General features: G+C 58.1%; 53 protein-coding genes, 2 tRNA genes and 1 pseudogene (1 of these 56 cut by a window edge). 22 read left to right on the top strand and 34 right to left on the bottom strand.

Annotated features, from left to right (window positions below; genetic code table 11):
• Nucleotides 1-3 precede the first annotated feature (3 nt).
• Both N2601_RS05605 and N2601_RS05610 read right to left on the bottom strand, forming a co-directional pair.
• Nucleotides 4-231, bottom strand: a complete 228-nt coding sequence (locus tag N2601_RS05605; protein WP_104822808.1) for a hypothetical protein — start codon at nt 229-231, stop codon at nt 4-6.
• A gap of 173 nt (nt 232-404) precedes the next feature.
• Nucleotides 405-1421, bottom strand: coding sequence for a ketopantoate reductase family protein (locus N2601_RS05610; protein WP_104822809.1), 1017 nt, complete (start codon nt 1419-1421; stop codon nt 405-407).
• 313 nt (nt 1422-1734) lie between these two features.
• On the opposite strand from N2601_RS05610, the gene N2601_RS05615 reads away from it, so the two are divergent.
• From N2601_RS05615 to N2601_RS05630, 4 genes are read left to right on the top strand one after another with little or no spacing between them, the layout of a single operon-like run.
• Nucleotides 1735-3183, top strand: coding sequence for a hypothetical protein (locus N2601_RS05615; RefSeq protein ID WP_104822810.1), 1449 nt, complete (start codon nt 1735-1737; stop codon nt 3181-3183).
• Nucleotides 3161-3979 carry a hypothetical protein gene (locus N2601_RS05620; protein WP_104822811.1) on the top strand — a complete coding sequence of 273 codons (819 nt, stop codon included), beginning with the start codon at nt 3161-3163 and terminating at the stop codon, nt 3977-3979. Before N2601_RS05615 ends, N2601_RS05620 begins: the two co-directional genes overlap by 23 nt.
• Nucleotides 3979-5004, top strand: a complete 1026-nt coding sequence (locus N2601_RS05625; RefSeq protein ID WP_104822812.1) for a hypothetical protein — start codon at nt 3979-3981, stop codon at nt 5002-5004. The genes N2601_RS05620 and N2601_RS05625 overlap by 1 nt, the downstream gene beginning before the upstream one ends.
• Entirely contained in the window at nt 4998-6011 is a 1014-nt protein-coding gene (locus tag N2601_RS05630) for an OmpA family protein (protein WP_104822813.1), read from the top strand. The genes N2601_RS05625 and N2601_RS05630 overlap by 7 nt, the downstream gene beginning before the upstream one ends.
• A gap of 24 nt (nt 6012-6035) precedes the next feature.
• On the opposite strand, the gene N2601_RS05635 is transcribed toward N2601_RS05630, so the two are convergent.
• Complete coding sequence (locus N2601_RS05635; RefSeq protein WP_104822814.1) at nt 6036-7658, bottom strand: ABC-F family ATP-binding cassette domain-containing protein; 1623 nt, start codon at nt 7656-7658, stop codon at nt 6036-6038.
• 153 nt (nt 7659-7811) lie between these two features.
• Between N2601_RS05635 and N2601_RS05640 the strand changes: the two genes are divergently transcribed.
• Nucleotides 7812-9017: an alpha/beta fold hydrolase gene (locus N2601_RS05640; protein WP_245463948.1), complete on the top strand. Its 1206-nt coding sequence runs from the start codon at nt 7812-7814 to the stop codon at nt 9015-9017.
• A gap of 267 nt (nt 9018-9284) precedes the next feature.
• On the opposite strand, the gene N2601_RS05645 is transcribed toward N2601_RS05640, so the two are convergent.
• From N2601_RS05645 to N2601_RS05705, 13 genes and pseudogenes are all read right to left on the bottom strand, one after another.
• Nucleotides 9285-11084, bottom strand: a complete 1800-nt coding sequence (locus N2601_RS05645; protein ID WP_104822816.1) for a TniQ family protein — start codon at nt 11082-11084, stop codon at nt 9285-9287.
• Between the two features lie 8 nt (nt 11085-11092).
• A complete protein-coding gene (locus N2601_RS05650) occupies nt 11093-12160 on the bottom strand; it encodes an ATP-binding protein (protein WP_104822817.1) in 1068 nt (355 codons plus the stop codon).
• Nucleotides 12161-12175: 15 nt separating this feature from the next.
• Nucleotides 12176-12886 carry a Mu transposase C-terminal domain-containing protein gene (locus N2601_RS05655; RefSeq protein ID WP_260303846.1) on the bottom strand — a complete coding sequence of 237 codons (711 nt, stop codon included), beginning with the start codon at nt 12884-12886 and terminating at the stop codon, nt 12176-12178.
• Nucleotides 12887-13021: 135 nt separating this feature from the next.
• A pseudogene (gene istB, locus N2601_RS05660) lies at nt 13022-13832 on the bottom strand (IS21-like element helper ATPase IstB).
• Nucleotides 13822-15348 (bottom strand): IS21 family transposase, encoded by a 1527-nt coding sequence (gene istA, locus N2601_RS05665; protein ID WP_260303847.1) that lies wholly within the window; start codon nt 15346-15348, stop codon nt 13822-13824. The pseudogene istB and the gene istA overlap by 11 nt, the downstream one beginning before the upstream one ends.
• 107 nt (nt 15349-15455) lie before the next feature.
• Nucleotides 15456-15824: a hypothetical protein gene (locus tag N2601_RS05670; protein WP_260303848.1), complete on the bottom strand. Its 369-nt coding sequence runs from the start codon at nt 15822-15824 to the stop codon at nt 15456-15458.
• Between the two features lie 252 nt (nt 15825-16076).
• A complete protein-coding gene (locus N2601_RS05675; protein ID WP_104822880.1) occupies nt 16077-16685 on the bottom strand; it encodes an ImmA/IrrE family metallo-endopeptidase in 609 nt (202 codons plus the stop codon).
• Nucleotides 16652-17020 (bottom strand): helix-turn-helix domain-containing protein, encoded by a 369-nt coding sequence (locus tag N2601_RS05680; protein WP_104822881.1) that lies wholly within the window; start codon nt 17018-17020, stop codon nt 16652-16654. The genes N2601_RS05675 and N2601_RS05680 overlap by 34 nt, the downstream gene beginning before the upstream one ends.
• A 68-nt stretch (nt 17021-17088) precedes the next feature.
• A complete protein-coding gene (locus N2601_RS05685; RefSeq protein WP_199773541.1) occupies nt 17089-17247 on the bottom strand; it encodes a hypothetical protein in 159 nt (52 codons plus the stop codon).
• 584 nt (nt 17248-17831) lie between these two features.
• Nucleotides 17832-21635: a vitamin B12-dependent ribonucleotide reductase gene (locus N2601_RS05690; RefSeq protein ID WP_104822882.1), complete on the bottom strand. Its 3804-nt coding sequence runs from the start codon at nt 21633-21635 to the stop codon at nt 17832-17834.
• Nucleotides 21636-22403: 768 nt separating this feature from the next.
• Nucleotides 22404-22901 (bottom strand): xanthine phosphoribosyltransferase, encoded by a 498-nt coding sequence (gene gpt, locus N2601_RS05695; protein WP_104822883.1) that lies wholly within the window; start codon nt 22899-22901, stop codon nt 22404-22406.
• Between the two features lie 291 nt (nt 22902-23192).
• The gene (locus N2601_RS05700; RefSeq protein WP_104822884.1) at nt 23193-24035 is read right to left on the bottom strand and encodes a universal stress protein; all 843 of its coding nucleotides are present in this window, start codon (nt 24033-24035) and stop codon (nt 23193-23195) included.
• Between the two features lie 116 nt (nt 24036-24151).
• Entirely contained in the window at nt 24152-24925 is a 774-nt protein-coding gene (locus tag N2601_RS05705; protein WP_260303849.1) for a competence/damage-inducible protein A, read from the bottom strand.
• 243 nt (nt 24926-25168) lie between these two features.
• Here N2601_RS05705 and wrbA point away from each other — a divergent pair, with 243 nt between their 5' ends.
• Nucleotides 25169-25768 carry an NAD(P)H:quinone oxidoreductase type IV gene (gene wrbA, locus N2601_RS05710; protein WP_260303850.1) on the top strand — a complete coding sequence of 200 codons (600 nt, stop codon included), beginning with the start codon at nt 25169-25171 and terminating at the stop codon, nt 25766-25768.
• 81 nt (nt 25769-25849) lie between these two features.
• Here wrbA and N2601_RS05715 read toward each other — a convergent pair.
• Nucleotides 25850-25935: transfer RNA gene (locus N2601_RS05715), tRNA-Leu, on the bottom strand.
• Between the two features lie 279 nt (nt 25936-26214).
• Between N2601_RS05715 and N2601_RS05720 the strand changes: the two genes are divergently transcribed.
• The 5 genes from N2601_RS05720 to N2601_RS05740 all read left to right on the top strand — a co-directional run bounded on the left by N2601_RS05720 (nt 26215) and on the right by N2601_RS05740 (nt 32211).
• Nucleotides 26215-27483, top strand: coding sequence for an ATP-binding protein (locus tag N2601_RS05720; RefSeq protein WP_260303851.1), 1269 nt, complete (start codon nt 26215-26217; stop codon nt 27481-27483).
• Nucleotides 27483-27938 carry a hypothetical protein gene (locus tag N2601_RS05725; protein ID WP_260303852.1) on the top strand — a complete coding sequence of 152 codons (456 nt, stop codon included), beginning with the start codon at nt 27483-27485 and terminating at the stop codon, nt 27936-27938. The genes N2601_RS05720 and N2601_RS05725 overlap by 1 nt, the downstream gene beginning before the upstream one ends.
• A gap of 428 nt (nt 27939-28366) precedes the next feature.
• Nucleotides 28367-29581: a threonine ammonia-lyase gene (gene ilvA / locus N2601_RS05730; RefSeq protein WP_445945004.1), complete on the top strand. Its 1215-nt coding sequence runs from the start codon at nt 28367-28369 to the stop codon at nt 29579-29581.
• Between the two features lie 37 nt (nt 29582-29618).
• Nucleotides 29619-29957: an HlyU family transcriptional regulator gene (locus N2601_RS05735; RefSeq protein WP_104822891.1), complete on the top strand. Its 339-nt coding sequence runs from the start codon at nt 29619-29621 to the stop codon at nt 29955-29957.
• Between the two features lie 247 nt (nt 29958-30204).
• Complete coding sequence (locus tag N2601_RS05740) at nt 30205-32211, top strand: ABC transporter ATP-binding protein/permease (RefSeq protein WP_104822893.1); 2007 nt, start codon at nt 30205-30207, stop codon at nt 32209-32211.
• A gap of 186 nt (nt 32212-32397) precedes the next feature.
• Here N2601_RS05740 and N2601_RS05745 read toward each other — a convergent pair whose 3' ends face one another.
• Nucleotides 32398-33174 (bottom strand): SDR family NAD(P)-dependent oxidoreductase, encoded by a 777-nt coding sequence (locus N2601_RS05745; protein WP_104822894.1) that lies wholly within the window; start codon nt 33172-33174, stop codon nt 32398-32400.
• Nucleotides 33175-33280: 106 nt separating this feature from the next.
• Here N2601_RS05745 and N2601_RS05750 point away from each other — a divergent pair, with 106 nt between their 5' ends.
• Nucleotides 33281-33868: a TetR/AcrR family transcriptional regulator gene (locus N2601_RS05750; protein WP_104822895.1), complete on the top strand. Its 588-nt coding sequence runs from the start codon at nt 33281-33283 to the stop codon at nt 33866-33868.
• Between the two features lie 57 nt (nt 33869-33925).
• Here the strand turns inward: N2601_RS05750 and N2601_RS05755 are convergent, their stop codons facing one another.
• On the bottom strand, nt 33926-34540 hold the full coding sequence (locus tag N2601_RS05755) for an FMN-dependent NADH-azoreductase (RefSeq protein WP_104822896.1): 615 nt from the start codon (nt 34538-34540) through the stop codon (nt 33926-33928).
• Nucleotides 34541-34676: 136 nt separating this feature from the next.
• Here N2601_RS05755 and N2601_RS05760 point away from each other — a divergent pair, with 136 nt between their 5' ends.
• On the top strand, nt 34677-35645 hold the full coding sequence (locus N2601_RS05760) for a LysR family transcriptional regulator (RefSeq protein ID WP_104822897.1): 969 nt from the start codon (nt 34677-34679) through the stop codon (nt 35643-35645).
• Between the two features lie 35 nt (nt 35646-35680).
• Here the strand turns inward: N2601_RS05760 and N2601_RS05765 are convergent, their stop codons facing one another.
• A complete protein-coding gene (locus N2601_RS05765) occupies nt 35681-37669 on the bottom strand; it encodes a bifunctional 2',3'-cyclic-nucleotide 2'-phosphodiesterase/3'-nucleotidase (protein ID WP_104822898.1) in 1989 nt (662 codons plus the stop codon).
• A gap of 137 nt (nt 37670-37806) precedes the next feature.
• Nucleotides 37807-38166: a PilZ domain-containing protein gene (locus N2601_RS05770; protein WP_104822899.1), complete on the bottom strand. Its 360-nt coding sequence runs from the start codon at nt 38164-38166 to the stop codon at nt 37807-37809.
• A gap of 174 nt (nt 38167-38340) precedes the next feature.
• Here N2601_RS05770 and N2601_RS05775 point away from each other — a divergent pair, with 174 nt between their 5' ends.
• A complete protein-coding gene (locus tag N2601_RS05775; protein WP_199773542.1) occupies nt 38341-39150 on the top strand; it encodes an endonuclease/exonuclease/phosphatase family protein in 810 nt (269 codons plus the stop codon).
• A gap of 16 nt (nt 39151-39166) precedes the next feature.
• Here the strand turns inward: N2601_RS05775 and N2601_RS05780 are convergent, their stop codons facing one another.
• Nucleotides 39167-39628, bottom strand: coding sequence for an Lrp/AsnC family transcriptional regulator (locus tag N2601_RS05780; RefSeq protein ID WP_104822900.1), 462 nt, complete (start codon nt 39626-39628; stop codon nt 39167-39169).
• Nucleotides 39629-39778: 150 nt separating this feature from the next.
• Here N2601_RS05780 and ald point away from each other — a divergent pair, with 150 nt between their 5' ends.
• Nucleotides 39779-40897: an alanine dehydrogenase gene (ald, locus tag N2601_RS05785; RefSeq protein ID WP_104822901.1), complete on the top strand. Its 1119-nt coding sequence runs from the start codon at nt 39779-39781 to the stop codon at nt 40895-40897.
• 17 nt (nt 40898-40914) lie between these two features.
• Here the strand turns inward: ald and N2601_RS05790 are convergent, their stop codons facing one another.
• From N2601_RS05790 to N2601_RS05810, 5 genes are all read right to left on the bottom strand, one after another.
• Complete coding sequence (locus N2601_RS05790) at nt 40915-41424, bottom strand: DUF1203 domain-containing protein (RefSeq protein WP_104822902.1); 510 nt, start codon at nt 41422-41424, stop codon at nt 40915-40917.
• 71 nt (nt 41425-41495) lie between these two features.
• Nucleotides 41496-42008, bottom strand: coding sequence for a GNAT family N-acetyltransferase (locus N2601_RS05795; RefSeq protein WP_104825077.1), 513 nt, complete (start codon nt 42006-42008; stop codon nt 41496-41498).
• Between the two features lie 59 nt (nt 42009-42067).
• Nucleotides 42068-42925, bottom strand: a complete 858-nt coding sequence (sseA, locus tag N2601_RS05800; protein WP_104822903.1) for a 3-mercaptopyruvate sulfurtransferase — start codon at nt 42923-42925, stop codon at nt 42068-42070.
• A gap of 53 nt (nt 42926-42978) precedes the next feature.
• On the bottom strand, nt 42979-43716 hold the full coding sequence (locus N2601_RS05805) for an alanyl-tRNA editing protein (RefSeq protein ID WP_104822904.1): 738 nt from the start codon (nt 43714-43716) through the stop codon (nt 42979-42981).
• A gap of 4 nt (nt 43717-43720) precedes the next feature.
• Complete coding sequence (locus N2601_RS05810) at nt 43721-44761, bottom strand: cysteine synthase A (RefSeq protein WP_104822905.1); 1041 nt, start codon at nt 44759-44761, stop codon at nt 43721-43723.
• Between the two features lie 295 nt (nt 44762-45056).
• Here N2601_RS05810 and N2601_RS05815 point away from each other — a divergent pair, with 295 nt between their 5' ends.
• Nucleotides 45057-45887 (top strand): SDR family NAD(P)-dependent oxidoreductase, encoded by an 831-nt coding sequence (locus tag N2601_RS05815; RefSeq protein WP_104822906.1) that lies wholly within the window; start codon nt 45057-45059, stop codon nt 45885-45887.
• 4 nt (nt 45888-45891) lie between these two features.
• On the opposite strand, the gene N2601_RS05820 is transcribed toward N2601_RS05815, so the two are convergent.
• A complete protein-coding gene (locus N2601_RS05820; protein ID WP_104825078.1) occupies nt 45892-47349 on the bottom strand; it encodes a cryptochrome/photolyase family protein in 1458 nt (485 codons plus the stop codon).
• Nucleotides 47350-47597: 248 nt separating this feature from the next.
• Here N2601_RS05820 and N2601_RS05825 point away from each other — a divergent pair, with 248 nt between their 5' ends.
• Nucleotides 47598-48710 carry a sn-glycerol-3-phosphate import ATP-binding protein UgpC gene (locus N2601_RS05825; protein ID WP_104822907.1) on the top strand — a complete coding sequence of 371 codons (1113 nt, stop codon included), beginning with the start codon at nt 47598-47600 and terminating at the stop codon, nt 48708-48710.
• A gap of 244 nt (nt 48711-48954) precedes the next feature.
• Here the strand turns inward: N2601_RS05825 and N2601_RS05830 are convergent, their stop codons facing one another.
• The 3 genes from N2601_RS05830 to N2601_RS05840 form a co-directional block, all read right to left on the bottom strand.
• The gene (locus tag N2601_RS05830) at nt 48955-49869 is read right to left on the bottom strand and encodes an ABC transporter permease subunit (protein ID WP_104822908.1); all 915 of its coding nucleotides are present in this window, start codon (nt 49867-49869) and stop codon (nt 48955-48957) included.
• 7 nt (nt 49870-49876) lie between these two features.
• A complete protein-coding gene (locus tag N2601_RS05835; RefSeq protein ID WP_104822909.1) occupies nt 49877-50761 on the bottom strand; it encodes a carbohydrate ABC transporter permease in 885 nt (294 codons plus the stop codon).
• A gap of 197 nt (nt 50762-50958) precedes the next feature.
• Nucleotides 50959-52311, bottom strand: coding sequence for an extracellular solute-binding protein (locus tag N2601_RS05840; protein ID WP_104822910.1), 1353 nt, complete (start codon nt 52309-52311; stop codon nt 50959-50961).
• Nucleotides 52312-52774: 463 nt separating this feature from the next.
• On the opposite strand from N2601_RS05840, the gene N2601_RS05845 reads away from it, so the two are divergent.
• Nucleotides 52775-53332 carry a sugar O-acetyltransferase gene (locus N2601_RS05845; RefSeq protein ID WP_104822911.1) on the top strand — a complete coding sequence of 186 codons (558 nt, stop codon included), beginning with the start codon at nt 52775-52777 and terminating at the stop codon, nt 53330-53332.
• A gap of 10 nt (nt 53333-53342) precedes the next feature.
• Here the strand turns inward: N2601_RS05845 and N2601_RS05850 are convergent, their stop codons facing one another.
• Entirely contained in the window at nt 53343-53657 is a 315-nt protein-coding gene (locus tag N2601_RS05850) for a hypothetical protein (RefSeq protein WP_104822912.1), read from the bottom strand.
• Here N2601_RS05850 and N2601_RS05855 point away from each other — a divergent pair.
• The 4 genes from N2601_RS05855 to N2601_RS05870 all read left to right on the top strand — a co-directional run bounded on the left by N2601_RS05855 (nt 53580) and on the right by N2601_RS05870 (nt 54735).
• Entirely contained in the window at nt 53580-53795 is a 216-nt protein-coding gene (locus N2601_RS05855) for a hypothetical protein (protein ID WP_260303995.1), read from the top strand. The genes N2601_RS05850 and N2601_RS05855 overlap by 78 nt on opposite strands.
• A tRNA-Asn gene (locus N2601_RS05860) sits at nt 53775-53849 on the top strand. Before N2601_RS05855 ends, N2601_RS05860 begins: the two co-directional genes overlap by 21 nt.
• Nucleotides 53850-54170: 321 nt before the next feature.
• A complete protein-coding gene (locus N2601_RS05865; protein ID WP_158704447.1) occupies nt 54171-54374 on the top strand; it encodes a hypothetical protein in 204 nt (67 codons plus the stop codon).
• Nucleotides 54375-54552: 178 nt separating this feature from the next.
• Nucleotides 54553-54735 (top strand): hypothetical protein, encoded by a 183-nt coding sequence (locus tag N2601_RS05870; RefSeq protein WP_104822914.1) that lies wholly within the window; start codon nt 54553-54555, stop codon nt 54733-54735.
• A gap of 178 nt (nt 54736-54913) precedes the next feature.
• Here the strand turns inward: N2601_RS05870 and N2601_RS05875 are convergent, their stop codons facing one another.
• Complete coding sequence (locus N2601_RS05875; protein WP_104822915.1) at nt 54914-55231, bottom strand: hypothetical protein; 318 nt, start codon at nt 55229-55231, stop codon at nt 54914-54916.
• Between the two features lie 275 nt (nt 55232-55506).
• Nucleotides 55507-56582, bottom strand: partial view of a porin gene (locus N2601_RS05880; RefSeq protein WP_104822916.1) — the 3' portion only. The gene runs 28 nt beyond the window's last position; only the last 1076 of its 1104 coding nucleotides appear in the window; its start codon lies off the right edge, out of view; the stop codon is at nt 55507-55509.

Below are 56582 nucleotides of genomic sequence, written 5' to 3' on the forward strand. Positions count from 1 at the left end.
CGCTCAGAGAGCATGCAGCACGATGAAAAGCTCGAGGCCGCTTAGCAATAGCCCGAAGGCGAACATCGCATAGAAAGTGCGCCTTTCGCGAACCTGCCGGTTGCGAAGCCGCCGCTTCGGTTGGGCTTTGCCGACGGGGGCAGAAGCAGTGATGGGATGGCGTCTTTCGCGGCTGTCGCGCACAAGAGAACGGATGGCCTCGGTGAGATTGGGGGAATGTGTATCGAGCATAGCGTCTACCTCTGCATTCGATCCCGAGGGTAGCGCCGAGCAGCATAGGAAATCCATTCGAGGCAGAAGGCGAAGATATAGGCGAGATATAAAGACGCTGACGTGGTGCGAACCGCGCCACCGTTCTAAATGGCGGGAGCAATGCACCGAACCGCGCGGAGGGAGTGGCAGGCTTATCCCGCCGCCCGCAAGTTCTGCCGCTCCAACTCCGTCACCAGCGCCAGGATTGTCGCCGAGGTCGGCGTCGCGACACCGGTGAGCTTGCCAAGCGAGACGACCATGCCGACCAGCGGCGTGATTTCCAGCGCCTTGCCGGCCAGTAGATCCTGCAACATAGACGTGCGTACCGGGCCGATCTGGCGGGAGCGTTCGAGACGTTCTTCGACGGAAATCGCCAGACGCGCACCCAGGGCTTCCGCAACCGCCTGCACCTCGTTCATCACCTGGCCGACCATGACCGACAGAGCCGGATTGCCCATGATGTCGGACATCAGCGCCCGTGTCAGGGCGCTGATCGGATTGAAGGCGGCATTGCCCATCAGCTTGCTCCAGATCTCGTCGCGAATGCGCGGCGAGACCGAGGCATTGATCCCGCCTTGCTTCAAGAGAGCTGCGATCGCTTCGATGTCGCCAGTCGCCTCGCCAGAGGGCTCTCCGAGAACGAAATGGCCGTTGTTGCTGAGCTTGATCTCGCCGGGATTGATGACCTCGGCGCCTTGATAGGCGACGCAGCCGATAACGCGCTCAGGCCCGATCAACCGCCAGAGATCGCCATTCGGATCGAGCTCCTCCATCTGCCGCTCGGCATGACCGCTTAGCCGATCCCGATGAAAATACCACCAGGGTATGCCGTTCAGGACCATTACGACGCGCGTCCCGGCATGCAGGAGCCTGGCAAGTCCAGGGGCTGCCGCGCCGAGCTGGTGGCCCTTCAGCCCCGTTATCACCAGGTCCTGTGGCGGCAGTTCCGCCGGATCGTCGGTTGCGGTCACCTGTGCCACGAGCGGGCTCTCTGCCTGGGCCTCCCAGACCCGCAAGCCATCCGCACGAATGCCTTCCAAATGCCCGCCGCGCGCCACGACAGAAACAGTTGCCTGCCCCCTCAATCCCAAAGCCAGTTTCGCCGCAATTGCACCGCCGAGCGCACCTGCGCCATAGACGCAGATAGTTTTGAGGGAAGGGGATGCCATGGCCTTGATCTCCGGGGCTATACCGATCGGAGCAAGTTAGGTCACCGCCATGATTTGGCGAGCTGTTTATTGAGGTAATCGCAATTCTGCGGCCTTGAACCGCAGCTCAGCCGGCAAAGAGCCAACCTGGATCAGCCCAATACCATATCCTGATGAAACCAATATCGTCTTCAAGCCCGGCATTGTCTGTTCGGGCTATTCTTTACCACAATCGCATTTTAACGTCGGCGGGAATGCTGGACCAGAAACAACCAGTGCGGTATCGGTTTGTCGGTGGTCCTTTTAAAGTTGATCATGTCGCCGAGGAAGATCATTGCGTTTCGAAGCCTTAAACCGCATCTGGGAGACTGCTCGGGAGACCAGCCATGATTTTCGGGCCTCTACCGATGTGTTTCCCGTTGTCGATGTCGAGAAGCTGGGCACGACGCTTAGCCTGAAGGAGCAGGGCGCGGCCAACGGCAGTCTCAACCGGCCGGGGCAAAGCGCTCAGTCCCTCGATGAAACCGAGCAGCGTATCATCGCTTGGGTCGAGGCGGAGAAGAAAAGCTCTTATCAGGTCCTCGAAGATCAGTTCCAGACCTTCGACAGCCGCTTGCGCAATCTCGATTTCGAAGGCCAATTCGGACTGATCCGGCAGGCGAATGCGTCCAGCGTTTCAGATTTCAAGGCGGAGGTCGCAAGCGGCGTCGACGAGCTGCATGGCCTGCGCCGCAATTTGAAGACTGCCGAGGACGAGATGGTGGACTTCAAGTCCCGGCACAGGCTGCAGCGCGCGGCGAAGGTCTCCAGCAAGGCGGCCTGGGGCTTCAAGGTCGCGCTGATCGTCTTCCTCGTCCTCATCGAGATGGTGATGAACGGCAGCTTCCTCGCCAAGGGAAGCGAGCAGGGGATTGTCGGCGGCGTCACGGAAGCGGCCGCCTTCGCCTTTGTGAACATCGGCTCGGCACTGATGTTTTCCTTCTTCTGCGTTCGCTTCCTCGTGCATCGTTCGTTTTTCCTGAAGCTGCTCGGTCTGTTTGGCCTAGTCGCCTATGTCGCCGTAGCGCTCGCGATCAACATCGCACTGGCGCATTACCGCGAAGTGTCGGCAACCATTCTGACCGGTGCCGGAGCCGAGGTAATGCAACGGCTGAAGGCCGCGCCGCTGGGTCTGCAGGAGCTGAATTCCTGGATGCTGTTTGCCGTCGGCCTGATGTTCTCGCTCTTCGCCTTCATAGACGGCTGTTACCTGACAGATCCCTATCCAGGCTTTGCCGGCGTGCAGAAACGCCTCGATGCGGCGAGAAGTAACTACATCGACCGCAAGCTCGATCTGATCGACGATCTTCGGGATATCCGCGATGAACACAATGGCAAGATCGAAGAGATCATCCGCGATCTCAGCATGCGCCGGCAGGAGACCGCCGCCATCATCGCCCATCGCGCCCGAACGGCCGGCCTCTTCATCGAACATCAAAATCATCTCGAGCGCACCGCCAACACGCTTCTGACCGTCTATCGCGAGGCCAACCGAGGCACGCGCACGGAGCCGGAGCCGGCCTATTTCTCATCCGGCTATCAGCTTGAGCGCCTGATGCCCGTTCTGCAGACCGGAGAGGAATGGGACGACAAAGTGCTTGGCGAGCGCATTCAGAGCGCGCAGGCCGAGCTGACCCAGCAGATCAAGCGAATCGGCGACGAATTCGAAAGCGCCATCGAGAAATACCACAAGCTCGATAATCTTTTCCCGGAGAGCATCATTGGCACGACGCAAGCGGCGTAGCCGAGGTGGCAGCTCGGCCGGTCTTATCATGGCGACGGTTTGCCTCGCCGTTCTGTCCCTCGGTATTGTCGGCGCCTATGGCTGGCTGCGCTACAAGGCGAGCGGCAATGTCGCGGTCGACCAGGCTTCGCTCTGCCCGGTGGATGGACCGAAGGCGGAAACGGCGATCCTGCTCGACGTCACCGATCCGATCTCGGACACGACGGCGCTCGACCTGCGCAATCAGTTCCAGAAGATCGTGGCCGATGTGCCCGTCGGCGGCGCAATCGACATTTATGCGCTGACGGAGAAGGAGGGCGAGCTTATCCAGACCTTCCATGGCTGCAACCCTGGAAGCGGCGCCAATGTCGACGAGTGGACCAGCAATCCGCGCCTGGCGCAGGCGCGTTGGGAAAAAGGCTTCGCAAAGCCGCTTGCCGATATCGCCGGCAAGCTGAGCGTCGGCGAGGCCGGCAAGCAATCGCCGATCATGGCCGGCATCCAGAAGATCAATCTGGAGGTCTTTGCGAGCGCTGCCGGCGGCATTCCGAAACATCTCTACATCGCCTCCGACATGATCGAGCATACCGACGCCTTCTCGAACTATCGCGACGGCGCCTCCTACCAGAAATTCCAGCAGAGCCCCGCGCGGAATAAATTCCGGACGTCACTGGATGGTGTCATGATCAAGATCCTCGCCTTTCAAAGGCCGAACATGAAGTTCAGTATGGAGGATCTGGCAAATTTCTGGGCGCAGTGGATCAAGGGCAATAATGGCGATTTCGACGGCTTCATCCGATTGGAGGGGATACGCTGATGGCCGATGTTGAGGCGAGGCTAGCCATGCGCGACTACGGGCCGATGGTCCTCTTCGCGCTGGTCACCGTCGGCGGCATGATCTTCATCTGGACGTCCAAGCTTCTGGGCTGGCCGCTGCCGATCGTCACCGGCGTGCCGCTGCTGTTGATGGCGGTCTATTTCGTGGTCTCGCTGGCTTTCGCCGGATTTCGCCTGCACAACGAGCAGGCGGGCGACAATCTCTACTACATGGGATTTCTGTTCACCCTGTCGAGCCTCGGCGTATCGCTCTACCTCTTTGCCGGCGAGACCTCGATCGAGACGATCGTCCGCAATTTCGGTATCGCCGTCACCTCGACCATCGCCGGCGTGACGCTGCGTATTCTCTTCAACCAAATGCGGCGCGATCCGATCGACATAGAGCGCAGCGTCCGCCACGAACTGGCCGAAATGACGCGGCGCGTGCGCACGGAGCTGGATTCGTCGTCACGTGAATTTTCTCACTACCGGCGCGTCAGCAATCAGATGCTGTCGGAAGGTTTCGAGGAGATCGCGCGCCAGGCGGAACGCAACGGCGAGGAAATTCAGAAGATCCTGGAGGTCTTGGCGAAGCAGGCGGTCAAACCCATCAACGAGGCGGCCGCGCAACTGACGGAAACGACGTCGCAACTCGCCGAGATCATCGACAAATTCGGCACGGCGGTCGAAACCGTCGGCAAGAAACTTGAGGAGATTCATTCGCCTGAGGATGTCGTCCGCGCCCAGTTGGCGCCGGCGATCGCTGCCATCAAGGAGATGGCTGAGGCGCAATTGCAGCCACTGAAAAATATCGAACAGACACTGAGCCGTATGGCCGATATGCCGGGCCGATCGCTGCCGCCTGAGCCCAAACCGCTCGATCTGCAGGCGGAAAAACCGTCAGATCATCCGGTTGCATCCGTGGACGATGAAGTGCTCTCCGAGCCTGTCACGGTCCTCTCGGCCAATGAAAACGAACCGCCGGCCGATAAGGTGCGACGCAAACGCCGGTGGTATCTATGGTGATGCGCGTCTCGGACACCACGCCGAAGCTGGAACACAAGGGCTATAATCGTGGCCTCATCCTCGGCCTGACCATGGCCGAATCCATGCTGCTGCTGGTCTTCTGCCTGCTTCTGGTGGCAGCGGCGATGATTTCGGCGGAGAGGAATCATCGCTACGAGACCGAGCGGAAACTGAAAGACGCCGAGCAACGGCTCGTGCTCCTGGAAAAGAGGCAGTCCGAACAGGCGGCGCGCATCGTGCAATTGCAATCGAAGCTGATTTCCGGCGATCTCTCGGCGGCGGACCGCGCAACGCTGGAAAAGGAATGGCGTGAATTGGTGGTCGCGCGCGACACGCTGGACAGCATGGGCGCTGATGGCACGAAGCCGGAGGATCTGCAGGAGCTTGCCAAACTCGCGGAAGTGCTGAAGCAGCATGGCGTCGATCTTTCCAAGGCGCCCGACACGGTAGCCAAGCTTTTGGCAGGCGAGCGTTCTGGAAAGGGGGCCCATGATTGGCCGCCGATCATCAATCTCGACGACGCCAAGAAGAACTATTTCCAGTCGGGCAGCGCCGAATTGACCAAGACTTTTGAACGGATGCTCGACACCACGATCTCGAATGAGATTGCCAGCAACTTGAGCCTCTATGACGCTGACATTGTCGAGGTGATCGGCCACACGGACGAACAGCGGGTATCGCGGGGAAGCTCGAATCTCGACGATACGCTGATCGGGGCGATGGATGGCAAATTGCCGATATCGGCAGTCGAGCCGGCTGATAATGCCGGGCTGGGACTTGCGCGCGCCATCGCTGTGGCCAATGTCCTCAAGGCCAATCCGAAGCTGAAGAACGTCACCATCTTGCCGATGTCGGCCGCGCAACTGATCCTGCCCGGCGATACGATCACGGCAGGGCAGGCGGGTTCCGTGGAATCCCGCCGGCGCATCGAAATCCGGGTACGCGGCAGGACCACGCCCGTTGCCGTGATCAATGATGCAACGGCGGTTCCCATCAGCATACGCTAGCTACGTGTCCCAGCCAGACGCGGCTTAACTCCGCAGGCCCGGAGCCTCATGGCCCGTGCGCGCCACATATTCGGTGTAGCCGCCGCCATATTGGTGAATGCCCTCGGGCGTCAATTCCAGCACGCGGTTGGACAAAGCGGCCAGGAAATGCCGGTCGTGCGAGACGAACAGCATGGTGCCTTCATATTGCGACAGGGCCTGGATCAGCATTTCCTTCGTATCGAGGTCCAGATGGTTCGTGGGCTCGTCCAGCACGAGGAAATTCGGCGGGTCGAAGAGCATCATTGCCATGACAAGCCGCGCCTTTTCGCCGCCCGACAGCACCCGGCACTTCTTCTCGACATCATCGCCGGAGAAACCGAAGCATCCCGCCAGCGCGCGCAAGGAGCCCTGTCCCGCCTGCGGGAACTCGTGTTCGAGCTGCTGGAAGACGGTGCGTTCGCCGTCCAGCAAGTCCATGGCGTGCTGGGCAAAATATCCCATCTTCACACTGGCGCCCAAAGCGACGCTGCCTTCGTCCGGCTGCGTCGAGCCCGCGACCAGCTTCAGCAGGGTGGACTTGCCGGCGCCGTTGATGCCCATGATGCACCAGCGCTCCCTGCGCCGCACCATGAAGTCCAGTCCTTCATAGATGACGCGACTGCCGTACTTCTTGTGAACGCTCTTCAGGTTGACCACGTCTTCGCCAGAGCGCGGTGCCGGCTGGAATTCGAAGGCGACGGTCTGACGCCGTTTCGGCGGCTCGACACGATCGATCTTCTCCAGCTTCTTGACGCGGCTCTGCACCTGCGAGGCATGCGAGGCGCGTGCCTTGAAGCGTTCGATGAATTTGATTTCCTTGGCCAGCATCGCCTGCTGGCGCTCGAACTGGGCCTGCTGCTGCTTTTCGTTCTGCGCCCGCTGCTGTTCGTAGAATGCGTAGTCGCCCGAATAGCTGCTCAATGAGCCGGCGTCGATCTCGATGATCTTGGTGACGATGCGGTTCATGAACTCGCGATCGTGCGACGTCATCAGTAGCGCGCCCTCATAACCCTTCAGGAATTCTTCCAGCCAGATGAGGCTTTCCAGATCCAGATGGTTGCTCGGCTCGTCGAGAAGCATGACATCGGGGCGCATCAGGAGAATGCGGGCGAGCGCCACGCGCATCTTCCAGCCGCCCGACAGCGCGCCGACGTCGCCGTCCATCATCTCCTGGCTGAAGCTGAGGCCCGCCAGGACTTCGCGAGCGCGTCCTTCGAGCGCATAGCCGTCCAGCTCCTCGTAGCGTGCCTGCACTTCGCCATAGCGCTCGATGATCTCGTCCATCTTGTCGGCCTGGTCCGGATCGACCATGGCGGCTTCCAGCTCGCGCAGCTCGGCGGCAACCGCACTGACGGGGCCTGCGCCTTCCATCACTTCGGAGACGGCACTGCGGCCCGCCATTTCGCCAACGTCCTGATTGAAGTAGCCGATGGTGACGCCCTTATCGACGGAAACCTGCCCCTCATCGGGCAGCTCCTGTCCCGTGATCATCCGGAAAAGCGTCGTCTTGCCGGCCCCGTTGGGACCGACGAGCCCGACGCTTTCACCCCTGTTGAGCGCCGCGGACGCCTCGATGAAGAGGATGCGATGGCTGTTCTGCTTGCTGATGTTTTCGATACGAATCATGTCTACGCGAGGCCCGAAGAAAGTTTTGGCGCCTTATGCCACGGGTCGTGCGCTCTGTCGCAGCTTTTTGGGAAGGAGAATGATATCCGTTGCAGATCGGTGTTCATGGCTGGCGATTTCTGAGGTCCGGAGCAGCCATTCACAGGTGCTTGATTGAAGGGCCGGCCGTCTTCAGGCCGACGAAAAGTCGAGATAGTCGATCGTGCACTTTCCTCAGCCGAGTTTTTGCAAATGGACATTCTGGGAAGCATCCGGACCAGGGCCTGTATCCTACTGTCAATGGCAGCATTGTTTGCAACCGGCATATCGAGTGAGGCATGGCCTGCCAACGCAGCCTCTCAACATGCGCGGCTCCATGAACCGGTCAAGCAGGTCGCGGATCAACGCCTGCTGATCGATACAGCGGAGGGGAAAGGGGAAATGCCCCTCTACGCGGATCATGCGATTGATGCGGCAGCACCCGACGTGACGAAAGTGCTGATCGTGATCCACGGCACGCTTCGAAACGCCGATGCCTACTATGCCGCCGGCCAGAGGCTGCTCGCAAAAGCAGGTGATTTGGCGAAGGGAACCATGGTTGTCGCACCTCAGTTCCTGATAAGATCCGATGCCAAAGCTTTCTCGCTGTCCGCCCAGACCCTGGCCTGGACGCAGAGCGGCTGGAAGAGCGGTGAGCCGGCACGCCAAGCCGCGCCGATTAGCTCCTTTTCTGCGCTTGATGCCTTGCTTCAGCATTTCGCGGATCGCCGCTTGTATCCTTCGCTGAAGTCTGTCGTCGTAATGGGTCATTCGGCGGGCGCTCAACTGGTGCAGCGCTATGCGGTGGTCGGACGGGAGGCGGAAACCTTGGCGAGCGACGGCGTCTCCGTTCGCTACCTGGTCGCCAATCCATCGAGCTATTTGTATTTCGACAACGAGCGGCCGGCCGCACCGGATCAATCCGGCGGTTTGGCTTCATGCCCGAAGGCGACGCAATGGCGATACGGGCTGACGTCCGCACCGCAATATGTGTCCTCGCAAAATCCCAGGGATATGGAGGCCGCATATGCCGCGCGGAACGTTATCTACCTGCTGGGTGAGGCCGACACCAACCCGTACACCCATTTCATCGACCGCTCCTGCGCCGCGATGGCGCAAGGCCCTTACCGGCTTGCACGCGGGCTGACCTATTTCGACTATATGGAAAAGCGGCATCCGTCCGACCTCAACCAGAAGGTCGTAGAGGTGCCCGGCGTCGGACATGACGAGGAAGCGATGTTCACATCGGATTGCGGCATCGCGGTATTGTTTGATCGACCGATGCCGCCATCTTGCCCGGTCATCGACGGGACGGCAAAAGGATCGGGAGCGTTACCGTAACTCCTCTTCTTGGATTATCGATTTCCCCTCGGAATGGATCTAATTCAGTCGAATTAAAAGCCCCGAAAGCGAGAGCTTCGGGGCTTTCCAATGTCTACAGTTTCAATCTGTCGCGTCCAAATCTACTTTTCCCTGGGCGGCTGCTTTTGAAAGCCAGTCCCACCATCTTTTCCAAAATTGTTCTCCTTCATCCAAAATACTTTTCCTGAAGATGCCAAAAAAAACCGGCTGACGGCCGGGTTGGTTTGAAAATGAAACGGGCGTCAACTAAGGCAATTCAGCGCGACGGTAAAACGTACTGCCAACGCTCTCTTTGGTTATCACTGGCAGGATACCAGCGGCGGTCAGATCTCTCTTCATGCCCGCGAAATGACGTTGCCGCTCTTTGGCGTAGGCAATCAGTGTCACGTACTCAGCGGCAAACCTGTCAGCGACTTCCGGCCGGACGATGCGTTGGAGGCATCTGTTGACCGGGTTGATCGCATGCTCAGCCTCTATGAAGCCTTGGTCGATCAGCGCCGCCAATACAGGTCGCGCCAACCTTAATCTTTTCTCCGCATCCGAAAGACTGAGGCCGCCATGATCTGGCAGCATTGTGAGACGACGGATTTCCTCAACATCAAATCGAAAGGCGTCAAGGCCCATTTTGCCAGGGTTAGTTGACACGTTTTTCAAACTGCCGCCTAGCATGAGATCGAGGATTTCCTCGAAGCGACAGTTCGCCGCCTTAACCGCTTCTGCAAATGTGAGGTATCCGGCCTCCTGATTGAACTCTCTTGTCACGCATTTGGTAGCTCGATCTAGAAAACCATCCAGATCCCTTTTGAAATAGAATGGGGTCAAGCTGACGTCTGGTCCGCTTGCTAGTGCCAGCTCAACATAGTTCCCTCTGGCCAAGGTTCGCCAGAGTGTTCGCCCCGTGGAAAGATACTCTCGCGCTGCAGCTGGCTTCATGCTCGATGTAAAATCCTCCATCAATTCGTCCACCCGCGCTGCAGCAAAAACGGTGCGACTGTCCGTCGCAATAGATTGGTTCGCGTCCAATAATCCCGCTTTGACAAGGAGCTTTCTGACGGTCGCCGCGTGGATGCCATATTGGCGTGAGGCGGAGTGGATCGAATGTAATCGGCGCACCGTTACGGGGCCGAAAAGCTCGGCTCCAATTGCAAAGGGGACTGACGACAAAGCGACATCCCGCATAATATCGCGGATGCCGTCGTAGGCGGCGTCGTCGATTTCAAATGCCAGTCGTTCGTACAGTCTGCCGTAGAGCAGACGGCCGCCAAAGCTACTCTCTTGTTTCCAAAAATCGATATGGAGGGACCGCAAAAAATCGCGGAATGAATCTTCACCCGGAGAGAGGATCTCGAACCCGGTCTGCGCGCACTTGATCCAATCAATTTCACTGATTTCTTCGGCAAAGTAGCTCTTGCCGAATAGCTTAGTCGCCCCGACCATTTCGCACAGTTTCCCGGCCACAAACAATGGTAGCCGATCGAGCCAAGACTTCCGCTCCGATCGGCCCCATAACCGGTCTTCAATGTAGGCCTCGAAGGGACTGAACTGCTGTGGTTCGTTCTGAAAGGTGGCAGAAGGCCTAGCGGCAATCATCGCCGCAATATTGTGAGAACCAGCTAGAGCTGAGATGTCCGTTTGAAGGAGTGGTACATGGTGCTTTGAGCAGGTGCGGACGTGGATGACACACCAATGAAGGCGACCATAGGTCCTGCACAGAGGATCGCCCGTGCGCGTTTTGATATCGTCTTCGATACAGTGGGGACAGTATCGAAGACGATATCGATGAAAGGAGGCTCTGGAGAGAGCTTCGCCATTGATTTGCACGTGCCTGTCGATGCGCTCGACGTGTCTGCTGCCGATTTCGATCGACGTATGCCCTGCCAGATCTAGGACCCTTCGAATTTCTGACAGCTCGCCGTCGATGATCCGACGATAGCTGAGCCCCATATGACGGCAGAATTCCCAAACGTCCTCTACGAAATTCGCGATCGCGAGCCGCGAGACGAAACTGGTGATGGTTTCGTCTTCATAAAAGGGTACCGTCAGCATCAACCTTCTCACCGGGGCCGATCTCCCGCCTTCCTTGCCTTTCCGGCGACGTTTTGGAGATCTTTCTTAGGATTCTTGGTTTTGGCGGCACCGCTCGGCAAGTTTTTCCAATTGCTCTGTTCAAAGATGTTTGTGTCGATCGAGCAGCCGGTCGCGTTGTGATAAGCCTGCGCGAAATCGATCGTTGTAACGGTTTTGCGGTCGCCCAATGACATAACAAGCTCGACCGATGACATAATCAGCTTGAATATTGCTCCGGTATTTCCTTCGCTAGCGTGAATGAGACGCTTGCTGACGTCGTCGACCGGAAGATTTCGCAATTCTAATCCTGCGTGTTCGGAGATGATGGTCTTGATCCAGGTGCTGACAATTGGATATTTTGTAGCTGGAATTGGCATCAGTTTTTGGATCTTAGAGCGGTTTTGGATCTGCTCCTCGGCCTCTCGTAATTTCTCCAGGATGGGCATGCCAGCCAGAATAAGTCTGACGGGCCAGTGCTCGTTGTCCACAAGGTTGATCAACGTATCCCAGACCTTACTCTGTTCGTACCAATCGTCGAGCTTCATGACACGCTGAGCTTCCTCGATCACGACGAACATGACTCCGCGCCGCGCGAGTTGCCCTGGAACCAATGGCCACACATACGTTTCTTTCGCATCGCTCCTGATTGGATAGCCAACAGCCTCCAGCAGCAATATGCCAATGTTGCGGAGCGAACATGGATTGGGGGCGCGAATTCTCACGATCGGGTTGACTGGCCTGCCGTACTCGTCGTGACGCAGTGCAAACGCTGGATCGGTAGCGATCGCGTGTTTGATCATTTTGGATTTTCCCGCATCGCTGCCTCCCACGACGAAGAGAATCTTTCTCTCCTTGTCGTCATCCGCTTGCGGCGACAACAAGCTCATTTTTTGCGCGTGCACGAGGTCGGCAAAAATTGCATCACGGGGCTCGATTGCGCAGTGTTGGGCTCGGAGATTGGCCATGAAGTCACTGAGGTCCAAGTCTTTGGGTGCCATAGTGCTACGAAGATGTTCGATTGATGCGCGTCGCAGGTTTAGCAGAGAGGGTTCCATCACTCGTTTCTCCTGTTAAAAATCGTCGCGATAGATCGCGGTTTTGCTGGCAGGCAGAGAGAGCTGTTCAGTGGACCGGGGATTTTCAATTGCCTTTGCCTTTTGGTCCGCGCTGGGTTTACCTCTCGTTGGAGCGCCGTATTTTTCCTCTTGCGCCTTTTTGGATTGGCTGGAGGGCACGTCCAAATCATCCTCTTCCAACTCGTCTCCGAGACCCCAAGCTTCCTCAAGAAATGGCGTCAGCCGCCAATCCTGGTCGCGTACGGCGCGGGTGTAGTCAGACTCAGGGACGATGTGGAGCGCGCGGCGGATGCGACGCTCAAGCCGGTCGCACATCTCGGAGGTTGGTACCGGGCTTGCCAAATTATGCATGGCTCGCGAAATTTCCGCGATGCCGTCGATGTATTCGAAAGCTTCATCGACGGTGTCCTGCGTGCGATCCGTGTACTCGGTATCAACAAGGTTTATTTCTTCGAGCAACGCTGTCACCTTCCAGAAGGAAACGCCCTTAAGGAAGCCGAACTGCGAGCCTACACGATAGGAAAACTTCCCGTCGAACACAGTGATTTCGCCGATGTCCCAAAAATCGACGCGGATGTCGACTTCGGTGCCTGTGTTCTCACGGAACATGCGTTGGATCTCGTCACTCTGGTAATAGAAGCCGAGAAAGCGGATTCCCTCGCGTCCAATTACGCGCTTAAGATTCACGCCGTAGATGGTACGCAAGAGATAGTCTTTTTGTGGGTTGGGTGGGAGTTTAGCTTCGCACCCTAACAGCCAAGCTTGCCTGCTCGACATGCCTCCAATGTTGATTTGCACTGAGAAGTGACCCGGCATTTGCGCCGAGAATTGACCCGCCTCTTAGGTATGTTTCGGGTCGGTGGTGGTGGTCAAGTTCCTACTTTTCTCCTTTGCTGTTTTGGGTTCATGCGCTGAGCTGTTCTTGAACCGGAAGCTGTCGTTTCCAGTTTCGAGGATGTGGCAGTGATGGGTAAGCCGGTCGAGCAATGCGGTGGTCATCTTGGCGTCGCCGAAGACGCTGGCCCATTCGCTGAAGCTCAGGTTGGTGGTGATGATGACGCTGGTCCGCTCGTATAGTTTGCTCAGCAGATGGAAGAGCAGTGCACCGCCTGATGCGCTGAATGGCAGGTATCCAAGCTCGTCAAGGATAACGAGATCGGAGTGTATGAGCCGGTTGGCGATCTGACCGGACCGTCCTTGAGCTTTCTCCTGCTCGAGAGCGTTGACCAGTTCGACGGTCGAGAAGAAGCGAACCCGCTTATGATGATGCTCGATGGCTTGAACACCGATTGCCGTGGCGACATGCGTTTTGCCTGTGCCGGGCCCGCCGACCAGGACGATGTTGTTGGCCTCGTCGAGGAAGTCGCAGCGATGAAGCTGACGCACGAGCGCCTCGTTGATCTCGCTGCTTGCGAAGTCGAAGCCGTTCAGATCACGGTAAGCGGAAAGCGTGCCGTCTTGAGCTGATAGGCTGTCGATCGCACCTCCCGTTCCGCCGTCTCCGCTTTGAGGAGCTGCGACAGGATCGGAATGGAGCCTCGAACGCCGGCGCTCCCTGTTCGGTCAGTTCACCGACGGCTTGGGCCATACCGTGCATCTTCAATTGCCGCAGCATGATCACGATCGCGCCGCTTGCTGGGTTATGACGCATGGCGAATCTCCGTCTTTCTCAGGGTGTCGTAGCGTTCGACGTTGGCCTTTGGTTCATTGGTGAGTGTCAGTGCCTGGGGCGCATCTATCGTCGGCGGCGTGAAGGATTTGCCATCGACGAGGCGATGCAGCAGGTTCAACACATGCGTCTTGGTCGGAACGCCGGACTTCAGCGCCATGTCGACGGCCGATAGCACGGCCTGTTCATCGTGCTGCAGGACGAGCGCCAGGATATCGACCATCTCGCGGTCTCCGCCAGGTTTCTTGAGCAGGTGTTGTTGCAAGGCTTTGAAGGCCTCGGGAAGCTCGGTGAATGGAGCACCGTTGCGGAGAGCGCCGGGTTTGCGTTGCACGACCGCGAGATAGTGCCGCCAGTCATAAACCGTCTGTCCCGGCCGATCATGGGAACGGTCGATAATGCGCTGGTGCTCGCAGATGATCAGGCCTTCGGCGGCGACAACGACACGATCCGGATAGACCCGCAGGCTCACCGGTCGATTGGCGAAGGATGCCGGAACGCTGTAGCGGTTGCGCTCCAGATGCACGAGGCAGGTGGGAGAGACCCGCTTGGTGTATTCGACAAAACCATCGAACGGACGGGAAACCGGCATAAGAGCCCGTGCTTCCTCCGCCCAGATATCGGCGATGGTGCCGCGCATCTGGCCGTGAGACGTCTGTGCCCAAAACTCTTTGCAGCGTTGCTCTAGCCACTCGTTGAGGGCCTCCAGAGATGGAAAGCGTGGCATGGGTTGCCATAGCCGATGACGCGCGTCCTGGACGTTCTTCTCGACCTGACCCTTTTCCCAACCGGACGCCGGATTGCAGAACTCCGGTTCGAACAGGTAGTGGCTGGCCATCGCCAGGAAGCGAACATTCACGTCGCGCTCCTTACCGCGGCCGACCTTGTCGATCGCCGTCTTCATGTTGTCGTAGATGCCGCGCCGGGGAATGCCACCGAAGACGCGGAATGCGTGATTGTGGGCGTCGAACAACATCTCGTGTGTCTGGAGGAGATAGGCCCGAACGAAAAAGGCCCTGGAATAGCTCAGCTTCGTATGGGCAACCTGTAGCTTGGTGCGCTCATTGCCGATGATCGCCCAGTCTTCCGACCAGTCGAACTGGAATGCTTCACCGGGCTCGAATGCCAAAGGCACGAATGTTCCGCGTCCCGACGTCTGAAGCTCTCTCTGTCGATCGGCTCTCCACTCTCGAGCGAAAGCGGCGACACGGCAATAGGAACCCTCGTAGCCCAAGCTCAGCAGGTCGGCATGGAGTTGTTTAAGGGTCCGCTTCTGCTTGCGGGATTTGTTGGCCTCCGTCTTCAGCCAGGCCGATAGCCGGTCGGCAAAAGGGTCAAGCTTGCTCGGCCGCTCCGGAACCTTGAACTTCGGCTCGACGCCACCCAACCGCAGGTACTTGCGAATGGTATTCCGGGACAGGCCAGTCCTGCGGCATATCTCCCGGATCGATAAATGCTCTCTAAAATGCCAGCGTCGGATCACGCTCAATAACGCCATGTCGATCACTCCATAGCTCCCGCTGAAAACACGCGGAGCAAGGTTCAAAACATGGGTCAATTCTCGATGACAATATCCGGTAATGCCGGGTCACTTCTCAGTGCAAATCAACATCGGGCCTTCCGGAGGCGTTCAATCTGCTTCCTTGCCGCGTCATCCAGGATAGGTAAAGATTGTGTCAGTACATTTGAGGCTTTTGCGATGGACTCAATGCGTTGAAATCCTGAAGACAGGTCCGTCTTCATACTTTCGAACGTCTGTTGCAGAACGAGCCCAGGCGCTTCCTGCGCAGGCGGTCGCTTCACGAAATCACGAAGATAGCGGTAGATATCGGCGCTTTTGCTGTCCGGCTTTACCATTGAGAGATGGTCTTCATCCAACGGTATCACCGCGAATGAGGGGGGCAGTCCAGGATCGGCGCTGTCTGGTTTGACAGGCGTGCCTTTCCGCCCGATTGGCTGCGTCTCCGTAAACACAATTCCTTCCAGGCCATGGCTTACACTGAAGCCTCTGAACCAGGTATTTAGTTCTCGTAGATGGGGATCATTGCGCGACAAGCCTTTTAAGGCTTAAGGCCAAAGACTCGAGATCTGATCTTAGCCACCTTTGGCTATCAATCTTTCATATCTAACAGGGTGAAAGCCAACATCTCTCGTCCGGAAAACGGCAGGCTAGAGAACCTTCTTAGCTTAGACCGGTGAAAATCCTTTAGGCATGCGTCATTGAAATTAGAGATCCAGTAAGCCTTGTTGTGTCGATCGCCTTGCCGCCAGACGTAGCGAGTGAACCTCCTGCCATTTCGACATCGTAATATTGCCCCGCGAGATACGAAGGGGGACGCCGGTACGAGCGGCCAGCACTTCAGGCTGTTCGCGATGCTCAAACGCGATGTGTGGAGGGAGTAGAAAATGTCTGGCGAACATATCGGCCTGGTCTTCGGTGCTTTCCCTCGCATTCATGTGCTTGAACCGCTGGACCGCTCCGTTCGGATCTTTGTGCATCTGCACGTTTCGTTCACGATGTAATAGGTAGTGGCCAAGTTCATGCGCCAGGACGAAGCGCGCTACAGGGTCTTCGTCGCAGGCAGCACGATAGAGGGAGCGCCTCACAACGATGCGATCGTTGTGAGGCTCGGTTACCGCGTCTTCCTTCAGCTCGTCATCGCGAACGATCACGAGCCTGAAGTTGGGATACCGTTCGACGAGTTTGAACTCTAGAATCGCTACGATGTCGACCCGATCAACGTGCGCAATCTGGAACTCGTGTCGGTACTTCAGGGTTTCGGCCATCATCTCAGGGGTGGTCAGTCCTGTGGATGTGAAGTGGTCCTTTGCCATTTTTCGCGATGCCTCTGCAAATTCACGATATTGGTCCCACCAGTTTCGGCGATGGTCGTCTCAGTCGTCGCTGCCGCGACCTTTGCCCGTTCGTTTCGCAGAATCTTTGCGAACGTTCCGACGTCTAGCCCGTAGAATTCGCAAAGCCGCTCACGATCGGTCTCGGAGCCGACGTCATCGCCATATTCAAGCTGACTGATGATGTCTTCTGTGACACCGGATTTTTCCGCCACTTCACGAAAACACCAACGGCTGGTCTGGCGCTGCCGACGGAGCATATCGCCGAAAATCTTGAGTGCCGCCACAATACAAGGGTCTACTGTGTCATCATTCATTGATAACCTCACACGATAGGAAACGGTCTAAGAGTAATAAGGCGCTCCTTACGAAGCGCCTTCCTTACTTATTTTCGACGGCTGGGCTCGCCTTTGGTGTCGCCGTAACCGGGCTTTGGAACGCGTTCGACAGTGGTTGTTCTCGGGCGGCGTTCAGCTTCCTTCACAGGAATGAACTGACCCGATTTTGAATCCCTGCCGACGTCGAACGTTTTTCTTTCAGACATTTCGAACCCTCCTGGGTTTGTGGAAATCTCTGAGCCAACTCGACGTAACTCCCGAATCCTCCTATAGTGCTCTTGCTTAAGGGCTGGCGGATCAAGGTCTGTCGGTCACGCGAATGCTCAAAGAATATTCGCGAGATGTCGTGGCCGAGATTGCAGTCTCGGTTGCGGCATCGCGGAGAAAAGATTCTCCGATTTTACTTCCTTTTGGATCAATCCTCCTTTCGTGTCTCCGAATCACTTTAAGTAAGGTAGCCAAAATCGCGGCTCCTGTAAATATAATTTCGTTAAAAATCTATTATTTTCAGTATTTTGACGCTGTTTGTTGAAGAGGAGTCTCCGAATCTGCGTTCAAGTTAAATGGTTTCAAGCTTAAAGCGATATGGGGCGACTCAACGTTTCTGTAAATCCGTTGAGTCGCCCCATAATTTACTGCATTTCACAGCTTATCTGCTGAATTTAACTTTTCATTGTTTAGGCAATTCGTCCACTCTGCAATTTCCTCTGCGCCTCGTATCCAAAATTCCAAAATTTCTATGCCACGGGAAAAGTTGGTTTGGACGCGACAATCGCGGTCAGGCGAATGCTTAGCTGCACCCGCTCGTCGCGCCGCACGTGTCGCACTTCTCGCAAGTTCCATTCCGAACCATCGTGAAGTTCTGGCATTCCGTGCACATGTTGCCGGTGTAGCCCTGCATGATGGAGCGGGCGCGGCGTTCGGATTCCAGTTTCTTGGCGTCCGACTTCGCCGTTGCCGCCTCATCCGCTGCCTTGTCGGTGAAGAGGGCAGTGGAGGCTTCTTCGTTTGCCAGTTCCTCTACGATCTCTTCAGCCAGTTCCTTGGCGCGTTCCTCGTAATCGCGCTTGAAGGCGACGACTTCCGAGGTGGAGACGGCGCTGGTCGGTTCGAGCTTGCGCGCGGTATTGCCAGCGATGGAGGTGATCGTCGCGCCAGAGGAGGCGCGGGCAGGGGCTGCCGTCGACGAACCCTTGACCTCGGCTGCCTGGCGCTCACCCGATGTCGGCACCAGCGTCGGCTTGTAGCCGCGGGTCAGGCCCTTGGAGACGACATCGGCCTTGCCTTCCGACACGCCGCGTCCGAGCGCCGTGTTGTTGAAGTCCGACGTATCGACGTGGGCGAGATCGTGACGGCCGAGATAGGAGATGGCGAGTTCACGGAACACATAGTCGAGGATCGACGTGGCGTTCTTGATCGCGTCGTTGCCGGTGACGATGCCGGCCGGCTCGAACTTGGTGAAGGTGAAGGCATCGACATATTCTTCGAGCGGCACGCCATATTGCAGGCCGAGCGAGACGGAGATGGCGAAGTTGTTGATGAAGGCGCGCAGCGCCGAACCTTCCTTGTTCATATCGAGGAAGATTTCGCCGAGACGACCGTCGTCGTATTCGCCGGTGCGCAGGAAGATGGTGTGTCCGCCGATCTTGGCCTTCTGGGTGTAGCCCTTGCGGCGACCGGGAAGCTTTTCCTGGCTGCGGACAACCTTTTCGATGACGCGTTCGATGATCTTTTCGGTGACGGTGACGGCCTGGGCGGCAGCCGGGGCCTGCAGCAGTTCTTCCACTGCATCCTCATCGCCCTCGTCGTCGATCAGCGAGGCGTTCAGCGGTTGGCTGAGCTTGGAGCCGTCGCGATAAAGAGCATTCGCCTTCAGGCCGAGCTTCCAGGAGAGCATGTAGGCGTTCTTGCAATCCTCGACGGTTGCTTCGTTCGCCATGTTGATCGTCTTGGAAATGGCACCCGAGATGAAGGGCTGGGCGGCGGCCATCATGCGGATGTGGCTTTCGACCGAAAGGTAGCGCTTGCCGATCTTGCCGCAGGGGTTGGCGCAATCGAAGACGGCGAGGTGCTCGTTCTTCAGGAACGGTGCGCCTTCCAGCGTCATCGCGCCGCAGACATGGATGTTGGCAGCTTCAATGTCCTTCTTGGAGAAGCCGAGATGGTCGAGCAGGTTGAAGCTGATGTCGGTCAGTTGCTCGTCGGAAACCTTCAGCGTGCCCTTGAGGAAGTCGGCACCGAGCGTCCACTGGTTGAAGACGAACTTGATGTCGAAGGCGCTCTTCAGCGCGGCGTTGACGGCCTCCACCTTCTCGTTGGTGAAGCCCTTGGCCTTCAGCGTCGAAGGATTGATGGCCGGCGCCTGGTTCAGGTTGCCGTGGCCGACGGCATAGGCCTCGATCTCGGCGATCTGGCTTTCGGAGTAGCCGAGCGCACGCAGCGCTTCCGGAACGGCGCGGTTGATGATCTTGAAGTAACCGCCGCCGGCGAGCTTCTTGAACTTCACCAGCGCGAAATCAGGCTCGATGCCGGTCGTGTCGCAATCCATGACGAGGCCGATCGTGCCGGTCGGCGCGATGACGGTGGCCTGGGCATTGCGGTAGCCATGCTGTTCACCGAGGCTCAGGGCCTTGTCCCAGGCAGCCTTCGCATGGGCAACGAGGTCCTGGTCCGGATTTTCGGCGTGGATCAGCGCCACCGGATTGACCGACAGGCCTTCATAGCCCGAGGTCTCGCCATAGGCGGCGCGGCGGTGGTTGCGAATGACGCGCAGCATATGCTCGCGGTTCGGCTTGAACATCGGGAAGGTCCCGAGTTCGGAGGCCATTTCGGCCGAGGTCGCATAGGCGATACCGGTCATGATCGCGGTCAGCGAGCCGGCGATTGCGCGGGCTTCGTCCGAGTCATAGGGAATGCCCGACGACATCAGCAGGCCGCCGATATTGGCATAGCCGAGGCCGAGGGTACGGTATTCGTAGGAGAGTTCGGCAATGCGGCGCGAGGGGAACTGCGCCATCATGACCGAGATTTCGAGGACGACGGTCCAGAGGCGAACGGCATGCTCGTAGTCGCCGATGTTGATGCGCTTCGTCGCCGCATCCTTGAAGGTCATCAGGTTCAGCGAAGCGAGGTTGCAGGCCGTGTCGTCGAGGAACATGTACTCCGAGCACGGATTGGACGCACGGATCGGGCCAGCGGCCGGGCTGGTGTGCCAGTCGTTCATCGTCGTGTTGAAGTGCAGGCCCGGATCGGCCGATGCCCAGGCGGCATAGGAGATGGATTCCCAGAGCTCGCGCGCCTTCACCGTCTTGACGACCTTGCCGTCCTTGCGGGCGGTCAGGTGCCAATCGGCGTCGTTCTCGACGGCGCGCAGGAAGTCGTCCTTGATCGAGACCGAATTGTTGGAGTTCTGGCCGGAAACGGTGAGATAGGCTTCCGAATCCCAGTCCGTGTCATAGGTCTTGAACTCGAGATCCTTGTAGCCCTGGCGAGCGAACTGGATGACGCGCTGAACGTAGTTTTCCGGAACCTGATCCTTCTTGGCGGCGCGGATTTCGCGCTTCAGGGCAGGGTTTTTGGCCGGATCGAAGCAATCATCATTGTCGCCTTCGCAATTGACGGCAGCCTTCATGATCGCCTTCAGGTGCTTGGCGACAATCTTCGAACCGGTGACGAGGGCGGCAACTTTCTGCTCTTCCTTGACCTTCCAGTTGATGTATTCCTCGATATCTGGATGGTCGATGTCGACGACGACCATCTTGGCGGCGCGGCGCGTCGTGCCGCCCGACTTGATGGCGCCGGCAGCGCGGTCACCGATCTTCAGGAAGCTCATCAGGCCGGAGGAGCGACCACCGCCGGAGAGCTTTTCGCCTTCGCCGCGCAGCAGCGAGAAGTTGGAGCCCGTGCCGGAGCCATACTTGAAGAGACGCGCTTCACGAACCCAGAGGTCCATGATGCCGCCTTCGTTGACGAGATCGTCCTCGACCGACTGGATGAAGCAGGCATGCGGCTGCGGATGTTCGTAGGCTGACTTGGACTTGGTGATCTTGCCGGTGAAAGGGTCGACATAGAAATGGCCCTGGCCGGGGCCGTCGATGCCATAGGCCCAGTGCATGCCCGTGTTGAACCATTGCGGCGAATTCGGTGCGACGCGCTGGGTGGCGAGCATATAGGCGAGTTCGTCGCGGAATGCCGATGCATCCTCTTCGGAGGAGAAATAGCCGCCCTTCCAGCCCCAATAGGTCCAGGTGCCGGCGAGGCGGTCGAAGACCTGGCGCGCATCGGTTTCGGAGCCGGTCTGACTTTCCTTCGGCAGATCCTTCAGCGCCGCATCATCGGCCACGGAGCGCCACAGGAAGGAAGGAACGTCGTTTTCCTCAACCTTCTTCAGCTTGGCGGGCACGCCGGCCTTGCGGAAATACTTCTGCGCCAAGATGTCGGCGGCGACCTGCGAGAACTGCGCCGGCACGTCGATGTTTTCGAGGCGGAAAACGATCGAACCGTCAGGGTTCTTGATCTCGCTTGTCGCCTTGCGGAATTCGATCTCCGCATAAGGTGACTGGCCGGCCTTCGTAAATCGACGTTCGATGCGCATGATCCCTTACCTCAATTCGTTGGCGCCCGTCCTCGAAACGAAGGCGCAAAATTCCTGATCCGGCTTCGCGGTTTCAGCGCGCAGCCAGTGTTCAATCCGCTTCCTGACAGGAGGTGTCATCCGGAGATGTCCTTCCCGTATCTTGTGGTGATGGTGGCTGCAAACACTAAATATAGTATTAACAGCTTATTGCCGCCAGTCCCCGCATGTCTTTTTTTGGCAGCACCGATCTCGGCACAAAAGGCCTCCCTGGCGCCATCGATCATGATGATCGCCGTGAATCCAAATCCGATTTCGAGTTAAGGACCAGCCCCCGTTATTCCGTCCGGTCCAGTCGCCGCCGCAACGTCATTCATTAACTTTGAAAGACCCGATTCCGTCAAGGGGTGGTTTGCGACGGATTTTTAACCACAATATCTTGTGGGCTTGCCTGTGGAAATTGGGGAAACGCCAGGAGTCCCAAAGATTCAAGCGCTTGGCGGAAATTGTTCGTTCTCCGCGCGACCGCTTATGAGCCGAATACCACCGACGGCGGAATTAAAAGCGACAATATTGTGACCGTGGCCTTGAAACCATTGGCAGAGGGGCAAAAGCATGCAGCAACCCCTTATGATTCGCGCCGAAGCCCTTGAATCCCACGTAATCCTGGTATCTCGATAACCACTAAATATAGTGGGCGCTAACGCGCCCACATCTATTGCTGATGCCTATGTCCGATTTTGGCACACCGCACAGAATCACAACTGATTCGGGTGAGTCTCGTAACGGTCAGCCGCGATGACCCTTGGCGATCGGCTCCTGATAGGTGAAACCCATATCCCAGGGGAAATAGATCCAGGTGTCCTGGCTAACTTCGGTGATGAAGGTGTCGATGGTCGGCACGCCCTTCGGCTTGGCATAGACACAGGCGAAATGCGCATTTGGCAGCATGGTGCGCACTTCCACAGCCGTTTTGCCGGTGTCGGTCAGGTCGTCGATCACCAGCACGCCTTCGCCGCCATTGGTGGTGAGTTCCGGCGCGATACCCTTGAGCAGGTTCATTTCGCCCTGGCTGGAATAATCATGGTAGGAGGCGATACAGACGGTCTCGATCAGGCGGATATTGAGTTCCCGCGAAATGATCGCGGCCGGCACGAGGCCGCCGCGGGTGATGCAGACGATCGCCTTGAACTCGCGATTGAGTCCGGCAAGTCGCCAGGCAAGGGCGCGGGCATCGCGATGGAACTGATCCCAGGATACGGGAAAGGCTTTATCGGGCAGGGACATGGCTCTAAGGCTCCGGGAGGCAGAGGATAACAACGCACCGGCGCTGCCGGCGACCCTGAGCAGACCCCGCGACGGGCGCGGACCACGGACCAAATCCTGAAACGCGATTCGCTGGCCCTCCGATCGAAGATGATCCCACCCAAACCATTTTGGACTTTAGGGATCACGCTCCGTGGACCACGCGAATGGGTTCCCTGGCGGGAATTTTCTCATCGGTCGCTGCTTTCTGCTGGATTTGCGCTCAAAAGGCAAGAGCGCCGCTGCACCGCATATCCGGCAGGCTTATGGGCATCAGCGCGCAAGCAGCGTCATCGCCGTCATCGATTGCAGCAGCGTCCGCGTCGTGCCGCCGAAGATCAACTGCCAGAGCCAGGAATGTGTATAGGCACCCATGACGAGCAGATCGATGCTATCGTCGGCGAGGCGATTTTCGATGACCTGCGATGGCGTCTTGCCGCCGCAAGTCGCCGTTTCCAATCTGGCACGAATGCCATGGCGGACAAGCGTGGCCGTAATCTCCACGCCGGTCTCTTTCGGCGAATGCGTCGAGCTGTCAGAGGTGTCGACGGAAAAAACCTCGACGGAATCGGCAGTCCGCAGGAACGGCAGGGCGTCGAAGGTCGCGCGGGCGGCTTCCTTCGATCCGTTCCAGGCAATCAGTACGCGATGGATCGGCTTCGGCTCGGTAAAGATGTAGGGAATGAGCAGCACGGGACGGCCGCTTTCGAACAGGAAGCTTTCGACATCGACATGCGAGTCCGAAGATTTGGCCGGATCGGGCTGCACGGCGATCAGCAGATCGGCGCTGCGCGCACTTTCCATCAGCGGCTCCGAACCATAGCCGACGGTGCTCGCAAAGTTGCGCCATTCATAGGCAAGTCCTTCGCGCTCCATTTTCGCGCGGAACAGCCGCTCGATCTCCACGGCCTGGCTGTGCGCCATGTCCTGCAGAGCCTGCACGGCGACCGGATCGGGGATCTCCATCGGCGCCACCAGCGGCACGGCCGAGACGATTTCCGCATGCAGACCCACGATATGCGCGCCATGCTCCTGAGCGAACGCGGCGGCGAAATCGACCGCCACCCGCGTATTGTCGGGGGTATCGAGTATGACCAGGATGGTTTTATAGGGCATGACGTGATCTCCCATGAGGAAAGGTCCTTATCGCTCCATTATATCAGTGTTCCGTCCGATAATAATGCGCTGATATGACCGCGGTTCCCCAACGGGTTAAAAGCATTTGCTGAATGTCATGCCTCAGCAGACTGATTTTCCTTTGCTTTTGCCTGTCTGATCATTTCGATCATGGCGCGCACCTCGGCCGCGACAGTTTCAACCAATTCGGCCGAGCGGCCCCGCACGACGATCTCAGTCGAGAAGGATTGGCCGACATAGCGCGGGTAGGATCCGATGCTGGTATCAGGATGAGCTTTCTGGATGGCGCCGAGCGGCGTGCCGATCTCGCCTTCGCCGTAAGGGCAAGAAATCGCCGTCGAAAGCATGCGGGTGCCGGTGCGCAGCGTCGGGACGACGTTGTCGAGCATCGCCTGAAAGACCTGCGGCACGCCGGCCATGACGTAGACATTGCCGATGTTGAAGCCCGGCGCGGTCGAAACCGGATTGGCAATATGTTTGGAGCCGACCGGCATGCGCGCCATCCGCTGGCGGGCCTCGGTGAATTCCATCTCGCGCCGCGCATACATCTCCGCCATCAGCCGCATCGCTTCGGCCTCATGTTCGCAGGCCACGCCGAAAGCCTTTGCAATAGCATCGGCGGTGATGTCGTCATGCGTCGGGCCGATGCCGCCGGAGGTGAAGACGTAATCATATTGGCCGCGCAACGCGTTCAGCGCGGAGACGATGGCGTCTTCGTCGTCGGCGACAATACGGACTTCCTTCAGATCGATGCCAGACAGCAGCATGACATCGGCGAGATGGCCGATATTCTTGTCTTTCGTCCGGCCCGAGAGCAGTTCGTCGCCGATAGCCAACATGGCGGCGGTGACAATGGTTTCATTGGTCATGTAAATATCCGTGGAATTGCGCAGTAACGCGTTCGAAAAAAACGTTTGAAATAGGTAGCGCCGTTTACGGCGAATGCAAACTGACGTTTTCGTTTGCTTGGCGACGGTCGAAAAAGCAATCGCAAGTGAAATTTCGTCTTCATCGGGTGAACAGTGCGTTCTAGTTGCTGGGGCTGCGCCTCCGTTTTAGCGCTGATAGAAATCAGCCCGAAAATCAACGCGTCCAACAACTAGGAGACGTTCATGACTAAGGTTCTGGTTCTCTATTATTCCTCCTATGGTCATATCGAGAAGATGGCCTATGCCGTCGCCGAAGGCGCAAAGTCCGCCGGCGCCGACGTAACCGTCAAGCGCGTACCGGAACTGGTGCCGGAAGAGGTGGCCAGGGCTTCCTACTTCAAGCTCAATCAGGAAGCTCCCATCGCATCGCCGGAAGAACTGGCCAACTACGACGCCATCATCGTCGGCTCCGGCACCCGCTTCGGCACGGTGACATCGCAAATGCGTAATTTCTGGGATCAGACCGGCAGCCTGTGGTTCGGCGGCAAGCTCGTCGGAAAGGTCGGCTCGGTGTTCACCTCCTCCGCGACCCAGCACGGCGGCCAGGAATCCACCATCCTCGGCTTCATCCCGACCCTGCTGCACCACGGCATGGCCGTCGTCGGCCTTCCCTATGCCTTCCAGGGCCAGATGGGCACGGAAGAAGTCAAGGGCGGCTCGCCCTACGGCGCGTCCACGATCACCAACGGTGACGGCTCCCGCCAGCCTTCGGAAATCGAACTGGAAGCCGCAAAATACCAGGGCGCCCACGTCGCCAAGATCGCGGCCAAACTCGTCGCCTGATTTGATTTTCGACATTGCATGGAAACGAGGCGCGGCGAGAGCTGCGCCTTTTTTCGTCGGGGCCTATTGGAATTTGGCCTTTGGTGCGGACGACGGGGGTCGAACCCGTATAGCCTAAGGCCGAGGGATTTTAAGTCCCTTGCGTCTACCAATTTCGCCACGTCCGCGTTTTCGCGATTTCAATATCTTGCAAGCTCTGATTTGGGAAGCTCTGCACAACACAAAATCCGTTGCGCAAACTACGTTCATTTATCATTCTTTCCTTCAAAGACTTTCAACCGCCCCGGACTCCTTCGCGACATGGCAGGTACATACGTAAATGGTCCTTCTCCTGCAATGATGCGTAATTGGCATTCTCCAGGCAGTAACTGAACTTCGTCTCGAGTTGTTGGAAGAATCATTTTTTTCAGCTAATGGTAGTGTCAGCGGGGGCGGCGGGACAGGTAATGACCGTAGAAATTTTTGCGGATAACTACCGTGGATTCAAAAACATATCCCTTAATGTGGACAAAAATCTTTTTCTGATTGGGGACAATAGCTCCGGAAAGAGTTCAATACTTTATTTAATCGGGTATATATATTCTACAGAGCTGCTAGGTCCGCCGAGGATGGACCAAAAGCATATGTCTGGCGGGCATGATTTCTTTTCTCCTTATTTTGATTATGCCGACGTGACAGTTGGATTTCTTTCCAGAGAGCGAAAAACTGTCGGTGCAAGGGCAATAACGATTAAACGAAACGCGGATGGCCAAGTACCAATCGTTACAAGATTTACGACGATACACGGCAATGCACGTATTACGATACAAAGAAAATCCACGGGTTCTCTTTTGTACAAGTTTTCGTCGGTCACAGAAGAATTGACCGTTCAACGGCTCCGTGAACTTCACGACGAAACATCAAAATTCAAGCGCGTCTCGGTCGATGACGACGACGATTATTTTGAAGACAACATAAATACGCTTCGGATGCCGTGGTCGATACTACGAGCCGATGAAGTAGGAGATGAACTCATCGACACTATGATGCGGGGATTTTCACAGAGTTTCTTGCCATTGGTTGTCCATAGCGCCCCAGTCCGTGGCAATCCGGAGCGGTATTACGAATTTGAACGAAGGTCCAAGGCCTCCGGTGCCCACTTTGCTTCCATGTGGCACGACATGGAGAAGGGTAATGACGATAAAAGTCTAGAAATTGTCCGCGGATTTGGGCGCGACAGCCAGCTTTTTGAGGACCTAAACGTCGCACGGCTATCGGCTAAATTTGCTCATTCCCCACTAGTAGTCACCGTTAAGAAGCGAGGCAAGGATTTCCTTTTGGACCAGGTAGGTTTCGGGATATCCCAGGTTATTCCGGTGATCATTGAATCAGTTTTTACGAAAAGAACTGAGCAGAACGTAACTATGCTCTTGCAGCAGCCTGAACTTCATTTGCATCCAGTTGCTCAGGCTGCCCTTGGAGAGTTTCTCTTTAGAATGGCGAATGGAAGCCAGAAATATGTCGTCGAAACGCATAGTGATTTTTTGATCGATCGCTTTAGAGCCAACATGCGCGAAGACCCGGGCGTTACTGGCGCAAATATATTGTTTTGTGAAAATAAGGAGGATGGCAACCACTGCCACGTCATTAATATTTCCGATACGGGCGAACTTGAGAACCCACCTGAAAACTACAAAGATTTTTTTGTGGCTGAACTGATGCGGACGATGTTCTAATGTCAACAGTACTTCTGGACGTTTCAGCTAGTACGCAGCAGTGGTTTCAAGACGCTTTGAAGGAAATGGGCGATACGAAACATAAACATGTCAAATTCCTCTATACGGAACAGGAAAAATACAAGACTGAAATCTCCAAAGTCCTATACCTCGCGAAATTTTTGAAATTGATGGGAGATAAAGGACGTCGAGTTGATGTGGACAAAGACGCCTGCAAGGCGGTTATGGACGAACTAGAAGCGAATGCGACATGGATCGGTTCGTCTGCATGCGATGACCCGCACATCTTTGCCATGGTCGCGCTAAAAAGTGCCCGGTATATTTTCACCGACGAGCATCGAATAAGCAAATGCCGCAAATGTATGTCACACGTCAAAAACAGCATGTGTGCCTTCAAGGCGATTAGAAGCGGAAAAATTTACAAGAAGCATCGAAACAGAATTCTTAGACCCTAAGAGGCTTTATTAAGTGGCGGGAAATCACCACAAAAAACCATGTGGCGTACACTTGTGGTGTGCGAGCGCTTCCATATCTGAGAGTGTGGCTCACAAGCGAAGCCCGCCGGCACCGGGGAAACCGGATTGGAGCGGGCCTCTGACCATCATCATGATGGCTGGCTTGCATTGGAGGCGGGCCTTTGCTTCCTGTCAATTCGAAGATTTTGCGTTGCGACCGGATGTAACACGGTGGCGCGAAATGTAGCAGTTGCGCGTTGGATGGTCGTAGCCGTCGATTTGTGGTGTCGCAATGTCGCTTAGGCAGGTCGGAAAGCGCAACAAAGAGGCTTTCTTTACTCATCTTTCCTGTGTCATAGCGAAGGTGGATTGAACAGGAACGGACCAAGACCGTGGACAAGCAGGATGTTCTCGACGCCACCGAGGCCATGCGTGGCCTTTTTTCCGCAACGCCGCTGCAACTGAACGAGCATCTTTCCGCTCGCTACGGTGCGGAGATCTGGCTAAAGCGCGAGGATCTGACGCCGGTGCGCTCCTACAAGATCCGCGGCGCCTTCAATTTCTTCCGCAAGGTGATTGCCGAAGGTGGTACGGGCAAGACATTCGTCTGCGCTTCGGCCGGCAATCATGCGCAGGGTTTTGCCTTCGTCTGCCGCCATTTCGGAGTGCCGGGCGTGGTCTACATGCCGGTGACGACGCCGCAGCAGAAGATCGACAAGACCCGTATGTTCGGCGGTGAATTCATCACCATCAAGCTGTTCGGCGATTTCTTCGACCAGTGCTACCAGGCGGCGCGCGAGCATGTGCAGCAAATTGACGGCGTCATGGTGCCGCCGTTCGATCATGCCGATATCATCGAGGGGCAGGCGACGGTTGGTGCCGAAATCGCCGAGCAATTGCCGGAGGGCGTCTTGCCCGACCGCATCGTGCTGCCCGTCGGCGGCGGTGGATTGGCGGCTGGTATCACCGGCTTTTTTGCCGATCGCCTCGCCAAGGACGCATTCGTCTTTGCCGAGCCGGCGGGAGCGCCGAGCCTCAGGCGCAGCATGGAGGCAGGGCAGGTGGTGACGCTGGCGAAGGTCGACAATTTCGTCGACGGCGCAGCGGTCGGTCGCATCGGCGACCTGAATTTTGCGGCCCTGAGAAGTTTTGCGCCGGAGCAGGTCATGCTGATTGCGGAAAATGCCATCTGCGTGACGATCACGGATATGCTGAATGTCGAAGGCGTCGTGCTGGAGCCGGCTGGCGCGCTGGCGATCACCGCGCTTGAGCAAATGGATCGTGAGAGCATCCGCGGCAAGACGATCGTTGCGGTCGTCTCTGGCGGCAATTTCGATTTCGAGCGACTGCCCGATGTCAAGGAGCGCGCCATGCGCCATGCCGGGCTGAAGAAATACTTCATCTTGCGGCTGGCTCAGCGCCCCGGCGCGCTGCGCGATTTCCTCAATTTGCTCGGTCCGGACGACGATATCGCCCGCTTCGAATATCTGAAGAAGAGCGCCCGCAATTTCGGCTCCATCCTGATCGGCATCGAGACCAAGCATCCCGACAATTTCAAGCAACTGGTCGAGAATTTCGAGCGCGCCGGCATGGGCTATCAGGACATCACCGAGAACGACATTCTGGCGAACCTGATTATTTAACTTTGCCACCCAACGTCCTTCATGCTAAAGGCGATTCATGGCTTCGATCTTGTCGAATATTTTCTCGATCTTCACCGGCGGCGCTTCGACGACGAGCGCCGAAAAGACCGGCGGTCCCTCCGTCACCGCGGAGCCGCAGGAGCACAACGGCTGCACGATCTATGCGACGCCGCAGCGCGAAGGCAATCAGTTCCGCCTGATGGGCCGGATCGAGAAGGAAGTGAACGGCGAGGTGCTGGTGCGCAATTTCATCCGCGCCGATGTTTTCACCTCGTCGGACGATGCGCTTGAATCGACTTTCCGCAAGGCGCAGCAGATCATCGACCAGAACGGCCCCTCTCTGTTCGGCGACGGCGAAAAGGTTCGTCAGGTCTGAGTTCAGGGACTGGCTCGAACGACAAAGGCCGGATGGCCTGGCCTATCGGAAATGCGGAACTAAAGCAGATATTGATGTCGAACCGCTTGCAGCACAGACACTGCGGGCGGTTTTTCCATTCGACTGACGGCATTCTCAAGCGTTCGAGTGGCGACGGACTGATTTTCTCGACAAGCCCCCCGCGACCGCCATTCGTCTTCGACACCGGCACCATGAAACCTTTCGATTTTTAAGCCGTTGTTGCGCTATGACCGACGCTAAAATCAATCCGAAATCGGTCGACGGCACTCAACCGCACGGTGCCGAGAAGTCGCGCCAAGGGGAGGGATCGACCGTCGAGGTCGCGCCGCCGCCAGATGTGATCGAACCAGATCCAGAGCTCACGCCTGAGGAGGCCGAGCAGGCGCGCAAGCGGTATTTGCTGAGGCGCTTCTGGATCAGCGCGCGTGGTTACTGGGGTCGCGGCGGCGACCGGCTCTCTTGGCCGTGCACGATCGTGCTATTGGCCCTGATCGGCATGAATGTCGGCTTCCAGTATGGAATTAATATCTGGAATCGCGCAATTTTCGACGCAATAGAGCAACGCAATGCCAGCACCGTCTATTTTTTGAGCGCCGTATTCCTGCCACTCGCGTTGGGAAGCATGACCCTCGTCGTTACACAAGTCTTCCTTCGGATGGCGATTCAGCGCCGCTGGCGTTCCTGGCTGACGACCGCAGTCATCGCGCGCTGGCTCGCAAACGGCCGCTACTATCAGTTGAACCTCATCGGCGGCGACCACAAGAACCCCGAAGCGCGCATTTCGGAGGACTTGCGGATTGCTACCGAATCCCCCGTCGATTTCATTGCCGGCGTCATTTCCGCATTTCTGTCGGCCTCGACCTTCATTGTGGTGCTTTGGACGATCGGCGGTGCCCTGACCCTGACGATCGCCGCTACGACGGTCACTATTCCCGGCTTTCTCGTCGTCACCGCGGTCCTCTACGCCGCGATCACGTCTAGCTCTATGGCGATCATCGGCCGCCATTTCGTCCACGTTTCCGAGGTCAAAAATCAGGCGGAAGCCGAATTTCGCTACACGCTGACACATGTGCGGGAAAACGGCGAGAGCATCGCATTACTCGGCGGTGAGGAGGAGGAGCGTAGCGACCTCGACAAGACCTTCGCCAATGTGCTCGGGCAATGGGCGCTCCTTGCCCGCCAGCACATGCGTACGACGCTTGTGTCGCAGGGGTCGAGCCTGTTTGCGCCCGTCGTGCCGATTTTGCTTTGCGCTCCAAAGTTTCTTGAAGGCAGCATGACCCTTGGGCAGGTCATGCAGGCTGCCTCTGCCTTCGCCATCGTCCAGAGCGCCTTCGGATGGCTGGTCGACAACTACCCCCGTCTCGCCGATTGGAATGCCTGCGCACGGCGCGTCGCTTCGCTGATGGTATCGCTCGACGGGCTCGAGCGCGCGGAGCAGAGCGACGCTTTGGGACGCATCAAGCACGGCGAAACTGAGGGCGATGCGATGGTCAGCCTGAACGATCTCTCCGTGTCGCTTGACGACGGCACCGCCGTGGTCAAGGAAACACAGGTCGTGATCGAACCGGGCGAGCGGGTGCTGGTGGCCGGAGAATCCGGCTCAGGCAAGAGCACGCTGGTGCGGGCCATCGCAGGTCTCTGGCCGTGGGGTGACGGCAGCGTCGATTTCCACGCCGACAGGCGGTTGTTCATGTTGCCGCAGCGGCCTTACATCCCTTCCGGGACACTTCGCCGCGCCGTTGCCTATCCCAGCGCCGCCGATAGCTGGACGCTGGATGAGATCAAGGCGGCCCTCGACAAGGTGGGACTCGATTATCTGAACGAGAAGATCGAGGAAGAAGCGCCATGGGACCAGACGTTGTCGGGCGGCGAAAAGCAGCGGCTCGCCTTTGCGCGTCTCCTGCTGCACAATCCCGATATCATCGTGCTGGATGAAGCAACGTCAGCACTCGATGAGAAGAGTCAGGACAAGATGATGGAGACGGTGATCAAGGAATTGCCGAAGGTCACCATCATCAGCGTGGCGCACCGCGCCGAGCTGGAAGTCTTCCATAGCCGCAAGATCACGTTGGAGCGGCGCGAGGGCGGCGCAAAGCTTGTGAGTGATATCGATCTTGTCCAGCGGGCAAGAAGACCGAATGTGCTTTTGCGCCTTTTGGAGAACCCGCGCTCCCTCCCGAAAGGCAAAGCGACTTCAAGCAAAACGGCGCCGTCTTCGAATAAAAATTGAAGTCCGCCCGGTTGGGGGTTCCAAAGGCTTGGGCGAGGCTCAGTTGGAGGAAGTGCCTGTCGCACGCTCGAAGCACGGAAGGGCTTTTGTCAAAAAAGTCGGTCGCATAACTTTGAGTTCCGCGACCGATTTTCTGCGACAGCAATTACCAGTGGCCGAATATAGGCCTTGCTTTCTCCGATCCGTTTACGCCGTGCGGAAAAGCTTGGCACCCGAGGGAGCGCTGGTCGCGCCGCCGTCGACGGTGATTTCGATCGCCGTGACGTTCCGGGAATCGTCCGATGCGAAATAGAGGGCAGCGTTGGCGATCTCGTCGGCTTCGCTCATGCGGCCAAGCGGGCTCAGGCTACCGAAACGGGCTTCGAGGGCATCCTTGGCATCTTCCGTCATCGCCCGTGTGTTCCAGATCGGCGTCTTGGTGGCGCCGGGCGTGACCTGGTTGACGCGGATGCCGCGCGGGGCGAGTTCGGATGCCAGGTTGCGGGTCATGGCGCGGACGGCACCCTTGGTGCCGGCATAGGCGGAGTAGCCGGGGATGCCGAGAACAGCGTGCACGGAACCGTTCAGGATCACCGAGGCGCCGTCGTTCAGATGCGGCAACGCAGCCTGCACCGTAAAGAAGACGGCGGTGAAGTTGGTGCGCACCACCGTCTCGAACTGCTCAAGCGTGGTCCTTCCAACGGCGGTTTCGCCGGCAATCCCCGCATTGGCGAAGACGATGTCGAAATTGCCGAGCTTCTGAGCCGCGTCGGCGAAAGCTTTCTCGGTGGCTGCAACGTCGGTGACATCGACCTGCAGTGCCAGCACATCGCCGCCAAGCTCTTCAACGGCGGCGGCAAGGGTCTGTGGATTGCGGCCGGTGATGGCGACCTTGGCGCCTTCGGCGAGGAAGAGGCGGGCGGTGGCCAGCCCGATGCCGCTGTTCCCACCTGTGATGATGGCAACCTTGTTCTTGAGACGCATGTTCGTAGCTCCTATTGGCTTTGATCACGATCTGGATTATGATCGTTCTCTATAAGGATTATGATCATAATCTACATTCGTCAAGGTAGATCGAGGAGATTTTTCGATGGGTCATTCTCAGTTGGAGAAGCAGAAGACGCATGAGCGCATCGTGACACTTGCCGCCAAGCGCCTGCGGGAGGAGGGGCTGGAGGGTATTGGCGTTGCCGATCTGATGAAGGAAGCCGGCCTGACGGTCGGCGGATTCTACAAGCATTTCGCCTCCCGTGACGAACTCGTCGCTGAAGCCGTCCAGGTGGCGGTGGAATCGTGGCGGCGGCAATTGGAGGGGAAGGGGATCGATCCGGCGGATATTTCTCTGGAGGACTATGCCGACGATTATCTCAGCACGCTACATCGCGACCACCGCGGCGAAGGCTGTGCCTATGCAGCGTTGACGGCCGATATCGCGCGCAGCGGCGATGCCGTGCGAACCATTGCAACGGAAGGGATACGGAAAAACTTCGAAACGATGGCCGCGCGCCTGCCGCACCAGGATGCCACGGAGATGCGGCGCAATGCCATTGTCGCCTCATGCTTGATGAGCGGCGCGGTCGGCCTTGCGCGCATCGCAAACGACGAAGAGCTCTCCCGTGAAATTCTGGAGGCTGCGAAGAGCTTCTTGAAGGAACTGGCGACAGACGGCCGGAAATAAAAAATGCGGCCGGTGGGGGACCGGCCGCTCGCAGGGAATTGCGATTGTTTTGAAAGCTTAGGCGGCAAGTGCCAGTTCGGTTGCGCGGGCTTGGGCAGCGCCGATCGCCTTTTCAGCGGCTTCCGGACCGAAGGCAAGGCCTTCGACATAGACGGTCTCGACTTCGGTGATGCCGATGAAGCCGAGAACCGACTTCAGATAGGGAACGGCATGATTGAGCGGGGCAGCCGGACCTTCGGAATAGACGCCGCCGGAAGCGAGCACAATATAAGCCTTCTTGCCGGTCACCAGACCCTTGGGGCCGGTTTCCGTGTAGGTGAAGGTGCGGCCGGCGCGGGCGATGTTGTCGATCCAGGCCTTCAGCGACGAATAGATGTTGAAGTTGATGAGACCGGTGCCGATGACGACGGTGTCGGCGGCAAGCAGCTCGTCCACGAGTTGGTCGGAAACCTTGACGGCTTCGGCCTGCTCGGGCGTGCGAGCCTCGACCGGGGTGCGGATGGCGGCGGTGAAGAGTTCATCGATATGCGGCAGCGGCGCAGCGGCCAGATTGCGATGGACGATCGTCTTGCCCGGGTTCTGGGCCTTGATCTTGTCGGCAAGCTCGCTGGCGATCTTGGTGGAAAGCGAGTCGCTGCGCGGGCTGGACGTCAAAAGCAGAATAGAGGACATGGTCGTGTTCCTTTTCAATGAGTTGCGAGAGCCAGGCAGGGAGGCCAGCCATCGTTCGAGAAAAGAAATAAGTCTGCAGTGCCATCGAAAAAACTGTGATAATATGGATTGGAATTATCGATAGAATGGATGGCCCATGCTTCCCAATCCGACCCTCGACCAGTTGCAGGTCTTTCTCACCGTTGCCGAATCCGGCAGCTTTTCCGCCGCATCGCGAACCTTAAACCGTGCGCAATCGGTCATCAGCTACACGATTGCCAATCTCGAGGCCCAGCTCGAGGTACCGCTATTCGAGCGTTCCGGCTCCCGTCAGCCAACATTGACGGACGCGGGCAAAGCTATGCTGGAAGATGCGCGTCGTATTCTCGGCGATCTCGAAGTGATGCGTGCGCGCGTCAAAGGTTTGAAGGCGGGACTTGAATCGGAAGTGGCGGTGGCCATCAGCGTCATGGTGCCGATACATGCCACCGTCGACGTGTTGAGCGAGTTTCGCGAGCGCTTCCCGCTCGTCTCGCTTCGGCTCGACACCGGCGAACTCGGCACGATGATGGAACTCGTCGCCAGCGGTAAGTCTACGATCGGTATTGGTGGCGCGGTGTTCAAGAAGGATGATTCGCTGGTCGTCGAGCGTATCGGGCACTCCTTCATGCTTCCGGTCGCGTCGCCCCATCATCCACTCGCTCAGATTGGGAGGCCGTTGACGCTTGCCGATGTGCGGGAGGAGGTGCAATTGGTCGTTACCGATGCCTCCGGTCTCACGAGTGGCAAAGATTTCAACGTCCTCTCCTACAAGATCTGGCATGTCAGCGATATCGCGACCAAGCATCAATTGATGCGCGGCGGCCTCGGCTGGGGCGGGCTGCCGGCTTCGCTCATCATGGAAGACCTACAGAAGGGACGGTTGGTGCCTCTGGCCCTCGATGCGTACGACCAGAGCGAATATCCGATCTACGCCGTCCACAAGCTTGCCAGTCCTCCCGGTCCCGCCGCTGCCTGGATGATCGAAGCCTTCAGCTCGCGCCTTTCGCGATGCCCGAACCAGGCGGATTTCAAGGCGGCCGTCGAAATGTGTCATCCGAACGAGAAGCCGTTGGCGGCGGAGTGAAAACCCTCCCCCGCGCGGGGGGAGGGTCAACGGAATCAGAGTACCAGCCGGTAATTGCGGAAGCCGTCGACACCTTCGCCGGCGTCCTCGATCTTCACGCTCTTCACATCAGCGAGGAAATCCTTAGCCTTCGGTGAGCTCTGGAACAGAACGGTCGTGCCCGGCAGCGGCTTGAAGGTCCAGTTGCCGTCAGCGGTCGGATTGATCGTGCCCTGGTCATGGACATAGCGGACGATAACGTCGCGGTTAGTATCCGGAGCCTGATAGACGACCTTATCCGAAGCGATTTCCGGGAAGTTGCCACCACCGCCGGCGCGGTAGTTGTTGCTGACGACCAGGAATTTCTGAGCCGGATCGATCGGTTTTCCGTCGAACTGCAGGTTCCGGATGCGATTTGCGTCGGCATTCAAGACCTTGCCGTCATCGCCGAAGCGGCGCGGCTGCGAGAGGTCGATCTGGTAGGTGACACCGTCGATGACGTCGAAGTTATAGGACGGGAAACTATTGTTGATCAGATCCGCATCCTTGGCGCCCGGTTGGACCTGATTGAACATCGCTGCGGACATTTCCAGCCAGTTCTTGACCTGCGCGCCGTTGATGACGACCGCCTGCACCGTATTTGGATAGAGGTAGAGGTCGGCGACGTTTTTGATGGCGATATTGCCGGCGGGAACGTCGGTATAATAGTCGGCGCCGTTGCGGCCGCCGCATTTGAAGGGCGCAGCCGCCGAAAGCACAGGCAGATCCTTATACTGCGTCTCCTTCAGCATGTTCTTGATGTACCAGACCTGCGCCTGGCTCACGATCTGCACCGACGGATCGTCGGCAACGAGAGCAAAATACGAATAGAGCGGCGCAGAGGTCTTGCCGACGGGCGTGCGGACATAGGTCAGCGTCGCCTCATGCTCGGCCTTTGCCGCTTCCACCACTTCCTTCTTGTCGGCGACATCGGCGATGACCTTCTTCTTGTCGTCGCGGTGATAGATCGGCCGTGCTTCGGAGGTGAAGTCGACGATCTTCCAGCTCTTGCCGTCCTTTTCGAGCAGCAGGTCGATCAGACCGAGATGCGAGCCCCAGAAACCGGCCATGACGGCGGGCTTGCCGTGCAGCGTGCCCTTCACCGGATCGGCGCCCTTGATACCGTCCCAGGTCTTCGGGCCAGGGAAGACGAGATGCTGGTGGCCGGTGAAGACGGCATCGATGCCGTCAACTGCCGCAACGTAGAGCGAGGCGTTTTCCATCTTGTCGCTCGGGCCGCTGCCGTCGATGCCGGAATGCGAGAGGGCGATGATGATGTCGGCGCCTTCTTCCTTCATGACGGGTACCCAGGCCTTGGCAGCCTCGACGATGTCGCGCGTCCGTGCCTTGCCTTCAAGGTTCTTGATGTCCCAGAGCATGATCTGCGGCGGCACGAAGCCGATGAAGCCGATCTTGATCGTGTTCTCATTGCCGGCGCCATCTTTGATCTTCTTGTCGAGGATCAGATAGGGCTTGAAGAACAGGTCGTCCTTCTTCGGGTCGGAGGCAAGCTGGCCCTTGGTCAGATTGGCGCAGACGAAGGGGAAATTCGCTCCGCCCAGAACCTTGAACATGAAGTCGAGGCCATAGTTGAACTCGTGATTTCCGAGCGTGCCGACCTCATAGCCGAGCGTGTTCATTGCCTTGATGACGGGATGGACGTCGCCGTCCTTCATGCCGTGCTGATAGGCCATGTAGTCGCCCATCGGATTGCCCTGAAGCACGTCACCATTGTCGATCAGCAGCGAATTGGTGGCCTCGGCACGGATGTTGTCGATGATCGTTGCCGTGCGCGACAGACCCATCGTGTCGTTCGGCTTGTCGGCGTAATAGTCGTAGGGGAAGACGTTGACGTGAATGTCCGTCGTTTCCATGAGACGCAGATGCGCCTGATTGCCGGCGGCGCGGGCGGCAAATGGATGCAGCACGATCAGCGCGGCGGTGGCGCTGAGGCCCTGCAGCAAAGAACGGCGCGACATGCTGGGCAATTCCAGAATGGAAGACATGAAACACTCCTTCAACAATGAATCCATGATCCCTCGATCACCTTTCGGGGCGAGGGAGATTAAGACGATTTTTGAAGGTGTGCACTAGTAATATGACAGACTTATTGTGGCTTCGGCGCCAAGGAGCGAAGAAGCCGTCAGCGTTTCAGAACCGGCTGTATGTCCTTGTGGAAAAAGCGGAAATAGGAAGCAACCTGCGCCGACGCATTGGAGGAGGGGTCGAACTCGATACCGATCCGGCCGCTATGGGTCCAGCGCACGATGCCATCCAATACGCCGATGTCGTCGCATTCGACCCGGACCTTGCTGCCGGCGGCGGCATGGATCGGCGATTGCAGGTCGAGCGCGATGCCGCCGGTGGAAATATTGACCACACGGCCGGTAACCGCCTTGGCGAAATATCGGACCCGACCCATCAGACGGGCATACTTGCGCGGCGAACGCCTCGCTTTGATTTTCAGATTGTTTTCAGTAAGCGGTTTTGAAATCGGCTGCATAACTGACCTCGATGCCTGTGTCTGACAATTCCGGATAGCAGGTAGGCGTTGAAAGGTGCTTAGGACGATCGGTAAAATTGACAGGATCCGTTCCGAATCGGGACCTGTTGCTTTTAATGTTTCAACTCCGGACTTTCTTATGGAGGTCGAGCGGGAGTTTTGGAGAAAGAAGAAATGGCGTTGCGCATCGTTTCGCTGAATGTGTGGGGTGGCCTATTGCATGAACCGCTCATGCAGTACCTAGTCGATGTCGACGCGGATGTTCTGTGCCTGCAGGAGGTCACGCGCACCAAGGATGCACCCTCCGAATGGCTGGTCTATCGCGACCACGGCGTCGAACTTCCGCAACGAGCCAATCTTTTTGAGGAGATCGCCGCTGCCCTGCCCATGCACGACGCCTTCTTCTGTCCGACAGCGCGAGGCGATGTCTTTGACGGTGATCGGCGGATAGCCTCCGAATTCGGCCTAGCAACCTTTGTCCGTAAGTCCTATCCGGTCATCGGCCAGGCGTCGGGCTTCGTACATGGGGAATTTTCGGCCGACGGCTGGGGTCCGCACCCGCGGTCGCGCAACGCCCATTGCATCCGCATCTTCGATTACGAGGGCGGTTTCCCCGTCACCATCGCCCATATGCATGGCCTGCGCGATATCGATGGCAAGGGCGACACACCGGCTCGCCGTCATCAGGCGGACGCGTTGGTGGAGCTCATCCGGCATGTTCACAAGGGCAATGAGAGGCTGGTCGTCTGCGGCGACTTCAATGTCCTGCCGGGGAGCGTAACCTTCGATTCCCTCGGAGCATTGGGGCTTTCCGACCTCGTCACCTCGCGCGGTCATCGCGATACACGGACTTCCTATTACCGCAAGGAGCCGCGTTTCGCCGACTATATGCTGGTGACGTCCGCGGTGGAGGTGATCGAATTCGACCCCGTCGCCGAGCCGGAAGTCTCCGATCACCGCGCCTTGCTTCTGGGTATGCGATAGCTCGACCAGCCGCAGCTCAGAGCCCGACATTCGGCCGGTCGATAATCTCGCGCAGCGCGAAGCTGGAATTGATCTTCACCACATGCGGCAAAGCGGAGAGCCAGTCGCGGTGGATGCGTTCGTAATCTTCGAGATCGCGCGCCGCGACGCGCAGGATATAGTCGTATTCGCCGGACATAAGGTAGCAGACGAGCACGTTCGGGCAGCGTTTCACCGCCGTTTCGAACTCCGACAGCGTCTTGGCGAACTGGCCGGAGAGCGAGATATGGACGATGGCGATCATCTTGTAGTCCAGCGCCTTGTGCGACAGCCGGGCATGATAACCGCCGATAACGCCATTTTTCTCCAGAATGTCGAGCCGGCGCGAGCAGGCTGAAGGCGACAGGCCGACCTTTTCCGCAAGCTCGGCATTGGTGATCCTGGCGTTCTGTTGCAGTACTCCCAAAATCGCACGATCGATGGTGTCTATATCCGGCATTCGAAGATCTTTCGAAAAAATTGGCTTAAACGCAATAATCCACGAAAAATGCTTGTTCGGCAAATTGTCTTTGCAAGGACATTTCAGGGCGAAAGTGGTCTCATCCGTACCGGAACAGTTGCAAACCGGAAAAGCATTCAGGAGGAGCAAATGCGCGTAGGTTGTCCGAAAGAGATCAAGAATCATGAATATCGCGTCGGTCTGACGCCTGCATCCGTTCGCGAATATGTGGCCCATGGTCATGAGGTCTGGGTCGAGACCAAGGCGGGCGCAGGTATCGGGGCCGATGACCACGCCTATATCGCCGCCGGCGCCAAGATCGCCGCCACCGCGAAGGATATTTTCGAAAAGTGCGACATGATCGTGAAGGTGAAGGAGCCGCAGCCTTCCGAATGGTCGCAACTGCGCGATGGCCAGCTTCTCTATACCTATCTGCATCTCGCGCCCGATCCGGAGCAGACCAAGGGCTTGATCGCCTCCGGCGTCACCGCCATCGCTTATGAAACCGTCACTGATGAGCGTGGCGGTCTGCCGCTGCTCGCGCCGATGTCGGAAGTTGCCGGCCGTCTGTCGATCCAGGCGGGCGCCACCGCGCTGCAGAAGGCCAATGGTGGTCTTGGCATCCTGCTTGGCGGTGTGCCCGGCGTTCTGCCGGCCAAGGTTGCCATCATCGGCGGCGGCGTCGTCGGCCTGCATGCGGCCAAGATGGCGGCCGGCCTCGGTGCCGATGTCAGCATTCTCGATCGTTCGCTGCCGCGTCTGCGCCAGTTGGACGATATCTTCAACGGCCGTGTTCACACGCGCTATTCCAGCATCCAGGCGCTGGAGGAAGAGGTCTTCGCCGCCGATCTCGTGATTGGCGCCGTATTGATCCCCGGCGCGGCGGCGCCGAAGCTTGTCACCCGCGAAATGCTGTCCGGCATGAAGAAGGGCGCCGTTATCGTCGATGTCGCCATCGACCAGGGCGGTTGCTTCGAAACCTCCCATGCAACCACCCATTCCGAACCGACCTATGAGGTCGACGGAATCGTGCACTATTGCGTCGCCAATATGCCGGGGGCGGTTCCGGTCACCTCGGCGCAAGCGTTGAACAATGCCACCATCTATCACGGCCTCGCGCTCGCAGATCGCGGCCTGCGCGCCATTGCCGAGGACAAGCACCTGCGCAACGGCCTCAACATCCACAAGGGCCGTGTCACCAACAGACCCGTCGCCGAAGCGCTCGGCTACGAGGCCTTCGCCCCGGAAAGCGTCTTGAACGTGGCGTAAATCCCATCGCGCTCACGTCAGACGGAAGCGCCGGCGTCACCGTATGCCGGCGCTTCTTTTTTATTGATCCGGCACTGATAGCAATTATTGCGCGCCGAGCGGACATGCACATAGGCGATGCCTTCGCGGCTCAGGAGTTCGCCAGCATAGGCCTCGATGTCGCCGATCGGTGTCACGGCACCGGTGCCGTAGACGATGCGGTTGTTTTCGCCATAGCCGCGCACGATGAAATCCGGACTGGTGGTCAGCACGGGCGGCAGGACTTCCTCGGCTTCGTAACGCCGGCAAGGCACCTTATGCAGGAAAACCGGCCCGGTCTCGGCGTAGGGCTGCAGATCCGGAAACGGCCGATAGGCGAAGACATAGAGCTCTTCGCCCGCATCGATATTTTGCAGGCAGTGGCGACAGGGATGGCCGGGACCATCCGAGATCATTGTCTCCGGCCGGTGACTATAGGCGTCCACGCCGCCGTTCCAGAGAGCTTCGGCATCGGACGTGGGCATGGCGGCAAAAGCAATCGCAGACATGGCAAATCTCCTTTTTAGGGTTTGTCATGTGATGCGCCCCGATAGAGGGAGAAGCCACCCGATTCCTGCGGCTAGCTTTTCTTTGCCAGCTCCAGCAGTTCCTTGTCGCTCAGCGGCCTGACGATGCCTTCGCCGGTTGAAACGGGGGAGAAGCCGAACATCTGGTAGAGCTGAAGCGCCCGCGGATGGTCGAGATTGTTGGTGGTCGTGGTGATGCGTTGCGGGCTCAGCGTCCACATGGCGTAGAGCGCCTGCAACAGGAACCATTTGCCGATGCCGAGCCCGAGAGCGTGCTCGATCAGGCCGAAATGGCTTAGCTCGATCGTCTCCTCATCCTCGCGGAAATATTCGAAGAAGCCGGCCGGCGCGCCGTTGACATAGAGCACGCTGATGTCGTTGCGCTGGTCGTGCAGGACGGCCGTCAGTTCCTCGTCACGCAAGCGAAGCCGGTCGACCCAATGCCAGCGGGCACCGACCTGGCGATAGAGATAGCGGTAAAACGGCAGGGGAATGCCGGGCGAGCGCATGATTGCCGTCTGGATATTGACAGGCACGGGCAGGCTCGCCTTGGGAGGCGCGGTCATTTCCAACCGGGTGATATGGACTTTGAGAGACGATGGCGTTTTCACGGGGTCTGCGCCGCTCAATCTTTACCGGTGACGATGCGCGTATCCGGCCGGCTGCCCCATTCCGACCAGGAGCCGTCATAGAGACGATTAGCGCCATGGCCGAGCGATTCCAGCGCCAGCGTGATAATGGCGGCAGTGATCCCGGAGCCGCAGGTGGTCACCACAGGCTTTTCAAGATCGATGCCGGCCTTCTCGATCGTTTCGCGCAGTTCCGGCAGGGACTTGAACTTGCCGTTCACCGCGAAGCTGCCGGACGGAAGGCTTTTTGCGCCCGGCATATGGCCGGAGCGCATGCCTTCGCGCGGCTCCGGTTCGGTGGCGGCGAAACGACCGGCACTGCGGGCATCGGCGATCTGCAGCGAGCCGCTGTCGACGATCTCGCGCATCTCTTCGAAGGGGACAACACGGGCTGCGTTGAAATTCGGCTTGAAGGTGGCCGGTGCAAATGCGGGCAGGGCGGTTTCCAGCGGCCGTCCTTCGGCCTTCCAGCCATCCAGGCCGCCGTCGAGCACGAAGACATTCGCGGCGCCCATGACGACATGAAACAGCCACCAGACCCGCGGCGATGCGAAGACGCCGGGACCATCATAGACCACGATGCGATCGGTCTCGCTGATCCCGAGCTTGCCGACCTCGGCCGCGAAGAATTCCGGCGAAGGCACCATATGCGGCAAGTCGGTGGAGTGATCGGCGATCTTGTCCTGATCGAAGCGGATGGCGCCGGGAATGTGGCCGCTGGCATATTCGGCATCAGCATCGCGCTTCTGCGCCGGCAGGTAGAAGGATGCGTCGAGGATACGCAGGTCCTTGGCGCCCAATTCGTTCTGCAGCCAGTCGGCGGATACGACGAAACGGCTCTTCTCCGCTGTCATGATGATCTCTCCCTGATTTATATCGGGCCTTGTTTAATCCAGGAACCGCCGGGTCAAACTTCGTCGGCGGGCGTGCCGAAACGGATGCGGAAGCGGCGGTTCTCCTTGCCCTTCTTCTCGATCTTGGCGATGTAGATTGCCCCGACTTCCTGCGTTTCCGACACATGTGTGCCGCCGCAGGGCTGGCTGTCAATGGCGGAGTTTTCGCCGATGCAGACAAGGCTGACGCGGCCGAGTCCGATCGGCGGACGCACGTTCTTCGATTTGACGATACCCGGATTGGCTGCAAGCTCCTCATCCGTAATCCACTGGACGAAAACGGGATGGTTCTCATTGACGAGCGCCATCATTTTCGCCGTCACCTCGTCCTTGTCGATCGTCTCGCCCATGTCGAAATCGACGCGGCTTTCATCCTCGCCGACCGCCGCACCCGTGATCGGATATTGGCAGACGACCGAGAGCAGATGACAGGCCGTGTGCATGCGCATCAGCCTATAGCGGCGCGGCCAGTCGACATGCAGCACCAGTTTTTCACCGACGGCAGGCTTTGCTTCTGCCTCAAGCGGCACATGGACGATGATGTCCTTCGTCGCTCCATGCTTCGTCTGGCCGAGCGTGATTTTCGAACCATCCGCGCGCTCGAAGAAACCGGTATCCCCCGGCTGCCCGCCGGAGGTCGCGTAGAAGCAGGTTTGATTGAGCTCGATGCCCCCATCCTCGTGAATTGCGGTTACGACAGCCTCGGCGGTCGAGAGATAGAAATCGTCACGATAAAGGGCATTCACCGACATAAGATCACGCGAGGTTTTCGTAAGGAATAGGAATATCGGAATTCGTCGTCAGATATGCCGGCAGCGGCAGACCCTTCGAATTCAGGAAATCCGGATTGAAAAGCTTGGATTGATAGCGGTTGCCATAGTCGGCGAGGATGGTCACGATCGTATGGCCGGGGCCGAGATCCCTAGCAAGGCGTACGGCGCCGGCAATGTTGATGGCCGTCGAGCCGCCGAGGCAGAGACCTTCGTGTTCGACCAGATCGAAGACATAGGGCAGGGCTTCGGCATCACTGATCTGATAGGCGAAATCGGGCGTAAAACCTTCCAGATTTGCCGTCACGCGGCCCTGGCCGATACCTTCGGTGATCGAAGAGCCAGAGGATTTCAGTTCGCCGTTCTTGTAGAATTCGTAAAGTGCCGCCCCTTCCGGATCAGCGATGCCGATCTTGATGTCCTTGTTGAAGGCATGCAGGCCCATGGCGACACCCGCCAGCGTGCCTCCGGAACCAACGGAGCAGATAAAACCGTCGATCTTGCCGTTGGTATCGGCCCAGATTTCCTTGGCGGTGGTTTCAATATGCGCCTGACGGTTGGCGACGTTGTCGAACTGGTTGGCCCAGATCGCTCCGTTCGGATCGGTCTTTGCCAACTCCGCAGCAAGCCGGCCGGAAACCTTCACGTAGTTGTTGGGATTTTTGTAGGGGACGGCCGGCACTTCCACGAGCTCGGCGCCGAGCAGCCTCAGGGCATCCTTCTTTTCCTGGCTCTGCGTTTCGGGAATGACGATGACGGTGCGGTAGCCGAGCGCTTTGGCGACCACCGTCAGGCCGATGCCGGTATTGCCCGCAGTCCCCTCGACGATGACGCCGCCGGGCTTCAGCAGGCCTTTCTTTTCGGCATCGCGGATGATGTAGAGCGCGGCGCGATCCTTGACCGACTGGCCGGGGTTCAGGAACTCCGCCTTGCCGAGGATGGTCGAGCCCGTCGCCTCGGAGGCACCCTTGAGTTTGATCAGTGGCGTGTTGCCGATCGCTTCTAGGACGGAGGGATGGACGGTCATGGAATCTCTGCCTTCTGTTCAGGACTACTGTAAGAACGGTCTTTTCCCTTCACAAGGCGGCATAGGCAAGAAATTCTGTTCCTTGCTGCTTGTTCAAGCCGCAAAATTCGACTTGGCAGCATTCGTTTGCCTAAGTCTTTCATGGGGTGCCTAGTCTCCAATTGGTGACATTGTTTTCCGCGCGGAGCCGCTAAACCGGCCGAAAGCGGCCACAATGATACGCTATTGCTAAAATGCCACGGTCGGTCGCGGCTAAGCGTTTGATGTAGACGACCGCCAGCCAAGGAGAAGAACCATGAGCCCGTTCATCGCACGTCCTGAACATGGAGTCGTCTGGATCACCGGCGCCAGTTCCGGCGTCGGCCGCGCTCTCGCGCTGAAACTGGCGGAAGAAGGATACAAGGTGGCCGTTACGGCGCGCAGCCACGAAAAACTCTTGGCTCTACAGGCCGAGGCAGGCGCTCTTGCCGGCAGCATCGTGGTGCTGGACGGCGACGTGACCGATGCCGAGGATATGGAGCACACGGTTGCTGCAATCGAATATCAACACGGCCCCGTCGCCTTGGCGGTTCTGAACGCCGGCATCTATTTGCCGGCGCGAGGCGAAGATCTCAATCATGAGGTGTTCGAGCGCAGTTTTGCCGTCAATCTCCATGGCGTCGTCAACTGCCTCGTGCCGGCGGTCCGGCATATGCGCGCCCGGGGATATGGCCAGGTTGCCTTCGTGTCGTCCGTTGCTGGCTATGGCGGCCTGCCTGGTGGCGCCGCATATGGCGCGAGCAAGGCTGCCCTTATCAACATGGCCGAAAGCCTGAACTTCGAGCTCGAGCGCATGGGAATTCACATCCAGCTCGTCACCCCCGGTTATGTCGATACGCCAATGACTGCGCAAAACAAATTCGAGATGCCGGATATGGTGTCGGCACAGCAGGCGGCTGACGCGATATCAGCCGGATTGAAATCATCGGCTTTCGAGATCAGCTTCCCGAAGCGCCTGGTCTTCCGGGCAAAGCTTTTGAAGTTTTTGCCCTACAGCCTCTATTTCCGCGTTCTCAGATATTTTCTCGGAAGCGGCCGCAACGGCCGGTCGATGGGGACGCGTGCGACTCCGTACCCTGCCGAATAAGGTCTTATCCATCATTTTTCAGCGATGCGTGCGCGTCGAGCGCGCGTTGCCGCGCGGCGGCATGATCGACGATCGGGAGAGGATAGTCCTTGCCGAGTTGTATGCCTGCACGTTTTAGCACGTCGGCCGGCGCTTCGAATGGGCGATGGGTATATTGGCTGTCGAGATCGGCCAGCTCGGGTACGAACGCCCTGATATAGCCGCCATCCGGATCGAATTTCTCGCCCTGTAACACCGGGTTGAAGATGCGGAAGAAAGGTGAGGCATCGGCGCCGGAGCCCGCGACCCATTGCCAGTTCGCAGCATTGGCCGCTGGATCGGCGTCGACGAGCGTATCGCGAAACCAGGCTTCGCCCTCCCGCCAGTCGATCAACAGATCCTTGATCAGGAACGAGGCCGTGATCATGCGGACGCGATTGTGCATCCAGCCGTGACGCCAAAGCTGCCGCATACCGGCATCGACGATCGGATATCCTGTTTGGCCGCGACGCCAGCTATCGAAAAGCTTGACATCCGCATGCCAGGGAAAATCGTCGTAACGCTCGTTCCAGTTGACTGAGTTCAGCTTCGGAAAGTGGAAGAGCTGGTGATAGCAGAATTCTCGCCAGACAAGCTCCTTTCGAAAGCGAACGATGTCGTCCGTGCGCACCTTACCGGCCAGCGCTCGCGTCGCATGCCAAATGCGGGCAGGCGAGATTTCTCCGAGTGCCAGATGTGGCGAAAGCAGGGAAGTTGCCGGCTTGTCCGGGAAATCGCGATCGACCGCGTAGCCGTCGAGCGCGGTCTCCACGAAATTCTCCAGCTTCTCATGCGCGGCAGCTTCGCCCGGTGTCCATATGTCGGGAAAATCCGACGCCCAGTTCGGCTTGCTGGGAAGTAGCGACCAGGAGTCGAGCGAATTCGAATGAGGCCAATGGCCGGGAGCCGGGAGCTGTTCGGGAGCCACGATAGGAAACGGCTGCTCGCCGGACTGCTCCAGTGCGCGCCAGAACGGCGTATAGCTCTTGTAGTGATTGCCGGTGCCCGAGCGCAGGCGCGTTGGCTCATGGAGCAACTGGCCCGCAAAACTATTGGCCTCGATGCCGTTGTCTCGCAGCGCCCGTTTAACTTGCGTGTCGACCGCTATGCCGGCGGGATCATACCGCCGGTTCCAGACGACGGCTTCAGCCCCGGTCTCCGCAAGAAGTTTTTCAAGTACTGTCTGCGCATCGCCTTGTCGGAGGATGAGCTTGCTGCCAAGGGCATGCAGAGCTTTCTGTAGTGCGACCAGCGAATGATGCAGCCACCACTCCTGCGCTGCGCCCAGCGGCCCGCTAGCCTTTTCTCCGCGCTCACGAATGTAGACCGGAATGACCGGACGGTCGGATGTTGCGGCGGCTTGCAGGGCGTGATTGTCGTCGAGGCGGAGATCCTTGCGAAACCACAGCAGCACGGGATTGGGCTCATTTTTCGTGGTCGTCATCGTCCTTGCCTTTGACCAGGCTTCCTCTTCCTTACATGCTTCTTCGCTGCCGGAACCAATATACGAAGCCGTCAGCACAATAGTTCCGCCACCCGCACATTTCATGGTGAATAGCGCACATAACTCTTGTGAGGGAATCTCGATGCCGCCTGTGATATAACGGGGCCCTTGTCACCTTTTTGTAATGCAAGTTCGCTAGCAGTCCAGCGAACTTAAGGCCCCAGAATTGACAGGCAGGAAAGCGCAAGATGGCAGAGATCCGGATCGAGCAAGTTCGCAAGGCCTATGGACGCAATCAGGTCGTGCATGGCGTCGATCTGAACTTCCGCTCCGGCGAATTCGTCGTCATTCTCGGCCCTTCCGGCTGCGGCAAATCCACCCTGCTGCGCATGATCGCCGGCCTTGAGGATATCACCTCGGGCGAAATCATCATCGACGGCAAGGTCGTCAATCAGCTCGAGCCCCGCGAGCGCGGCTGCGCCATGGTCTTCCAGAACTACGCGCTTTATCCGCACATGGATGTCGCCGCCAACATGGGCTACGCGCTCAAGGTGGCCGGTGTACCGCGCGAGGAACGTGACCGTCGCATCAAGGAAACGGCCCGCATCGTCGGTCTCGAAGATTTCCTCGCCCGCAAACCATCAGAGCTTTCAGGCGGCCAGCGCCAGCGCGTCGCCATGGGCCGCGCCATCATCCGCGAACCGAAAGTCTTCCTCTTCGACGAACCGCTCTCCAATCTCGATGCCAAGCTGCGCGTGCAGATGCGTGTCGAAATTCGCCGCCTGCACAAGCGCCTGGCGGCCACCTCGGTTTTCGTCACCCACGATCAGGTTGAGGCCATGACGCTCGCTGACAAGCTGGTGGTCATGTACAAGGGCAATGTCGAGCAGGTCGGCACGCCGCTCGAGGTCTACAATACGCCGCGCACCCGTTTCGTCGGTTCCTTCATCGGTTCGCCGGCAATGAATTTCCTTGAGGGCTCCTTCGCGGCAAATGGCGAGCAATTTATCTTTGATGGCCTGCCGATCGCTGTCGACGCCAATATAGGCAAGCGTCATGCCGGCCAGCCGGTCACGCTCGGCATCCGCCCGGAACATGCGCGTCTCGTGCCGGCCGGCACGCCGGGTGCCGTTCCCGCCACGGTGGATTTCGTCGAAGAACTCGGCGCCGGCCGCGTCATCCATTGCGACATCAACGGCTCCAACTTCGCCGTTGCCGTTGCGGACCATACCACGGGACAGACGGGCGACAGCGTCGGCCTGGAGCTTCCTCAGCAGCATACGCATCTCTTCGCCCAGGACACCGGCCTGCGGCTCGATACCATTGCCTCCGTCACACCCCTCAAGGTTGCCGCAAACTAATTTTCAGACATCAATTTTCAGCAAGAGTGCCCGGAAATCCCTACCGATTTCCGGGCTTTTTATTGCCTGGGCCAAAGGCAGTTGCTGTGGCCCGAAGCTGGCTCTGTCCTGATCGGCGGGAGCACATTCCATCGACGTCGCAATATCGCGACGACGTCCGGTTCTGTCACGCGCCACTATCGCCGCAATGATCCGGCCTCGAAAGTCTGCCGCATTCCCCGGGGAAGCGCGGCAGGCAATCCAATCACTTCTCGGTGGCGATCACTCCGCGAACGACCCAGCGCTGCATCAGCACGACGACGGCGAGAGGCGGCACCATGACGATCAGCGTGCCGGCCATGGCGATGTGCCACTCGGGAAGACCGCCTACGTTCGGGATGAGCTGCTTGAGCTCGGTCACGGCGGTTGCATGCGACGGATCCGTGGTGACGAGCAGCGGCCACAGGTATTGGTTCCAGGCCCAGAGGAACATGATGGTGCCGAGCGCGGCCATGTTGGTGCGCGACAGCGGCAGCAGGATGTCGATGAAGAAGCGCAGCGATCCGGCGCCGTCCATGCGCGCGGCCTCGGTCAGCTCATCGGGTATCGTCAGGAAGAACTGACGGTAGAGGAAAGTACCGGTCGCCGTCGCGACCAGCGGCAGGATCAAGCCGGGGTAGGAATTGAGCAGCCCCAGATCCAGCGAGACCTGAATGCCAGAAATCCTTTCGATGAGCCAGGTGATGCCGGTAACGTCGAGGATCGCCTGGTAGGGCGACAATACGTTGGCGGCGACCGCATAGGTCGGTACGATACGCACTTCGAGCGGCAGCATCAGCGTGACGAAAATCAGCCAGAAGATGAAGCCGCGGCCAGGATACCGGAAATAGACAAGCGAAAAAGCTGTCAGCGCCGAAACGATCACCTTGCCCGCCGCGACGCCGCCCGCGAAGATCAGGCTGTTCAGCAGCTTGGGGCCGAGATTGGCCGTGGTCCACGCCGTCTTGATATTGATCCAGAAATCGGTGCCGGGGACCAACGACATCGGCACCTGGTTAACCTCGGAAAGGTTGTGAGATGCGGCAATCGCGACGATGGCCAGCGGTCCTACCGCCACTATGAAGCCGAGGAACAGGATCACATGGGTGAAGAAATTGAGAATTGGGGTGCGCTCGACCATGTCAGCCTCAACGGTAATGCACGCGCCGCTCGATGAAGCGGAATTGGAAGATGGTGAGCACGATGATCAGCAGCATCAGGATGATGCTCTGCGCCGCCGCGCCGGAATAGTCGAGACCTCTGAAGCCGTCGAAGACGATTTTGTAGACCATGAGGTTCGTGGAATTGTGCGGGCCGCCGGATGTCATGATGTCGACGATGCCGTAGGAGTCCTGGAAACTTTCGGTGATGTTGATCACCAGCAGGAAGAAGATCGTCGGCGTGATCATGGGGAACTGAATGTCCCAGAAGCGCCGGATCACGCCCGAGCCGTCCATTGCCGCTGCTTCGATCAATGAGCGCGGAATGGCCTGGAAGGCGGCAAGGAAGAAGATGAAGCTGTAGCCGGTATATTTCCACGAGAAGGCGGCAATGATGGAGGCCATGGCGGCAGTGCCGTCGAGGCCCGGGTCCCAAAAGCCCGGCCAATAATGGTTGACAACGGACATGAAGCCGGCTTCGGGCGCCAAGATGAAGCGAAAGGCCATCGCCGAAGCGGGAGCCGCGATGCCATAGGGCCAGATAAGTACGACGCGGTAGAATTTCGAACCTTTGAGCTGCCGGTCCGTGAGAGCGGCCAGTATCAGCGCGACCCCCATGGAAATGCTGGTGCTGATCGCCGCGAAGATGATGCTGATCGTCACCGAATTCCAGTAATCGGCATTGGCGAGAATGGATTTGAAGTTGTCGAGTCCGACCCAGATATTGCCGCCGCCCCAGGGTTGCTGCAGCGTCAGCGACCAGAAGATCGCCTGGCCGGCGGGCCAATAGAAGAAGGTGAAGATGAGGAGGAGTTGCGGCACTGCGAACAGGATGCCGACGCTCCACTTGCTGAAAGTCGTACGCTTTTCCATTGCTTCTTCCGGCTTGGACCCCCGAGCGCCGTGCGGTCGTCTGAACGCACACAGGACGCTCTACCGTTTGAATCGAGAATACCTCGTCCGTTTCAGATGATTCCAACTGAAAGCGGGATATTCTAATGCCATTCGCGGTCATAACGAACGTCCGCCGGGAAAGCCCGGCGGACGTCGTCTATTCACGGGCGAACTGCTTACGGCAGTTGCTTGCCCTTGTAGGTGGCTTCGAAGCGATCGAGAACAGCATTGCCGTTCTTGACGAGGTTGTCGATGCCTTCCTGGACGCTGACCTTGTTGGCGAAGATGGCCTGCATCTGGTTGCCGAATTCAGCACGGATCTGCGTGAAGTTGCCGAGGCGGACGCCGCGGGTGATCGGGGTTGGCTCGGAAGCGGTCAAGCTGGCGATGGCGACTTCGCGGCCCTTATAGGGAGCCTTGTCGTAGAAGCCGGAGGACTTCATGAAGTCGAAGCCAGACTTCTTGACCGGGATGTAGCCGGTGTTGGTGGACCAGAACAGAGCGGTTTCGGGCTTGCCGATGAAGTCGAGGAACGCTGCAGCGCCCTTGTATTCGTCAGACGACTTGCCGGAGAGAACCCAGAGCGAAGCGCCGCCGACGAGCGAATTCTTGCGCTCAGTACCGGCGTAAACCGGAAGCTCGGCAACATCCCAGTTCATGCCGGCCTTCTGCGTCTTGCCGACCGTGCCATGGTCGCCGACCGAGGTCATGATCATCTGGCAATCGCCCGCTGCAAAGGCCTGGACCATATCCTGGCCGAGATCCTTCGACTTGATCTTGATGAGGCCGGCGTCGTACCAGCTCTTGAGGTCGGTGACGTACTTGACGAACTTTGTCTTGTTGACGGTCAGGCGGGCGTCGAGGCCGTCATAGCCGTTGTTCTGGGTAGCGACCGGCTCGTTGTGGATGGCCGAGAACTGTTCCATCAACTGCCAGCTCTCGTTGCCGGAGATGTTGATGGCCATCGGGCAATCATAGCCAGCGCCCTTCAGCGCCTTCATGTCGTCGGCGGCTTCTTCCCAGGTCTTCGGAGCGGCGGTCTTGCCGATCTTTGCGAAGGCGTCCTTGTTCCAGTAGAGCAGGGCGGTCGAAGAGTTGAACGGGAAGGAAAGCAGCTCGCCCTTCGAGGTGGCGTAGTAGCGAGCGATGCCGGGGAAATAGTCGTCCCACTTAACCTTGTAGCCGTTTTCCGACATCAGCTTGCCGACCGGATAATAGGCGCCGGAAAGCATCATGGTTGCGGTGCCGACGTCATAAACCTGCACGATGGCCGGCTGCTTGCCAGCACGGAAGGCGGCAATGGTGTTTTGCAGAGCGGCGTCGTAGTTGCCCTGGCCGGTGCAGACGACCTGATAATCGGTCTGCGAATTGTTGAAGTTCGTGCACAGGGTCTGAACAACACGCTCCAGGTCGCCGGACAGGCCGAACCAGAAATCGAACTTGATCGGAGCAGCAGCAGCCGGCAGGGCCAGCGCTAAGCTCATGACGCCGGCGGCAGCCGCCGAAATGCAGTTATAAAATTTGGACATATCCCTATTTCCTTTTGAAAGCGCGGAACCGGTGGGCCTTGCGCAAGTTCGCGGCAGCGGCGTTATAGACAAGCTGTGTGACAGTTTGTTGTGGGCGGAAACCTCTCGTCCGCCGGCAGTTTTGCGCCTTTGCGAACGCTTTTAAAGGGCTATCGCGGATTAATCCTTTAGGAGGGGAAGACGGCGTCTTATGTATCGCATAAGGTGCATCTAATATTTTGATATGGAGAGGAGTCGCGCATGGGTCGCAGATCCCCGCGCCTCATCAGAATGGAACGATATATAATGAGGGAGCTGCTTCTGATCATGGCGGCGCTCACCTTAATGGCGCTCGGCCCTTTGACGCTGCTGATTGCAGGATATTGAGGGGCGCAGACTGAGCCGTGAGCTCCCCTTGCCGCCCGCCTGGATCGTGTGCATGATCACCCCGATATGGTGACGGAGGCGTCGGGGGAGCGGATCAATGGGCAGAAGCGAGCGACAGAAGATGGCGGCGGGAGAATGGTATCGCTGCCTCGATCCGGAACTTGATGCCCTGCGCGCACTTGCCCGGGAGGCTGTGCATCAGCATAACACCATGCCGCCGGGTGAGCGCGGCGGTATTGGTCCCGCGCTGTCCATGCTGTTTGCCGATGTGGGCGAGGGCGTGTTCATCGAAGCGCCGTTTCATTGCTCCTATGGCATGAACATCTCGCTCGGCCCGCGCGTCTATTTCAATGCCGGATGCACTATTCTCGATAACGCCCCGGTGCGCATCGGCGGCGGCAGTATGCTGGGGCCGGGTGTTCACATATATTGTGCCGAGCACCACAAGGATCCGGTGCAGCGGCGCGCAGGGTTGGAAATCACGCGGCCGGTTGAGATCGGCCGGGATGTCTGGATCGGCGGCGGCGCCATCATCCTCGGCGGGGTAACCATCGGCGATGGAGCGATCGTCGGAGCAGGCGCCGTCGTTACCAAGGATGTCGCGGCAGGTACGACCGTGATAGGCAATCCTGCGAGGGCTTTGCACGCCAAATAGGCGACGGACATCAATCCGTCGGGCGCCGCCGTTTTGTCCACCACACGGCAAGGCGTCGTCGCCACCGCCTTACGAGCGGCAGATCATGTGACAACAGGATGAAGCCAAGCGGCAGCATCCAAAAGCCGAGGATGGGTAGGAAGCCGAGAAGGCCGCCGAGGATCAACGCAAGGCCGATGCCAAGCCGGGCAAGCCTCGATTGCGGAAGCGGAATACGAATTGAGCCAAGGACGAGCTCATGTGTGGTATGATCTATTCCGAAACGCCGCGCCTTTCCGTTGCCGTTGCGATCGGTCTTTTCTTTGGTTCTGGCTTGATCGGTCATCCACAGGAAATGGTAAGGCGACGAAATAATACAAGGGAAATGGATTTTTTTGAAAAAACCGCTTGGCAAATCGGGAAAGCATTTGTATTACCCCGCTCACACCGCGCCAAGCGGTATTCCCTGGTAGCTCAGCGGTAGAGCATTCGACTGTTAATCGACAGGTCGCCGGTTCGAATCCGGCCCGGGGAGCCAGTTTATTCAGCTTAGTAGCTGACTTTATTGTAGGAGCCGGTTCTTGATTGAACCGGCTCCTAATTTTATTCTAATGGTTCTTTCGCTAAGCGATTGTTTTTCCTCGAAAGATTAAGTGCTTCCTCGTCATCAGCTTCCGCGCTGCCCCGAGACGGGCGGAGCGAGGTCCGGCCTGGTTTAGCTGAATCGCTATCGAGCTAGGCGTATTAGCCGAGCGCTCGGACGGTTGTCCTACTCCGATTTACCTATTGCAGAATTTTGCAGCCGCGCCATATTCTAGTTCATGGACCATTTCGATCGCTGACCGCGGAGGTACCGGCAGTGTCGAACTGGAGCATGAAAGGCCGGCGCGAGGCATCGCTCGGCCTTTCTGTTTTAATGGAGCGCGGCCTTTCCGCTCGGGTCGCCCAATCTGTCGCCAAACCGCTCGATCACGAGCGTAGCGAAGCCATGAAGCAGGCGACGGAACAGGATCATCGATCAGAAGAAATCATGCGGCGCGTGGCCGGTGATAGCCTGGGCTGAAACGGGCTGTCGCGGCTTTCTCTTCGCGCCCAGCGTGGCGTTCTCACGCACTCTTCCCGCAGGTTCGGCTGCTCTCGAAAATGTGAGGATACATTCATGTAGCGTTAATCTGAACGGGCGCAAAAACGTCGTGCGCCTATCGCGCAGCATATTCCCCCAAATGCTTTAGAGGTTCGAAATGAAAAACCTGATTCTTGCTTCCGCCGTTGCCCTAGCTTCCTTCGTCGGCATCAGCACGCAGTCTGAGGCGGCCACGATCGTGCATGTCGACGATCATCATCACCATCATTGCGTTGTGAAGACCGTACGGCACCATGTTCATGGCCATTGGGTTGTCCGCAAGGAACGCGTCTGCCGTTGATCCTGTCGCTGCTTCGAACTGCCGGCCGTTAGCGCCAGAAAAATAGGCCCGGCCGTTGCCGCATATATCGTCGGCAACGGCCGGAATGTTTTTGGGATATGGGCACAAGCATCCGCTCTTTGCGGCAATCGCATCCGCCGCTTTGACGCGTAACGAATTCGGCACTTGTCGCTATGGATTACCGGAATTCGAAGTAGATGCCTCCGTGGTGCCGGTGATGGTAGCGGCGATATCGCCAGTCATCATCATCATAGTAACGGCGGCGATCCCAGCGGCTATCGCGCCAGTAGCGGTGGTGGTAGTGGCGATCACGCCAATATCGCCCATCGTACCAATCCTGGTTTCGTCGGGATCCGCGCTCCTGAACCAGAATGACGCTGGAAAGGCTAGGCGAGGGCGAGCTTGTCAACGGCATTGCCGTTGCCGGAACCGCGGCGGCCAGCACTGTTCCCATAGCAAGTGAGGCTGCCAGGGCTATCGAAGCGAAGTGTCTCAAAGCATCGACTCCTTGTTTGGACCAACGTCCCTTCAGGACTTAACGCTGCGATGGCCGCAAAGTTCCCCTTTAAGTTACCTGAGTGTCAATTGCAACGTGTGGTATAGTGGTGGCAATAAGAATGCCGCCTGCCGAAAGTAGTGTCTTCCGCTGTCCCGGTGGGGGATCAGGTGGGGCCGAGGTTATATATTCGGGAGGCGATCGGCATAGAAAAGGGGCCTAGCAGGGAAAGCTAGGCCCCTCTCTTCTCTGATCGGAGGTCAATTCAGATCAGGTCAGAAGTTGCGCTCGAAGCGGAGGATGCCGGAGACGGTATCGTCCTTGGCATAATCATAGTGAACGTAAGTCACTTCCGGCTCGATCAGCAGATCCTTGACCGGATTGAACTTGAGGTTCGAGGTCGCTTCGAAGATCTTCGAGTCAGTGTAGGCAAGCTGCACGTTCCACTTCAGCTTGTCGTTGATCGGAACGCCAACGCCACCCCAAACAGCCCAATCACCCCAACCGCATTTGGATTCGTTCACAGTGCCGTTCGGCGCCGTGCAAGCGGAGATATCCTGGTTGGTACCGGCATACTTGTTGAGCTTGTCGCCGTCGGTGTTCCAGCCGCCCATCAAGAAAGCCGAAAATGCACCGAAGTCCGCATCGACGCGGGCCTTGACAGCACCTTCTTCGACGATCGAGTCATAACCGCCGACAACCTTGAAGGACCATGCACCGGCTTTGTAACCAGCACCGGCCACGACGTCCGGCGCGTAGTGATCGGCCTTGTCATCCGTCCACCAGCTTGCGCCGTAAGAAGCGCCCGAGCCGCTGGAATTGGAATCTTCGAGCGAGATGACCGCCGTGAAGCCGTTGCCGGCGTCATAGTTGTAGGTCAACTGGTTCAGTTCGTACGGACCGTCATAGATCACATCGTCGTTGATGACGTCGCCGGCGTAACCGATGTAGAGGTTGTAGGCCGAGTCCTTCTTACCGACGGTGAAGCCACCGAGGCTGATGTAGGACCACAGCAGGTTGGTGCTGGTGGAGTTGCCGTCGTTCCAGTCCCAGCGAACGATGGTTTCTGTCTTCAATGGACCGTATTCGGTGTCGGTCGCGGTATCGACGTTCAGCTCGGCGCGGGTGTGCCAGAGCGTGCCCTGGTGGCTGTCACGGTTGTAAGCGTTGTACCACTCACCTTCCGTACGAACCTTGCCGCCAACCTTGAGGCAGGTTTCGGTGCCCGGAATGAAGAAGTAGCCTGCACCGTATGCGTCGCAGATGCGAACGTATTCGAGGGGCTCCGGCTCGGCGGCGACAATGGCGTCGGCCGCGTGAGCGCCGGATGCTGCTGCAAGCGCGGCAGCGG

It is taken from the genome of Rhizobium sp. CB3060, assembly GCF_025200735.1.
Lineage (GTDB): Bacteria > Pseudomonadota > Alphaproteobacteria > Rhizobiales > Rhizobiaceae > Rhizobium.

What these genes read in the sequence shown, in the direction of transcription:
- N2601_RS05605 (WP_104822808.1), bottom strand. Translation starts at nt 231, where the DNA reads ATGCTCGATACACATTCCCCCAATCTCACCGAGGCCATCCGTTCTCTT.
- N2601_RS05610 (WP_104822809.1), bottom strand. Translation starts at nt 1,421, where the DNA reads ATGGCATCCCCTTCCCTCAAAACTATCTGCGTCTATGGCGCAGGTGCG.
- N2601_RS05625 (WP_104822812.1), top strand. Translation starts at nt 3,979, where the DNA reads ATGGCCGATGTTGAGGCGAGGCTAGCCATGCGCGACTACGGGCCGATG.
- N2601_RS05630 (WP_104822813.1), top strand. Translation starts at nt 4,998, where the DNA reads ATGGTGATGCGCGTCTCGGACACCACGCCGAAGCTGGAACACAAGGGC.
- N2601_RS05635 (WP_104822814.1), bottom strand. Translation starts at nt 7,658, where the DNA reads ATGATTCGTATCGAAAACATCAGCAAGCAGAACAGCCATCGCATCCTC.
- N2601_RS05645 (WP_104822816.1), bottom strand. Translation starts at nt 11,084, where the DNA reads ATGCTGACGGTACCCTTTTATGAAGACGAAACCATCACCAGTTTCGTC.
- N2601_RS05650 (WP_104822817.1), bottom strand. Translation starts at nt 12,160, where the DNA reads ATGGAACCCTCTCTGCTAAACCTGCGACGCGCATCAATCGAACATCTT.
- istA (WP_260303847.1), bottom strand. Translation starts at nt 15,348, where the DNA reads ATGGCGTTATTGAGCGTGATCCGACGCTGGCATTTTAGAGAGCATTTA.
- N2601_RS05675 (WP_104822880.1), bottom strand. Translation starts at nt 16,685, where the DNA reads ATGGCAAAGGACCACTTCACATCCACAGGACTGACCACCCCTGAGATG.
- N2601_RS05680 (WP_104822881.1), bottom strand. Translation starts at nt 17,020, where the DNA reads ATGAATGATGACACAGTAGACCCTTGTATTGTGGCGGCACTCAAGATT.
- N2601_RS05685 (WP_199773541.1), bottom strand. Translation starts at nt 17,247, where the DNA reads ATGTCTGAAAGAAAAACGTTCGACGTCGGCAGGGATTCAAAATCGGGT.
- N2601_RS05690 (WP_104822882.1), bottom strand. Translation starts at nt 21,635, where the DNA reads ATGCGCATCGAACGTCGATTTACGAAGGCCGGCCAGTCACCTTATGCG.
- gpt (WP_104822883.1), bottom strand. Translation starts at nt 22,901, where the DNA reads ATGTCCCTGCCCGATAAAGCCTTTCCCGTATCCTGGGATCAGTTCCAT.
- N2601_RS05700 (WP_104822884.1), bottom strand. Translation starts at nt 24,035, where the DNA reads ATGCCCTATAAAACCATCCTGGTCATACTCGATACCCCCGACAATACG.
- N2601_RS05705 (WP_260303849.1), bottom strand. Translation starts at nt 24,925, where the DNA reads ATGACCAATGAAACCATTGTCACCGCCGCCATGTTGGCTATCGGCGAC.
- wrbA (WP_260303850.1), top strand. Translation starts at nt 25,169, where the DNA reads ATGACTAAGGTTCTGGTTCTCTATTATTCCTCCTATGGTCATATCGAG.
- N2601_RS05720 (WP_260303851.1), top strand. Translation starts at nt 26,215, where the DNA reads ATGACCGTAGAAATTTTTGCGGATAACTACCGTGGATTCAAAAACATA.
- N2601_RS05725 (WP_260303852.1), top strand. Translation starts at nt 27,483, where the DNA reads ATGTCAACAGTACTTCTGGACGTTTCAGCTAGTACGCAGCAGTGGTTT.
- ilvA (WP_445945004.1), top strand. Translation starts at nt 28,367, where the DNA reads ATGCGTGGCCTTTTTTCCGCAACGCCGCTGCAACTGAACGAGCATCTT.
- N2601_RS05735 (WP_104822891.1), top strand. Translation starts at nt 29,619, where the DNA reads ATGGCTTCGATCTTGTCGAATATTTTCTCGATCTTCACCGGCGGCGCT.
- N2601_RS05740 (WP_104822893.1), top strand. Translation starts at nt 30,205, where the DNA reads ATGACCGACGCTAAAATCAATCCGAAATCGGTCGACGGCACTCAACCG.
- N2601_RS05745 (WP_104822894.1), bottom strand. Translation starts at nt 33,174, where the DNA reads ATGCGTCTCAAGAACAAGGTTGCCATCATCACAGGTGGGAACAGCGGC.
- N2601_RS05750 (WP_104822895.1), top strand. Translation starts at nt 33,281, where the DNA reads ATGGGTCATTCTCAGTTGGAGAAGCAGAAGACGCATGAGCGCATCGTG.
- N2601_RS05755 (WP_104822896.1), bottom strand. Translation starts at nt 34,540, where the DNA reads ATGTCCTCTATTCTGCTTTTGACGTCCAGCCCGCGCAGCGACTCGCTT.
- N2601_RS05760 (WP_104822897.1), top strand. Translation starts at nt 34,677, where the DNA reads ATGCTTCCCAATCCGACCCTCGACCAGTTGCAGGTCTTTCTCACCGTT.
- N2601_RS05765 (WP_104822898.1), bottom strand. Translation starts at nt 37,669, where the DNA reads ATGTCTTCCATTCTGGAATTGCCCAGCATGTCGCGCCGTTCTTTGCTG.
- N2601_RS05770 (WP_104822899.1), bottom strand. Translation starts at nt 38,166, where the DNA reads ATGCAGCCGATTTCAAAACCGCTTACTGAAAACAATCTGAAAATCAAA.
- N2601_RS05775 (WP_199773542.1), top strand. Translation starts at nt 38,341, where the DNA reads ATGGCGTTGCGCATCGTTTCGCTGAATGTGTGGGGTGGCCTATTGCAT.
- N2601_RS05780 (WP_104822900.1), bottom strand. Translation starts at nt 39,628, where the DNA reads ATGCCGGATATAGACACCATCGATCGTGCGATTTTGGGAGTACTGCAA.
- ald (WP_104822901.1), top strand. Translation starts at nt 39,779, where the DNA reads ATGCGCGTAGGTTGTCCGAAAGAGATCAAGAATCATGAATATCGCGTC.
- N2601_RS05790 (WP_104822902.1), bottom strand. Translation starts at nt 41,424, where the DNA reads ATGTCTGCGATTGCTTTTGCCGCCATGCCCACGTCCGATGCCGAAGCT.
- N2601_RS05795 (WP_104825077.1), bottom strand. Translation starts at nt 42,008, where the DNA reads ATGACCGCGCCTCCCAAGGCGAGCCTGCCCGTGCCTGTCAATATCCAG.
- sseA (WP_104822903.1), bottom strand. Translation starts at nt 42,925, where the DNA reads ATGACAGCGGAGAAGAGCCGTTTCGTCGTATCCGCCGACTGGCTGCAG.
- N2601_RS05805 (WP_104822904.1), bottom strand. Translation starts at nt 43,716, where the DNA reads ATGTCGGTGAATGCCCTTTATCGTGACGATTTCTATCTCTCGACCGCC.
- N2601_RS05810 (WP_104822905.1), bottom strand. Translation starts at nt 44,761, where the DNA reads ATGACCGTCCATCCCTCCGTCCTAGAAGCGATCGGCAACACGCCACTG.
- N2601_RS05815 (WP_104822906.1), top strand. Translation starts at nt 45,057, where the DNA reads ATGAGCCCGTTCATCGCACGTCCTGAACATGGAGTCGTCTGGATCACC.
- N2601_RS05820 (WP_104825078.1), bottom strand. Translation starts at nt 47,349, where the DNA reads ATGACGACCACGAAAAATGAGCCCAATCCCGTGCTGCTGTGGTTTCGC.
- N2601_RS05825 (WP_104822907.1), top strand. Translation starts at nt 47,598, where the DNA reads ATGGCAGAGATCCGGATCGAGCAAGTTCGCAAGGCCTATGGACGCAAT.
- N2601_RS05830 (WP_104822908.1), bottom strand. Translation starts at nt 49,869, where the DNA reads ATGGTCGAGCGCACCCCAATTCTCAATTTCTTCACCCATGTGATCCTG.
- N2601_RS05835 (WP_104822909.1), bottom strand. Translation starts at nt 50,761, where the DNA reads ATGGAAAAGCGTACGACTTTCAGCAAGTGGAGCGTCGGCATCCTGTTC.
- N2601_RS05840 (WP_104822910.1), bottom strand. Translation starts at nt 52,311, where the DNA reads ATGTCCAAATTTTATAACTGCATTTCGGCGGCTGCCGCCGGCGTCATG.
- N2601_RS05845 (WP_104822911.1), top strand. Translation starts at nt 52,775, where the DNA reads ATGGGCAGAAGCGAGCGACAGAAGATGGCGGCGGGAGAATGGTATCGC.
- N2601_RS05855 (WP_260303995.1), top strand. Translation starts at nt 53,580, where the DNA reads ATGATCTATTCCGAAACGCCGCGCCTTTCCGTTGCCGTTGCGATCGGT.
- N2601_RS05850 (WP_104822912.1), bottom strand. Translation starts at nt 53,657, where the DNA reads ATGACCGATCAAGCCAGAACCAAAGAAAAGACCGATCGCAACGGCAAC.
- N2601_RS05870 (WP_104822914.1), top strand. Translation starts at nt 54,553, where the DNA reads ATGAAAAACCTGATTCTTGCTTCCGCCGTTGCCCTAGCTTCCTTCGTC.